At 62.4% G+C, this 56,629-nt stretch carries 52 protein-coding genes, 1 pseudogene and 2 riboswitches (2 of these 55 cut by a window edge); of the genes and pseudogenes, 21 read left to right on the plus strand and 32 right to left on the minus strand.

Annotation, left to right across the window (positions count from 1 at the left end):
* Positions 1-451: the end of an L-arabinose isomerase gene (gene araA / locus GGR30_RS04325; RefSeq protein ID WP_183482934.1), read on the plus strand. 1,058 nt of this gene lie to the left of the window's left edge; the window shows 451 of its 1,509 coding nt (coding positions 1,059-1,509); the start codon falls outside the window, past its left edge; its stop codon occupies positions 449-451.
* A 14-nt stretch (positions 452-465) separates the two neighbouring features.
* Positions 466-1,158, plus strand: coding sequence for an L-ribulose-5-phosphate 4-epimerase AraD (gene araD / locus GGR30_RS04330; RefSeq protein WP_183482936.1), 693 nt, complete (start codon positions 466-468; stop codon positions 1,156-1,158).
* 174 nt (positions 1,159-1,332) lie between these two features.
* Here araD and tsaE read toward each other — a convergent pair.
* From tsaE to GGR30_RS04385, 11 genes and pseudogenes are all read right to left on the minus strand, one after another.
* Positions 1,333-1,752, minus strand: a pseudogene (gene tsaE / locus GGR30_RS04335) (tRNA (adenosine(37)-N6)-threonylcarbamoyltransferase complex ATPase subunit type 1 TsaE); the annotation flags it as partial.
* On the minus strand, positions 1,749-4,277 hold the full coding sequence (locus tag GGR30_RS04340) for a PAS domain-containing sensor histidine kinase (protein WP_246413561.1): 2,529 nt from the start codon (positions 4,275-4,277) through the stop codon (positions 1,749-1,751). The gene GGR30_RS04340 and the pseudogene tsaE, both read right to left, overlap by 4 nt.
* Positions 4,278-4,508: 231 nt before the next feature.
* Complete coding sequence (locus tag GGR30_RS04345; protein WP_183482940.1) at positions 4,509-5,753, minus strand: MFS transporter; 1,245 nt, start codon at positions 5,751-5,753, stop codon at positions 4,509-4,511.
* Between the two features lie 111 nt (positions 5,754-5,864).
* Positions 5,865-6,902 (minus strand): NAD(P)-dependent alcohol dehydrogenase, encoded by a 1,038-nt coding sequence (locus tag GGR30_RS04350; RefSeq protein WP_183482942.1) that lies wholly within the window; start codon positions 6,900-6,902, stop codon positions 5,865-5,867.
* A complete protein-coding gene (locus tag GGR30_RS04355; RefSeq protein ID WP_246413563.1) occupies positions 6,899-7,990 on the minus strand; it encodes an alcohol dehydrogenase catalytic domain-containing protein in 1,092 nt (363 codons plus the stop codon). Before GGR30_RS04355 ends, GGR30_RS04350 begins: the two co-directional genes overlap by 4 nt.
* Positions 7,991-8,000: 10 nt before the next feature.
* Complete coding sequence (locus GGR30_RS04360) at positions 8,001-8,768, minus strand: SDR family NAD(P)-dependent oxidoreductase (RefSeq protein ID WP_246413565.1); 768 nt, start codon at positions 8,766-8,768, stop codon at positions 8,001-8,003.
* A complete protein-coding gene (locus GGR30_RS04365; protein ID WP_183482947.1) occupies positions 8,765-9,814 on the minus strand; it encodes an ABC transporter ATP-binding protein in 1,050 nt (349 codons plus the stop codon). Before GGR30_RS04365 ends, GGR30_RS04360 begins: the two co-directional genes overlap by 4 nt.
* A 3-nt stretch (positions 9,815-9,817) precedes the next feature.
* A complete protein-coding gene (locus GGR30_RS04370) occupies positions 9,818-10,003 on the minus strand; it encodes a DUF2160 family membrane protein (RefSeq protein ID WP_183482949.1) in 186 nt (61 codons plus the stop codon).
* 3 nt (positions 10,004-10,006) lie between these two features.
* Positions 10,007-10,858: a carbohydrate ABC transporter permease gene (locus GGR30_RS04375; protein ID WP_183482951.1), complete on the minus strand. Its 852-nt coding sequence runs from the start codon at positions 10,856-10,858 to the stop codon at positions 10,007-10,009.
* Positions 10,855-11,730, minus strand: a complete 876-nt coding sequence (locus GGR30_RS04380) for a carbohydrate ABC transporter permease (RefSeq protein ID WP_183482953.1) — start codon at positions 11,728-11,730, stop codon at positions 10,855-10,857. Before GGR30_RS04380 ends, GGR30_RS04375 begins: the two co-directional genes overlap by 4 nt.
* Before the next feature lie 68 nt (positions 11,731-11,798).
* On the minus strand, positions 11,799-13,208 hold the full coding sequence (locus tag GGR30_RS04385; protein WP_183482955.1) for an extracellular solute-binding protein: 1,410 nt from the start codon (positions 13,206-13,208) through the stop codon (positions 11,799-11,801).
* Positions 13,209-13,401: 193 nt separating this feature from the next.
* On the opposite strand from GGR30_RS04385, the gene GGR30_RS04390 reads away from it, so the two are divergent.
* From GGR30_RS04390 to GGR30_RS04440, 11 genes are all read left to right on the plus strand, one after another.
* Positions 13,402-14,364, plus strand: a complete 963-nt coding sequence (locus GGR30_RS04390) for a sugar-binding transcriptional regulator (protein WP_343066468.1) — start codon at positions 13,402-13,404, stop codon at positions 14,362-14,364.
* The gene (locus GGR30_RS04395; RefSeq protein ID WP_183482956.1) at positions 14,361-15,035 is read left to right on the plus strand and encodes an HAD family hydrolase; all 675 of its coding nucleotides are present in this window, start codon (positions 14,361-14,363) and stop codon (positions 15,033-15,035) included. The genes GGR30_RS04390 and GGR30_RS04395 overlap by 4 nt, the downstream gene beginning before the upstream one ends.
* Before the next feature lie 37 nt (positions 15,036-15,072).
* Positions 15,073-15,175: riboswitch (TPP riboswitch) on the plus strand.
* A gap of 104 nt (positions 15,176-15,279) precedes the next feature.
* Complete coding sequence (thiE, locus tag GGR30_RS04400; RefSeq protein ID WP_183482958.1) at positions 15,280-15,942, plus strand: thiamine phosphate synthase; 663 nt, start codon at positions 15,280-15,282, stop codon at positions 15,940-15,942.
* Positions 15,939-17,732: a TRAP transporter large permease subunit gene (locus GGR30_RS04405; RefSeq protein WP_183482960.1), complete on the plus strand. Its 1,794-nt coding sequence runs from the start codon at positions 15,939-15,941 to the stop codon at positions 17,730-17,732. The genes thiE and GGR30_RS04405 overlap by 4 nt, the downstream gene beginning before the upstream one ends.
* A gap of 11 nt (positions 17,733-17,743) precedes the next feature.
* Positions 17,744-18,733, plus strand: coding sequence for a TRAP transporter substrate-binding protein (locus GGR30_RS04410; RefSeq protein ID WP_183482962.1), 990 nt, complete (start codon positions 17,744-17,746; stop codon positions 18,731-18,733).
* Positions 18,734-18,840: 107 nt separating this feature from the next.
* Complete coding sequence (locus tag GGR30_RS04415) at positions 18,841-19,905, plus strand: LacI family DNA-binding transcriptional regulator (protein WP_183482964.1); 1,065 nt, start codon at positions 18,841-18,843, stop codon at positions 19,903-19,905.
* A 117-nt stretch (positions 19,906-20,022) separates the two neighbouring features.
* The gene (locus GGR30_RS04420; RefSeq protein WP_183482966.1) at positions 20,023-21,288 is read left to right on the plus strand and encodes an ABC transporter substrate-binding protein; all 1,266 of its coding nucleotides are present in this window, start codon (positions 20,023-20,025) and stop codon (positions 21,286-21,288) included.
* A 307-nt stretch (positions 21,289-21,595) separates the two neighbouring features.
* Positions 21,596-22,492, plus strand: a complete 897-nt coding sequence (locus tag GGR30_RS04425; protein ID WP_183482968.1) for a carbohydrate ABC transporter permease — start codon at positions 21,596-21,598, stop codon at positions 22,490-22,492.
* Positions 22,492-23,313, plus strand: coding sequence for a carbohydrate ABC transporter permease (locus GGR30_RS04430; RefSeq protein WP_210287947.1), 822 nt, complete (start codon positions 22,492-22,494; stop codon positions 23,311-23,313). The genes GGR30_RS04425 and GGR30_RS04430 overlap by 1 nt, the downstream gene beginning before the upstream one ends.
* Positions 23,314-23,322: 9 nt before the next feature.
* The gene (locus tag GGR30_RS04435; RefSeq protein ID WP_183483433.1) at positions 23,323-25,563 is read left to right on the plus strand and encodes a glycoside hydrolase family 2 protein; all 2,241 of its coding nucleotides are present in this window, start codon (positions 23,323-23,325) and stop codon (positions 25,561-25,563) included.
* 8 nt (positions 25,564-25,571) lie between these two features.
* Positions 25,572-26,657, plus strand: a complete 1,086-nt coding sequence (locus tag GGR30_RS04440; protein ID WP_183482972.1) for an ABC transporter ATP-binding protein — start codon at positions 25,572-25,574, stop codon at positions 26,655-26,657.
* 8 nt (positions 26,658-26,665) lie between these two features.
* On the opposite strand, the gene GGR30_RS04445 is transcribed toward GGR30_RS04440, so the two are convergent.
* Complete coding sequence (locus GGR30_RS04445; RefSeq protein WP_183482974.1) at positions 26,666-27,316, minus strand: pyridoxamine 5'-phosphate oxidase family protein; 651 nt, start codon at positions 27,314-27,316, stop codon at positions 26,666-26,668.
* Between the two features lie 176 nt (positions 27,317-27,492).
* On the opposite strand from GGR30_RS04445, the gene GGR30_RS04450 reads away from it, so the two are divergent.
* On the plus strand, positions 27,493-28,590 hold the full coding sequence (locus GGR30_RS04450) for a linear amide C-N hydrolase (protein WP_183482976.1): 1,098 nt from the start codon (positions 27,493-27,495) through the stop codon (positions 28,588-28,590).
* Positions 28,591-28,639: 49 nt separating this feature from the next.
* Here the strand turns inward: GGR30_RS04450 and GGR30_RS04455 are convergent, their stop codons facing one another.
* The gene (locus tag GGR30_RS04455; RefSeq protein WP_183482978.1) at positions 28,640-29,086 is read right to left on the minus strand and encodes a Crp/Fnr family transcriptional regulator; all 447 of its coding nucleotides are present in this window, start codon (positions 29,084-29,086) and stop codon (positions 28,640-28,642) included.
* Between the two features lie 50 nt (positions 29,087-29,136).
* Positions 29,137-29,820 (minus strand): response regulator transcription factor, encoded by a 684-nt coding sequence (locus GGR30_RS04460; protein ID WP_138747692.1) that lies wholly within the window; start codon positions 29,818-29,820, stop codon positions 29,137-29,139.
* Positions 29,821-29,956: 136 nt separating this feature from the next.
* Between GGR30_RS04460 and GGR30_RS04465 the strand changes: the two genes are divergently transcribed.
* Entirely contained in the window at positions 29,957-30,508 is a 552-nt protein-coding gene (locus tag GGR30_RS04465) for a L,D-transpeptidase family protein (protein ID WP_343066469.1), read from the plus strand.
* A gap of 3 nt (positions 30,509-30,511) precedes the next feature.
* Here the strand turns inward: GGR30_RS04465 and GGR30_RS04470 are convergent, their stop codons facing one another.
* The 5 genes from GGR30_RS04470 to GGR30_RS04490 all read right to left on the minus strand — a co-directional run bounded on the left by GGR30_RS04470 (position 30,512) and on the right by GGR30_RS04490 (position 35,500).
* Entirely contained in the window at positions 30,512-31,774 is a 1,263-nt protein-coding gene (locus tag GGR30_RS04470; protein ID WP_246413567.1) for an AI-2E family transporter, read from the minus strand.
* A gap of 58 nt (positions 31,775-31,832) precedes the next feature.
* Positions 31,833-32,393 carry a gamma-glutamylcyclotransferase family protein gene (locus GGR30_RS04475; protein WP_183482981.1) on the minus strand — a complete coding sequence of 187 codons (561 nt, stop codon included), beginning with the start codon at positions 32,391-32,393 and terminating at the stop codon, positions 31,833-31,835.
* Positions 32,393-34,219 (minus strand): ABC-F family ATP-binding cassette domain-containing protein, encoded by a 1,827-nt coding sequence (locus GGR30_RS04480; protein ID WP_183482983.1) that lies wholly within the window; start codon positions 34,217-34,219, stop codon positions 32,393-32,395. The genes GGR30_RS04475 and GGR30_RS04480 overlap by 1 nt, the downstream gene beginning before the upstream one ends.
* 3 nt (positions 34,220-34,222) lie before the next feature.
* Positions 34,223-34,885, minus strand: coding sequence for a thiamine diphosphokinase (locus tag GGR30_RS04485; protein ID WP_183482985.1), 663 nt, complete (start codon positions 34,883-34,885; stop codon positions 34,223-34,225).
* A gap of 63 nt (positions 34,886-34,948) precedes the next feature.
* The gene (locus GGR30_RS04490; protein ID WP_183482987.1) at positions 34,949-35,500 is read right to left on the minus strand and encodes a MarR family winged helix-turn-helix transcriptional regulator; all 552 of its coding nucleotides are present in this window, start codon (positions 35,498-35,500) and stop codon (positions 34,949-34,951) included.
* A gap of 95 nt (positions 35,501-35,595) precedes the next feature.
* Here GGR30_RS04490 and GGR30_RS04495 point away from each other — a divergent pair, with 95 nt between their 5' ends.
* Positions 35,596-37,134 (plus strand): MDR family MFS transporter, encoded by a 1,539-nt coding sequence (locus GGR30_RS04495; RefSeq protein ID WP_183482989.1) that lies wholly within the window; start codon positions 35,596-35,598, stop codon positions 37,132-37,134.
* 6 nt (positions 37,135-37,140) lie between these two features.
* Here the strand turns inward: GGR30_RS04495 and GGR30_RS04500 are convergent, their stop codons facing one another.
* The 5 genes from GGR30_RS04500 to GGR30_RS04520 all read right to left on the minus strand — a co-directional run bounded on the left by GGR30_RS04500 (position 37,141) and on the right by GGR30_RS04520 (position 42,865).
* Positions 37,141-38,322 (minus strand): OpgC domain-containing protein, encoded by a 1,182-nt coding sequence (locus GGR30_RS04500; protein WP_183482991.1) that lies wholly within the window; start codon positions 38,320-38,322, stop codon positions 37,141-37,143.
* A 32-nt stretch (positions 38,323-38,354) separates the two neighbouring features.
* Entirely contained in the window at positions 38,355-40,181 is a 1,827-nt protein-coding gene (mdoH, locus tag GGR30_RS04505) for a glucans biosynthesis glucosyltransferase MdoH (RefSeq protein ID WP_183482992.1), read from the minus strand.
* Positions 40,182-40,239: 58 nt separating this feature from the next.
* The gene (locus tag GGR30_RS04510; protein WP_183482994.1) at positions 40,240-40,419 is read right to left on the minus strand and encodes a hypothetical protein; all 180 of its coding nucleotides are present in this window, start codon (positions 40,417-40,419) and stop codon (positions 40,240-40,242) included.
* Positions 40,403-42,022 (minus strand): OpgD/OpgG family glucan biosynthesis protein, encoded by a 1,620-nt coding sequence (locus GGR30_RS04515; RefSeq protein ID WP_183482996.1) that lies wholly within the window; start codon positions 42,020-42,022, stop codon positions 40,403-40,405. The genes GGR30_RS04510 and GGR30_RS04515 overlap by 17 nt, the downstream gene beginning before the upstream one ends.
* Before the next feature lie 405 nt (positions 42,023-42,427).
* Positions 42,428-42,865 (minus strand): FKBP-type peptidyl-prolyl cis-trans isomerase, encoded by a 438-nt coding sequence (locus GGR30_RS04520; protein ID WP_183482998.1) that lies wholly within the window; start codon positions 42,863-42,865, stop codon positions 42,428-42,430.
* Between the two features lie 266 nt (positions 42,866-43,131).
* Positions 43,132-43,248: riboswitch (TPP riboswitch) on the plus strand.
* 47 nt (positions 43,249-43,295) lie between these two features.
* Between GGR30_RS04520 and thiB the strand changes: the two genes are divergently transcribed.
* The 4 genes from thiB to GGR30_RS04540 all read left to right on the plus strand — a co-directional run bounded on the left by thiB (position 43,296) and on the right by GGR30_RS04540 (position 48,211).
* Complete coding sequence (thiB, locus tag GGR30_RS04525; protein WP_183483000.1) at positions 43,296-44,309, plus strand: thiamine ABC transporter substrate binding subunit; 1,014 nt, start codon at positions 43,296-43,298, stop codon at positions 44,307-44,309.
* Positions 44,310-44,328: 19 nt separating this feature from the next.
* Entirely contained in the window at positions 44,329-45,951 is a 1,623-nt protein-coding gene (gene thiP / locus GGR30_RS04530) for a thiamine/thiamine pyrophosphate ABC transporter permease (protein WP_183483002.1), read from the plus strand.
* Positions 45,952-45,964: 13 nt separating this feature from the next.
* Positions 45,965-46,618 (plus strand): ATP-binding cassette domain-containing protein, encoded by a 654-nt coding sequence (locus GGR30_RS04535; RefSeq protein ID WP_183483005.1) that lies wholly within the window; start codon positions 45,965-45,967, stop codon positions 46,616-46,618.
* 99 nt (positions 46,619-46,717) lie between these two features.
* Positions 46,718-48,211, plus strand: a complete 1,494-nt coding sequence (locus GGR30_RS04540; RefSeq protein WP_246413569.1) for a M48 family metalloprotease — start codon at positions 46,718-46,720, stop codon at positions 48,209-48,211.
* A gap of 13 nt (positions 48,212-48,224) precedes the next feature.
* Here the strand turns inward: GGR30_RS04540 and GGR30_RS04545 are convergent, their stop codons facing one another.
* The 7 genes from GGR30_RS04545 to GGR30_RS04575 form a co-directional block, all read right to left on the minus strand.
* Complete coding sequence (locus GGR30_RS04545) at positions 48,225-49,088, minus strand: RNA polymerase factor sigma-32 (protein WP_183483007.1); 864 nt, start codon at positions 49,086-49,088, stop codon at positions 48,225-48,227.
* A gap of 244 nt (positions 49,089-49,332) precedes the next feature.
* Positions 49,333-49,905 (minus strand): CarD family transcriptional regulator, encoded by a 573-nt coding sequence (locus GGR30_RS04550; protein WP_183483009.1) that lies wholly within the window; start codon positions 49,903-49,905, stop codon positions 49,333-49,335.
* 418 nt (positions 49,906-50,323) lie between these two features.
* Positions 50,324-50,662 (minus strand): ferredoxin FdxA, encoded by a 339-nt coding sequence (fdxA, locus tag GGR30_RS04555; RefSeq protein WP_183483011.1) that lies wholly within the window; start codon positions 50,660-50,662, stop codon positions 50,324-50,326.
* 157 nt (positions 50,663-50,819) lie between these two features.
* Positions 50,820-51,212, minus strand: coding sequence for an RNA-binding S4 domain-containing protein (locus GGR30_RS04560; RefSeq protein WP_183483013.1), 393 nt, complete (start codon positions 51,210-51,212; stop codon positions 50,820-50,822).
* A gap of 3 nt (positions 51,213-51,215) precedes the next feature.
* Positions 51,216-54,260, minus strand: a complete 3,045-nt coding sequence (locus GGR30_RS04565; protein WP_183483439.1) for a helicase-related protein — start codon at positions 54,258-54,260, stop codon at positions 51,216-51,218.
* A 437-nt stretch (positions 54,261-54,697) separates the two neighbouring features.
* Entirely contained in the window at positions 54,698-55,123 is a 426-nt protein-coding gene (locus GGR30_RS04570) for an SRPBCC family protein (RefSeq protein WP_183483015.1), read from the minus strand.
* Positions 55,110-55,448, minus strand: a complete 339-nt coding sequence (locus GGR30_RS04575) for an ArsR/SmtB family transcription factor (RefSeq protein ID WP_183483017.1) — start codon at positions 55,446-55,448, stop codon at positions 55,110-55,112. The genes GGR30_RS04570 and GGR30_RS04575 overlap by 14 nt, the downstream gene beginning before the upstream one ends.
* A gap of 87 nt (positions 55,449-55,535) precedes the next feature.
* On the opposite strand from GGR30_RS04575, the gene GGR30_RS04580 reads away from it, so the two are divergent.
* The gene (locus GGR30_RS04580; RefSeq protein WP_210287939.1) at positions 55,536-55,919 is read left to right on the plus strand and encodes an SRPBCC domain-containing protein; all 384 of its coding nucleotides are present in this window, start codon (positions 55,536-55,538) and stop codon (positions 55,917-55,919) included.
* Positions 55,920-56,084: 165 nt separating this feature from the next.
* Here GGR30_RS04580 and GGR30_RS04585 read toward each other — a convergent pair whose 3' ends face one another.
* On the minus strand, positions 56,085-56,629 hold the 3' portion of the coding sequence (locus tag GGR30_RS04585) for a LytTR family DNA-binding domain-containing protein (protein WP_183483021.1). Its footprint extends 274 nt past the window's final position; 545 of the gene's 819 nt are visible here — the last part of the coding sequence; the start codon falls outside the window, past its right edge; it ends in the stop codon at positions 56,085-56,087.

Below are 56,629 nucleotides of genomic sequence, written 5' to 3' on the forward strand. Positions count from 1 at the left end.
AGTCTGCCCGTCTATTGCCGACGGCACGCCGAAGGTGGAGATCCATCCGCTCGGCATCGGCGGCAAGGCGGATCCGGTCCGCATGGTCTTCAACGCGAAGCTCGGCCCGGCGCTGAATGCCTCGCTGATGGACATGGGCAACCGCTTCCGTCTGCTGGTCAACGAGGTGACGTCGGTGCCGCATCCCGATCTGCCGAACTTGCCGGTTGCGCGCGCGGTCTGGGAATGCAAGCCTGACTTCAAGACCGCGCTCTCGGCGTGGATCCTTGCCGGCGGCGCACACCACACTGCCTACAGCAATGACGTGACGACGGAGATGCTGGACGATTTCGCCACCATGGCGGGGATCGAACTTGCGGTCATCGACGGCGAAACCAAGCTCGATCGCTTCAAGCAGGATCTCCGCAACAACGAGATCTACTGGCATCTCGGCCTTGGCATCAAGGCCTGAGAAGGGGGTACGCAATGTATACGGAAATCCGGCGCGAGGCTTACGAGGCCAACCTCGCGCTTCCACGCCACGGGCTGATCAACCTGACCTTCGGCAATGCAAGTGCGGCCGATCGCGACAAGGGCGTCTTCGCCATCAAGCCCTCCGGCGTCGATTATGACGATCTGTCGCCGGAGAACATGGTGATCGTCGATTTCGACGGAAAGATCGTGGAGGGCAATATGCGGCCCTCCTCTGATACGCCGACGCATCGCTGCCTGCTGCTCGCCTTCGAGGGCATCGGCGGCGTCGTCCACACCCATTCGACCAAGGCAACCGCCTTCGCCCAGGCCGGCAAGCCAATCCCGAATTTCGGCACCACCCATGCCGACTATTTCTACGGCGAAATCCCGGTGACGCGGAAGATGACGCCGGAGGAAATCGCGTCCGCTTACGAATGGGAGACCGGCAATGTCATCCTTGAACGGTTCAAGGGGCTGAACCCGCTCGATTTTCCGGGCGTTCTCGTCAACCGCCATGCGCCGTTCACCTGGGGCAAGTCGGTGGCGAAGGCCGTCGAGGTCGCCGTTGCGGTGGAATGCATCGCAGAGATGGCGCTGATGTCGATGCAACTCAATCCGGGCCTGCAGGCGATCGAACAGGAGCTGCTCGACAAGCATTTCCTGCGCAAGCACGGCGCTACGGCCTATTACGGGCAACCGGAATAGGGACGTCTGGCCCTGAACCGGGACGCGCCCTTGCGGGCCGTTCCGCGCTGAAGAGAGTGCGGGGATGGTGTTGCACGCACGTTTCCGTTCTTCTCGCCCTGCCGTCTACAGGCCGGCAAAATGAATCTTGCGGCAAAGCCATCAGCCGAACGCGCCAGCCAACTCCGCACACCGCGCATCCGGCCCGGAAAGCCGAACCCGGCGGCCATTGCCTTCCTCGTCAAACGAAAGCGTCAGCGTTTCTTCAGGCAGCATACCCTCCCCGCGCTCCGGCCATTCGATCAGGCTAATGCCTTCTTCAAGCGCTTCGTCGAAACCGAGCTCGATCAGCTCGTCGGGATCGGAAAGGCGATAAAGATCGAAGTGGTAGAGCGCCGGCGTACCGTCATAGAGCTGGAGGAGCGTGAATGTGGGGCTCGGCACGTCGAGCGCTGGTTCCCCGAGGCGAGCGCGGATCAGCGCGCGGGCGAAGGTGGACTTTCCCATGCCGAGATCGCCGGAGAGCGCCAGACAGTCGCCTGTCTTCAGAAGCGGCGCCAGTTCTTCCGCAAGCGCGATCGTCGCCGCCTCATCAGGGAGGAAGCGCTCCATCATTCCGCGGCGATGATTTCCGCCCCGCCCTTTTCGGCGGTGGCGTCGGGAATGCGGCAGGAAACGGTGGTGCCGGCGCCTGGCTCACTGTCGATGAAGACGCGGCCATTGTGCAGGCCGACAAAGCTTTCGACAATGGCGAGGCCAAGACCAGCGCCGGCATATTGCGCCTGGCGGCCGCCGGATTCAAAGCGGGTGAACACGCTTTCGAGCGCATCATCGGCAATGCCCGGCCCGTTATCGGTGACGGTGAAGACGAAATCTCCCTGTTCACGCCAGCAGGACAGCGCGATGATCGAGCCGCGCGGAGCGTATTTGACGGCATTGCCCAGGATTTTCAGAAGCACCTGTTTCAACCTCTGGAAATCGGCGGTGATGTCACCAAGCTTTGGCGGCGCGGTGATTTCCAGCGTCACGCCGCCTTCCTGCAACCGGCTCGAAATGTCGTCCGCAACGGAATCGATCAGATCGTCGAGCGACATCCGGTCCAGTTCCAGTTGAAGAATGCCGGCATCGGCCGATTTCAGATCAATCATGTCGTTGACGATGGTCATCAGCACTGAGGAGGAATTGGCGATGTGATCGACATAATTGCCCTGGCGCGGCGTCAGCGCGCCCGTCTCGGGCGCCTTCAAAAGCTCGGCAAAGCCCATGATCGATGTCAGCGGCGTGCGAAGCTCGTGGGAAACATGTTCGAGGAAGGCGTTCTTCAGTTCCTCCGCCTTGCGCAACGCATCGTTCTTTTCCGTCAGCGCCCGCTCCACCTTCACCGAATCCGTCTTGTTGACGAAGGTGAGCATGGTCTGGGCGTTCGGCAGCGGCGTCACGGCATAGTCAAGCACCAGGCCAGAGGCGAGATCGAGCCGGCCCTGCCGCGAAACGCGCTCGTCGTCAAAAGAGGTGATCATCCGCGCAAAGAGCTTCCAGCCGTCGCTGGCGCCGGGATCATCCTCGCAGGTCTCGATCAGCGCGCGGATATGGGTGCCGGGTGCCGCGTCCTTGTCGGCAATGCGCCAGAGCGCCAGGAAGGCGGGGTTGGAGAGCTTCAGCCGGCCATCCGGTCCGAACACGGCAACGCCTTCGGAGAGATGGTCAATGGTCTCGCCCTGGACCTTTACCAGCGTGTTGTAACGCGTCTTAAGAGCCACTTGCTCGGTATGGTTCTCGAACACCCAGGTGGTGCCGCCGCGCGGATGGGCGGAGGCAAACACGCTCAGCGTCTCGCCGCTCGGCAGGTACCAGAGATCGTTGTACGGTTCGACGGCGCGATAGACGGAGAGCGCCTTCTCCTTCCATTCGCGCCATTGGTGCGGTTCAGGCAGTTTGCCGTCGGCGCGCAGGCGCTCAAACAGTTCGCCATTGTCGGGATGGGATTCGAGAAAGCCCATATCGAGCTTCCAAAGCTTTTCGAAAGCCTGGTTGTAGAAGGTGAGCCGCCGTGAAGCGTCGAAGATCGCGACCGCCGTGTTTAGGTGATTGAGCGTGTCGGCATGACTTTCAAGCGTCTGTTCCAACGCGTTTTCAGCGCTCTGCAGCTCGGAAACGTCCCGCGCGATGCCGGCCGATCCGTCACCATTCGGCACCTCGCTCAGTTCATAGAAGGTGCGGCTGCCGCCGGTCACCACCGGTTGACGGCCATCGAAGCGCGTGCCCGCACGAACGGCTTCATCAAGCTTTTCCTGAACGGCGGCGCCAACCAGCATGCGATTTTCCGCGATCGCCTGTTCCGGCTCACCGCCCTCGACCGCTTCGACATAGGCGCGGTTCGCCCAGATGAGAGCGCCATCCGCATCGCGCTGCCAGCAGGGCATGTCGACGGCATCGAACAGGGTTTCGAACCGGGCGAGCACTGCCTTCTGGCGCTTGTGTTCGACCTTCAGTTCGGCAAGCTCGGCGCGAATGCTTTCCAGCGCGCCGAAACGCACATGAGCGCGCCCGCCCGTGGTGCCGCCGACGACTTCCAGCACATAGCCGTTTCTGGCCTCGGCCAGCATCTCAAAGGCCTTTGCTTTCTTGCGCAGCGCGGAAATGGCTGCCTCAAGCTGCTTCGAGCTTCCCGGCGAAAGCCAATCGGCAAAAGCGAGAAAGGCCGTCTCATCCTCGGGTGCGCCGGCTTCTGCCGGAAGGGCGCCCAGAAATTCCGGCTGTGCCTTCGGGCCTTCCCAGAAGACAATCCGGCGGTTGCGCTCGGCATTCAGCGCCTTCAGATTGGCTATCCGCTCGCGGTGATTTTCGAGTTCAAGGGCAAGACGCTGGTTTTCCGCCTCGGTGCGTCCGCGCAGGCGCATGAACCAGAGGGTCGAAAGCACGGTTGCCGCCAGAATGCCGCAAAAGGCCGAAAGCGCCATGACCTCGCGTGAGGAAAGCACAGGCGCTGTATCCGTAGCCTGGGCAAAGGCGTTCGCTGCGGAGAGGGAAAGCGCCGTGCCTGCGGCGAGCCACCGCGCCGTCGCGCGTTTTGCGCGCCTGTCGCGAATCTTCCGGCCCTCGTTGCTTTTGCCGCCCCGCTCCATTCGTCTCTTCCGCATCTGTCTTTCGGCGGGTCGCGCAGCCGCAAAGCGCCAAAGCCGCCTTCAAGAGGCCATTCACATCTCAAGAAGATCCGGAACGTCCGGATCGAATCGCCCTCGACAAAACATAGACGCTTGGCGAATCCGCGAAAAGAGTCCGACGGAAATATTCGCCCGGCGCCCGGCTTTCAGGGCGGGACGAGATTAATGCGATCATGCTTACGGAAGTGTTAAGGCCAGCCCTGCGGATCAGGCAGCGGCGGCCATGGGTGAGGCGGCGCGCTCGCGCACCGTCAGGTGGATCGCCGCCGAGAGAATGCCGAGCGCGATTGCCGCATACCAGATCACGTCGTAATTGCCGTAACGGTCGAACCAGGCACCGCCGAGCCAGACACCTGCAAAGCCGCCAAGCTGGTGGCTTAAGAACACGAAGCCGAACAGCGTGCCCATGGCGCGCGGGCCGAACATGACCACAATCAGCGCACTCGTCAGCGGCACGGTCGAAAGCCAGAGCACGCCCATGACAAGGCCGAAGATGAGCACCGAAACTGGTGTCAACGGCAGCCAGATGAACACCAGGATGACGAGCGCGCGCAGCGCATAAATGCAGGCCAGCACATGTGGCTTGGCGAAGAAATTGCCGAGCCGGGCGGCGATCAGCGTGCCGAAGATATTGGCAAAACCCGCAAGCGCCAGCGCTTTCAGGCCAAGCGCGCGCAGTTCCGGCGCGGAAAGCGCCGTGCCGGTGCAGAAATTCTGCACATAGTTCGGCAGATGGGCAGTGATGAAGGCGAGATGGAAACCGCAGACGAAAAAGCCCGCCGCCAGCATCACGAAGCTTCCATGGCCGAAGGCATGGCGGATGGTTTGCGGCAAGTCGATATCGTTCTCGGCGACGGAGCCCTTGTTCTTGACGTGCAGGAAGGGGATCGCAAGCGCCATCGGCGCCAAGAGCGCTGTGATGATCAGGAGCGTGGTCTGCCAGTCGAAACGGCTGATCAGGAACGCGGTCAGCAGCGGCAGCACCGCCTGACCGGCCGAGCCCATGGCCGAGGCAACGCCCAGATAGAAGCCGCGCTTTTCGGCAGGCGCGGCGCGTCCGACAACGGCCAGAACCGTTCCGAACGCCGTGCCCGAAACGCCCATGCCAACGAGAACGCCGGCGCCCATGTGCTGGGCGAAGGGCGAGACGCCGACGACGCAGATGAGCATGCCGAGGACATAACAGCCGAAACCGAGCCAAAGCGCGCGCCGGTCGCCGAACTTGTCGGCCAGCATGCCGAAAAACGGCTGCGCCAGCCCCCAGACGAGATTCTGGATGGCGATCGACAGCGAGAATATCTCGATCCGGCCGGCAAACAAATCATCCGACAAGGGCAGCACAACGCCGCCAAAGACCGATCGCACGCCGAAAGAAAGCGCCAGCACCAGCCCGCCGGCCAGCATGATGATCAGCATGTCGCGGTCGGATCCGCTGCGTTCGGCCTGTTTCATGAAAACCTGTCCCGGAAAATTGCCTCGGGCCAGAACTAGCAGGGATCAAGAGAGATGAATATCCAATATCGCTGATTTCAGACGTCAGCGTTTTTGATGAAGCGGCGGGCTTCAGCCCTCCAGCACGATCTGGACCTTCACGTCTTCCGGCCGCTGTTCGACGGCGCGGTCGAAGGCCTCGACAGACTTCTCGAACGGAACCGTGTCGGAAATGAGCGGTTTCAGATCGACCTTGCCACTGGCGATCAGCGCGATCGCCCGATCGTAGACATTGGCGTAACGGAAGACCGTCTCGATCCGCGCCTCGCGCGCCTGCAGGCCGACGATATCGACCGGAACCGGGTCGATCGGCATGCCGACGAAAACCACCGTGCCGCCTGGCGCAACGAGTTCGGACACCCCGAGGATCGCGGGCGGCGCGCCCGAACATTCGAACACGATATCCGCGCCCCAGCCGCCGGTCTTCTCTTGAACCGCTTCGGCCATCGACGTCTCGCCGAGGTTGACGGTTTCGATGCCATCATAACGCCCAATGATATCAAGCTTCGGCTGACTGAAATCGGAAACGATCACCCGCGAGCAGCCACCGGCATGGGCGGCAAGCGCCACCATCATCCCGATCGGACCGGCGCCGGCAACGGCGGCAACGTCGCCCGGCTTGATGCGCGCCCGCAGGGCCGCCTGCATGCCGATGGCAAACGGTTCGACCATAGCACCTTCGCCGAAGCTGACATGATCCGGCAGCTTGAATGTGTAGGCGGCCGGATGAATGACCTCGGGCACGAGGCAGCCATGGACCGGCGGCGTCGCCCAGAAGCGGACGGCCGGATCGACATTGTAGATGCCGAGCTTGGCCGCCTTCGAATTGGGATCGGGAATGCCGGGTTCCATGCACACCCGGTCGCCCACTTTCAGATCCCGCACATTGGCGCCGACTTCCGCCACCGTACCGGAGGCCTCATGGCCGAGCACCATCGGCTCGTTGACGACGAAGGGACCGATTTTGCCATAGGTGTAGTAGTGAACATCCGAGCCGCAGATGCCGACTGTGTGGATGCGGATGCGCACATCGTCGGGGCCGAGGATCTGACCGAGGTCGATCTCCCGCAGCGCCAGCCTTCCCTTCTCCTCAAGCACCAGCGCCTTCATGCCATCCTCCCCGGTTCCAGAACGACCTTCAGCGATTGCGAGCCGTCGGCGGCGATGTCGATGCCCTTGCGGAAATCCTCCAGCGGCAGGAAATGGGTGAGGATCTCGTCAATCGGCAGCAGCCCCTGTTCGAGCATGCGGATCGCGGTGGGATAGGTGCGCGGGCTCAGATGCGCGCCGTGAATGTCGAGCTCCTTGCTGTCGCCGATGATCGTCCAGTCGACGGTAACAAGGTCCCGGAACACGGAAAACTCCACGAAAGTGCCGAGCTTGCGAATGGCGAGCAGGCCCTGTTCGACCGATTTCCCCGCCCCCGTCGCCTCGATATAGACATCGCAGCCATAGCCTTCCGTCATGTCGCGGATCGCGCCGACCACATCGGTTTCCGCCGGGTTGAGCACGATGTCCGCACCGCACTTCTTCGCCAGTTCGAGGCGATGCGGGTTGAGATCGAGCGCGACGAGCTTCGCCGGGTTCTTCAGCCTGGCGGCGGCGACCATGCCAAGCCCAAGCGCGCCACAGCCGGAAATGACGACGACATCGTTGAGCCCGATATTGCCGCGATTGACCGCATGGATCGAGCAGGCCAGCGGCTCGACGAAGACGCCGTGGCGCGGCGACAGCGTTTCCGGCAGCTTGTAGTTCAGCGCCTTTGCCGGATAGACCATATATTCCGCCCAGGCGCCCTGGGTCTCGCGGTGAAAGCCGTAAATGTCGTGCGGCTGGCACATCCAGTAGTCGCCCGACTGGCAGAAGCGGCATTTGCCGCAGGGCACGATCTGCTCCGATACGGCATGATCGCCGACCGAAAGCTCGTATTTCTCGCCCGCCCCTTCGCCGAGTTCCACGACCTCGCCGACAAATTCATGGCCGGGAATGACGTCGCTCTCGCAATAGGCCGGACGGCTTTCATCGCCCCAGAACATCGGGGCTCCGGCAAAGCATTTCACATCTCCGGCGCACACGCCTGTCGCCAGAACCTTGACCAGCACCTCGCCGGGTTTCGGGCGCGGCACCGGCCGGGTTTCCATCCTGTAGTCGCCCGGCCCGTAGCAGATCACGGCGCGCATGGTTTCGGGGATCGTCATTGTCATTCTCCTACCAGCAAGTGTATCCGCCATCGGCGACGACGACGGATCCGGTCATGTAGCTTGCAGCCGGCGAGGCCAGAAACACGATGATGGACGCAATCTCGTCTGGCTGACCGACACGGCCCATCGGCGTGAGCTCGAGCCATTTTTCGGCGGTTTCGGGATCTTCCTCCATCCCGTATTTTGTCATCGGCGTTTCGATATAGCCGGGCGCCACGGCATTGATCCTGACACCGCGCGCCGCCCATTCGCCCGCCATGCTCTTGACCATCTGGTGCACGGCGGCCTTTGAAGCGTTGTAGTAGCTCTGCTTTTGCGGCCTGTTCGAGATCAGCGCCGAGATCGAACCGGTGACGACGATCGAGCCGCCGCCCGCCGCAAGCATTTTTCTTCCAAAGGCGCGGCAGCAATGTACCACGCCATTGAAATTGACGTTCATCACGTCGGCAATGACGTCATCGGCCATTTCCTCGGCCGCCTCGCCGGAGCGGGCAATCCCGGCATTGGCGAAGAGAATGTCGACGGCGCCCAGGTCTTCGGCGAGCGCCGTTACGGCGACGCTGTCGGTGACGTCGAGAAAACGGTGCTCGACCGAATAGCCTTCCGACGCCAGTTCGTCGGCCGCCTTTTCCAGCGCCTGCTCATCGCGCGAGGTGAGCAGCACATGGGCGCCGGCCTCGGCGAGAGCCCGGGCGGAGGCCAGCCCGATGCCTTGGGAAGCGCCGGTCACGACGGCGCGTTTGCCCTTCAGGTCAAATCGACTCATGATCGTCATGACGTGCGCACCCTCTTTCCCGTGTCCGTATCGAAGAACAGCATCTGTCCATCCGGCACCTCGAAGCGGAGCGTGGCCTCGATCTCCGGCCGGAACTTCTTGTCGCAGCGAATGATCACCTGACCGCCGGCAATATTGAGAACAACATAGGTCGCCTCGCCGGTCGGCTCGACCTCATAGACCGTGCCGGTGAACCGGCCGTTCTCGGCAAGCACCACGTCCTCGGCGCGAAAACCGAGGGTGAGCGCCTTGTGCGCCCCGGGCGCCGAGACATCAGAAACCCCGTCGGCGGAAAATGCGCCGCCCTTCGCGCGGCCTGCGATGAAGTTCATCGGCGGCGAGCCGATGAAGCCTGCAACGAACAGGTTTTCCGGATCGTCATAGATATCGTCGGGCGTGCCGACCTGCTGGATCTCGCCGCCCGACAAGAGCACGACCCGGTCGGCAAGCGTCATCGCCTCGATCTGGTCGTGGGTCACATAGATCATGGTGACGCCGAGCGTGCGGTGAAGGTGCTTGATCTCCGCGCGCATGGCAACGCGCAGCTTGGCGTCCAGATTGGACAGCGGCTCATCGAGCAGGAACACTTCCGGATCGCGCACCAGCGCGCGGGCCAGCGCCACACGCTGACGCTGGCCGCCGGAAAGATCGCGGGGATAGCGCTTCAGATAGGGCTCCAGATCAACGCGGGCGGCGGCCGCCTCCACCTGGCGGCGACGCTCGGCCTTCTCCACCTTGGCCACCCGCAAGGGATAGCCGATGTTGTCGGCAACCGTCATATGCGGATAAAGCGCGTAGTTCTGGAACACCATGGCGACATTGCGCTCGCGCGGATGGGTGTTGGTGACATCGCGCCCGCCCATCAGCATGGTCCCGCGCGAGATCGTCTCAAGCCCCGCGATCATGCGCATCGTGGTCGACTTGCCGCAGCCCGACGGGCCGAGCAGCACCAGGAATTCGCCGTCGGCGATCTCGAGATCGATCGCCTTCAAAACAGTCACGGCGCCGAAACTCTTCTCAACGCCCTCAAGGGTCACTGAACTCATGTCTTATCCTTTCCTGACGATCCACTGGCCGAGGATCACCGACAGAACGGTTGAGACCCAGAGCGGCAGGAGAGGTTCGAGGAACCGCATCCACAACAGCGAGATCGCGATGAACAGCACGACCGATATGAAGATGCGGTCGAAGAGATTGGTCCTGATCGGCAGAAAGCCATCCTTGTGCTTGGCCATGGTCTATCCTTTCACCGCGCCGAAGGTGAGGCCGGCGACGATGTGGCGCTGGGCAACGGCAAGCACGATGGCCGCCGGCAGGAGCGTCAGCATGGCAACGGCTGCAAGCTGGCCCCAGTTGGTGCCGGTCACGGTCACGAATTCGGCAAGCCCTGTGGTGATGGTTCGGGCGTCAACGGAGGTTAGCGTCGATGCGAACAGATATTCGTTCCAGGCAAACACCCAGGCGAGAATGCCTGTGACCGCGAGGCCTGGCCGCGACAGCGGAAAGATGATGGTGACGAGCACCGTGAAGGTGGAAGCGCCGTCGACATAGGCCGCCTCGTCAAGTTCTTTGGGGATGCCGTCGACCATGCCCTGCAACAGCCAGAAGGCAAAGGGCAGATTGAACACGCAATAGAGCAGGACAAGGCCGATGCGCGTGTCGAACAGCGTCCAGTCGCCGACACGGAACCAGGTCGTGTACATCAGGAACAAGGGCAGCAGGAACACGGCCGGCGGCGCCATGCGGTTGGTCAGCACCCAGAAGAAGATGTTCTCCTTGCCCGCCAGCCGAAATCGCGACATCGCATAGGCCGCGAGCAGACCGAGCACGGAAACGAGTACGGCGTTGCTGGTGGCGATGATCAGCGAATTGGTCATGTATTTCTGGAAGGTCGGGTTGGAGAGCACCGCCAGATAATTCCCCCAGGTCATGCGGGAGGTATCGAGCAGGAAGCTCGGCGCGCCGAAGAGATCGACGCGTCGGCGCACCGAAACGAGGAACATCCACCAGACCGGAAAGAGCGTCATCAGGGACAGCAATATCCACAAGAGTCCGAGCGTGATCGGGGATTTGAAGAAGCCGCGATTCATTCCCTGTTCTCCTTCATGCCGGTCATGGCGACATAGAGCAGCCAGCACATGACGATGGTGAGGTAGAGCGTGACCAGCGAGATTGCCGAGCCATAGCCGTAGTCGGTCTTCGGGAAGACCACGCGCCAGATGTAGAGCCCGACGAAACGGGTCTCCGCCCCCGGCCCGCCGCCCGTGAGCATCCACACCTCCTCGACGGTCCTCAACGCATCCATCAGACGGATGAAGATCGTCGTCAAAAGCACGGGTTTCAGGAATGGCAGGGTGATGTCCCAGAAGAGCCGCCATTCGCCTGCGCCGTCGATACGGGCCTGTTCCAGCGGCTCCTCCGGCAGGTTGGAAAGCCCGGCCAGAAGCGTGAGCGTGATTAGCGGCGTCCAGTGCCAGATATCCATGATGACGACCGTGGCGAAGGCCTGATCGGGAAAACGCGACAGCACATAGGACGTGTCGAACCATTTCTGCATGTAATAGGGGATCGGCCCGAGGCCCGGCACCGTCAGCAGGCGCCAGGTGGCGCCGACCGCAATCGGGGCGATCATCAGCGGCAGCGTGTGGATCGTGCGGAAGAGCCCTTTGAGCGGCACGTTGCGCATCAGGAGCTTCGCCAGCGCGAAGCCGATCAGAAGCTCGCTGACCAGCACGAAGAAGGTGAATTTCAGCGTCAGCCAGACCGACTTCAGATAGCCGGGGTCGAAGACCAGCCGGCGGAAATTCTCTACGCCCGCAAATTGCGGTTCCGGGTTCTGCGCAAAAGTGTTCCAGTCGAAGAAGGAAACGACCAGCACGTACAGAAACGGCAGCAGCCCGGTAATGAACAGGATAAACAGGGTCGGCGCGATCAGCAGCCAGCCCGTGGTAGAGTTTCGCATGCCCTTGATCTCCGGAAAGAAAGAGGACCGGCGACGCAGAATGCGCCGCCGGCGTCAGGCCCTGGGGATCAATTGGAGAGATAACCGAGACGTTCCAGTTCGGCATCGGTCGCCGCCGCTGCCTTGTCGAGCGCCTCTTCCGCCGTCAACTGGCCGATGATCGCCTCGTAGATGAACGGAGCGACCGTCTCGCGGATCTGGGCGTGGAACGGATATTCCGGCGCGCCCTTGAACAGATAGCCCTTGTCGCGCATCAGCGAGTAATAGCCGTCCGCCTTTTCGTCCTGCGCCTTGACCTTCGGATCGTCATAGGTCGCCGTTTGAACGACGCGCGAGCCGGCCACGGCCCAGTCGGCCTGAATCGACGGCTGGCCGATATATTCGAGCCAGAGCAGGGCGGCTTCCTTGTTCCTGGAGGAATGCGGAATGCCGAAGGCGCCGCCGTCATAATAGCCGATATAGCCCTCGCCGGCCTCGGCATCCTCCATCACGCCGTCTGCGACCGGCGGCAGGGTGACGCCGACCTTGCCGACCACATTCGACTTTTCCGGATCGGTCGCGATCCAGGCGGCGTTCTCGCCATAGACCCAGCCCTGAGCGGCACGGCCTGCGGCGAATGTCGAGGCAACTTCGTCCCAGGTGGAAGCCGTTGCTTCGGGCGGAGCGTCGTCCAGAAGGCCGATCCAGAAGGCGAGCGCCTCCTTGGCGGTATCGGAATTCATCGTGCCGCCGTTTGAAACGGATGCACCGCCGGCATCGAGATCGATACCCCAGTCATAGACGCCGAAGGTCGGCGCGATCGATTCGAAGAATTCGTAGAAGGAGGCGACATGGCCGGTCGAGGCCTGCACCGTGGTGCCCCAGAGCTGTTCGCCGGGACGGGTGAAGAAATCGGCAATGTCCTTCCACTGCTCGAACGTCGTCGCCGGCTGAAGTTCGTAGCCGTATTGCTCCTTGAACGCGGCCATTTCTTCCGGATCCTCGAACAGATCCTTGCGATAGAGATAGACCTTGATGAAGGCTTCCATCGGTATGCCGAAGACATCGCCGTTTTCGCCGCGGAAATTGTCGATGAAGGTGGTGAACGCGCCCATATCGAAATCGGGCGCATTCAGTTCCGGATGCTCTTTGAGCATGGCGGTGATGTCGACCAGGAAGTCGCGCGCCAGATAGGAATAGATAATATCCTGCTCGATATAGACGAAGTCATAGATGCCTGAACCGGCTTCCATGTCCTTGATCGCCTTGTCGAACATCTGGTCCCAGGACGTGGTCTCCAGTTCGACCTTGATGCCGGTGGCGTCCTCGAACTGGGGCGCCAGAACATCGCGGACATAATTGGACGGCGGCGTGCTCTCGGTGATGCCGCGGATCGTGGCGCCCTTCAGGTCGGCAGCCGCGTCAGACCAGTAATCGGCCAGTGCCGGCTGCGCAACGATGAGCGCCAGTGCGGAAGTCGTCAGTAAACGCTTGATCATATTCATCCTCCCATGAAGGCCGTGAACGGCCAAGATCAATCCGGGCCACTCCATCTCCTCGGCCCGGACATCCATATCGATACACATGTTTTAAAAAAAAGACAAGTGTAAAATTACAAATGTCAAATTTGCATTTCAGATGAAAAACGGTCATATGACGATCAGGATGGAACTGCGTGACGGGATGTGCCTGGTGGCAAGTGAAGTAAATGCGGAAACCGAGGCGTTTCTGGTTGAGGTCTGCTGGCATTATTTCATCAATGAGATGACCCAGTCCGAGGTCGCGGCGCTGATGGGCATCACCCGGCTGCGCGTGAACCAGGCGATCAAGACCGCACGCGCCGGCGGGCTCGTGCGCGTTGAAATTCAGTCCCCGCATGTCACCCGCTTCCGCCTCCAGGAGGAGCTGGGGCAGCGTTTCGGTCTGGAGGACGCGATCGTCGCGCCAGCCAACAGGGAGAATTACGACTTCCAGCTCCCTGCGGGCGCCGCGCTCGCCAACTACCTGGCAGCAGGATTACGCGAGGCGCGCTGGCGTCTGATCGGCGTTTCCTGGGGCATGACGCTGAAGAACGCGATGACCCACCTTCCGCGCATGCAGTTTCCGCACGTCGAGATCGTCTCGATGATTGGCGGCACCTCGCAGGGCGCCTCTTTCAATGCCTTCGGCGTCGCCTCGGGTTTTGCCGACAGGCTGGGGGCCAGCTATTCGCTCTTCGCCGCGCCGGTTTATCTCTCGCCGGGTACGGACAGGGAGGAGTTCCTCTCCGACGCGGTCTTCAGCGCGCATCTGCAGAAGCTCGAAAACCTCGACCTGGCGGTGCTGGTGGCGGGCGATCTTTCCGAGAAATCCGTTTTGATGACGACGGGCGTGCCGACGAATGTTTCGGCTGCGGAGCTGACCGCAAAAGGCGCCGTCGGCGATGTCGTCGGCCACTTCATCGACCGCGACGGCAGGGAAATCGACCACTTCATCAACGACTGTGCGGTCGGCATCAGGCTCGGCGCTCTGGAAAAGGTTCCCGAACGGGTCCTTGCCGCCGCCGGCGCCCACAAGGTCGATGTCATCATCGCCGCCATTCGCCGCGGGCTCGTCACCACGCTGATCACAGACGATGTGACCGCCGAACTCCTTCTCGCCAGGACCGCACCATGAACACTGTCATCTTCGATTTCGACGGCGTGCTCGCCGACAGCGAAATCATCGCGCTTTCCGAACTTCGGACCTCGCTTGAGGAATACGGAATCATCATGGACTGGGACGCGCTGGTCGAACAGTTCCTTGGCGCGTCGGTCCGACAAATCATCGCCTTTGTCGAACAAAGGGCAGGCCGTCCCGTCGACGCCGGTTTTCAGAAAGACTGGTACAAGCGGCTTTTCGCCAGCTACCGCGCCAGGCTGAAACCGATGCCGGGCGCTGCGGAAATGCTCGACCGGCTGGACGCGGCCGGCATCGACTATTGCATCGCTTCCGGCGGTTCCTACAAGCGGCTTGGGGTCGCGCTGGAATGCATCGGTTTTTCCGAGCGCTTCGCGGACCGCGCCTTCAGCGCCGATTCGGTCGAACACGGCAAGCCGGCTCCGGACGTCTTCCTCTATGCAGCCGAAAAGCGCGGCGCCTCCTTTGCCGACTGCGTGGTTCTGGAAGATTCCATTGCCGGCGTCACCGCTGCCGGACGCGCCGGAATGCGTGCCATCGGCTTCGTCGGCGGCGGTCATCTCGAAGGCATCAGGCCGCTTCATGCCGACAGGCTGCGGGCAGTCGGCGCAAAACCTGTGCTCACTGGTCTCCGCGACTTTGAGGAAGCCGCCTTCGGCGGCGCCTGAGCCGGTTGACACGGGGACCAAAGCCCGACAGAATCAAGATTATTCCGAGGGGAGCATCCTGCGATGCTGAGATGGCAATGAGCCGGACCCTTGAACCTGATCCGGGTCATACCGGCGTAGGAACGGAAAGACGGTCAATCCCCTTGTTTTCGCTTCCGCGCCGGTCTCCGCAATGCCATGGAGGTCGTCATATGTCGTTGGAATTTCGCCGAATTTGCCCTGTCTGGGCACCCGGGGTGCAGCCATGAGAACGGTCGATTACCGTCTGAATGCGCTGGTCGATGCCGGGCTGGTGGAGACCGCCCCGCTTGCCGAACTGGCGCGACACGCCGCCGAAAACGGCGCGACCCTGATCCAGTACCGGGACAAATACGCCAAGACGCGCCTGATGATCGAACGCGCCGTCGAGATCCGCAAGGCGCTGGAGCCGACCGGCGTTCCGCTGGTGATCAATGATCGGGTGGATGTGGCTCTTGCCGCCGAAGCCGCAGGCGTCCACCTCGGCGCCGACGACATGCCGTCCGAAACCGCGCGTCGCCTGCTCGGACCGGACGCCATCATCGGGCTGACCGTCAAGAGCGCGTCCGACGGCGCGAGGGCCTCGACGGCGCCGGTCAACTACGCCTGTATCGGCGGCGTCTTCCATACGCTTTCCAAGATCAGCTCCGACCCGCCCGTCGGCGTGGAGGGTTTTCGCGCGCTGCGTCGCGGCCTCAGAAGCGCCCGGCCCGACCTGCCGGTCGGCGCGATTGCCGGGATCAAGCTCGAAAACGTGCCCGAACTGATCGCGGAAGGAGCCGACGGTATCGCGGTGATCTCGGCGATCTTTCACGCGCCCGACGTCGCCGGCGCAACCCGCGACTTCCGCAGCGCCATCGATGCGGCGATCGCGAACCGGGCGCGATGACATCGACAGCGACCGAATACGGGGCCGCCCGGCTCGCCCGATGGCTGCGGACGGCGCTTTCGGCGACGGCCGCCGCCGTGCTGGCGGCGACGCTCGGGCTCGTTCTCCTCAGCGTCATCCTGCGCTACCTCTTTCAGAGCGGGCTGATCGGTACGGAAGAACTTGGCATGTGGCTGAATGTCGCGCTGATCGCTCTCGGCGCGCCGCTTGCCATGTCCGGCCCTCTTGCCATGCGGCTTGACCTGCCCCTCGGGCCAAAGGCCGAAGCCGCCGCAAGGGTGATTGCCGATGCCATAAGCCTGATCGCCGCCTTCGTTCTGGTCTTCGGCAGCGCCCGCGTCATCGCCCTGATCGGGGGCACATCGCCCACGCTCGGCCTGCCTGAATGGGTGCCCTTTGCCATGACCGCCACAGGCGGAGCGCTGATTGCCGCCATTCTGGCTCTCGGTCGGATCGGCGAGCGCCGCATCGCCTCGCTCGTGGCCTCCGCAATCCTTGCGGCCCTGGCCACCCTCGCCTGTCTTCGTATCACCTTCGAAACAACCCTGCCGCCGAGCGCGGTGATCGCGATTTGCGCGGGTATCGGCCTTCTTGCGGCCGCGCCGCTTGCCCACGCCTTTCTGGCAGCCGCCATGGCCGCCATGCCGTTCGGCGGCAATCTGGCGGCGGAAACGATGGTGACCACCGCCGTCTCCGGCATGTCGCGCTTCCTGCTGCTCGCCATCCCGTTCTTCCTGTTGACGGGGGCGGCGCTTTCGGCCTCGGGCGCAGCGAAACATCTCGTGACCTTCGCGGCCTCGCTCGTTGGCCACAGGCGCGGCGGACTGGCGCAAACGGTACTTGCCACCGGCACGCTGTTTTCCGGCGCTTCGGGTTCTTCGGTCGCCAATGCCGTCTTTTCCGCCACAACCTTCCACCCCGAACTGGTGCGCCATGGCTACCGGGAAGCCCGCGCCGGCGCGATCATCGCCGCCTCTTCGGTGCTCGACAATGTTATCCCGCCCTCGATCGCCTTCCTGATCCTGGCGACAGCGACCGATCTTTCGGTCGGCAAGTTGCTTGTCGGCGGGCTTCTTGCTGGCCTATTGATGGCTGCGAGCCTTGCCATAGCCATCCATATGACAAGCCGCGAGCAGGGCGGTGGCCCGCGGGCGACGGGCAGTCAGCGGCGAGGCGCCTTCCTTGCCGCCCTTCCGGCCTTCGGATTGGGCATTATCGTGGTGTTCGGCATCCGCATCGGCATCGTCACCACGACGGAGGCGGCCGCTCTCGCCGCCGCCTATACGCTGGCCCTTGCCGTCTTCGCAAGGAACCGCAACACCTCGCTTTTTTCCGTATTCCGGCAGACGGCGGCCGAAGCCGCCGCCATCGGCCTTCTCATCGGCTCGGCAGGTCCCTTTGCCTTCCAGCTTGCCGTCGACGGCGTTGCCGGCATGCTGACGGCAGCCGCCGGCGCTTTCGGCAGCTCTCCCGCCGCCATCCTTGCCTTCGCGGTCCTCGTCCTGCTGCTGGCGGGTCTGCTGCTCGATATCGGCGCCGCCATCCTGCTGTTCGGGCCGCTGTTGCTGCCGCTTGCCACCACGGCCGGGATCGACCCGATCGCCTTTGGCGTCATCATCGTCACCACGCTGATGATCGGCGGGCTGACGCCGCCGGTCGGCATGCTGGTCCTGGTGGTGGGCGGCGTCGCGGATATTCCGGCCGGCGCACTCTTTCGCGCCGTGCTGCCGTATCTTGCCGCGCTTCTTGCCGCCGTCGCCCTTATCTGCGCCTACACCCTGTTGATCTGAGAGGAGACCTCATGAAGACCCTCAATCGCCGTACGCTTCTGAAAGCCGGAACGCTCGCCGCGCTGGCGGCCCCCTATCTCGCCCACCCGGCCCATGCCCAGACCACCGTGACGGTCGCCTCGCTTCTGGGCGAGGACAAGCCTGAAACGAAAATCTGGCGCTTCTTCGCCGAAAGGGCCGAGGAGCGGATGCCCGGCCGTTTCCGCTTCAACATTGTCACCAATGGCGCGCTCGGGGGCGAAAAACAGGTGGCCGGCAGCGTTCGCCTCGGTTCGGTACAGGCGAGCCTTTCGACCGTCTCGGCACTCTCGTCCTGGGTGCCGCAATTGCAACTCCTCGATCTGCCCTTCCTGTTCCGCGGTCCGGAGCATCTGCGGCGCGTCGTCACCGGCCCTGTCGGTGACGGTCTCAGGGAGCAGCTTGCAAGCGAGCGCTTCATCGTCGGCGGCTTCATCGATTACGGCGCGCGCCACCTTCTGACGAAGACGCCGGTCACCCGACCGGAAGAACTCGAAGGCGTCACGCTCCGGGTCATCAACAGCCCGCTTCATACCGGGCTCTGGAGCGCGTTTGGAGCCGTTCCCGTCGGCATTCCGATTACCGAGACCTATAACGCGCTCTCAACCGGCGTCGCCGATGCCATGGACCTGACCAAATCCGCCTATGCCGGCTTCAAGCTCTATGAGGTCGTACCCTGCCTGACGGAGACCGGCCATATCCGCGCTTCGGGCGTGATTTACTTCTCACAAGGCTTCTGGAACGGTCTCGATGCCGAAACGCAAGGCCTGCTGATGGAAATCTCCGCGGAAGCGGCGCTCTATTTCAACGCGCTGATCGTGGAGGACGAAACGGCGGCAATGGAAACAGCGCGCGAAAACGGCGGCGAAGTGTTCCAGCCGGAAGACATGGACGCATGGCGGGCGGGCGCCAAAGGCGTGTGGACGGAGTTTGCCCCGGTCGTCGGCGGTATGGAGCGGATCGAAATGGTGGAAAACACCTGAGTTCGGGGATGCGTACCGAACAAGTGCTGAAATTCGCCACTTAAGGCTTGCGGGCGTTGCGGAATTGGTAAAAATTTACCCGACTCTCGATTGCAAGGCGTGAAGACATGGTGACATTGCGGGAAATTGCCAAGGCGGTCGGCGTTTCGGCCGGCACGGTTTCGCGCGTCCTGAACTATGACCCGACATTGTCCGTCTCCGAGGTCAAGCGCAAGGCGATCATCGAGACGGCCGAGGCGCTGAACTACGCCACGCCGCGCAACCGCCTGCGGGCGAAGAATGGCCCGCTGCGCGCGCCGCGACGCAAGCAGGCGCCGCCGCGCATCGCAACGGTTCATTTTCTCGAACGCGACGAGGAGCTGATCGATCCCTATTACATTGGCGTCCGGCTCGGCATCGAACGCCGCTGCCAGAACTATGGCACCGAGATCGTCAAGGTTTTCCACGGCGACCTTGAGGCCGAGGCGGCATTTTTGCACACCATGACCGGGGTGATCGCGATCGGCAAACACCGGCCGCATGAGATAGCCCTTCTCGAGGAGAGCAGCAGGCACCTCGTCTTTGCCGATTTCGTGCCGGAAGAAGAGCGCTTCGACTGTGCGTCGAGCGACCTCGCCCTCGCCACGCGCACCATACTTGACGGGCTCCACGCCGCCGGATACCGCCGGATTGCATTCATCGGCGCCGAAGACCGGATCAGTCGCAAAGGCAGCCCATACAGCGAGGCGCGCTGCAACGCCTATGTCGAATGGCAGAAGGAGCACGGCTGTTTCGATCCGGCGCTGATCGCGCTCAATGACGACTGCAACAACGGCCAGAACCTGCGCCTTGAGGTCGGCTATGAAAACGCCCGGGGCCTGCTTGAGCATGCGGACCGGCCGGATGTGATCCTGACCGCCAATGACAATATCGCCATCGGCACGTCCCGTGCGCTGCAGGAGGCGGGGCTTTCCGTGCCCGGCGACATCGCCATTGCTTCCTTCAACGACATCCCGGTCGCCCAGTTCCTGACGCCGCCGCTTTCGACCATGAAAATTCCCGGCGAGGCCATCGGCGAATGCGCCGTCGACCTGCTTGTCGAACGCATCAACGGGCGCGAATACACCAAACGGGTAACCATTCCGGCGGAGATGATCTGGCGCGAAAGCTGTCGCCAGCCGCCCGATGCGTAAAAATTTTACTTCTTATTTTACTAAATTTTTTATTGCGCAGTTTCCGTTTTTGACGTTAGCTTTTTGTCAGGCGGCAGGGAGAGTGCCGCCAGCGATCGTCCAAATGGGAGGAAACCAATGGATACCGTGCTGAAGCGGATTACGGGTGCGGCCGTCGCCGGCGCCTCGATCATGAGTGCGTCGGCCGCCTTTGCCGGCGAAATAACGATCTGGTGCTGGGACCCGAATTTCAACGTCGCCATCATGAAGGAAGCGGGTGAGATCTATTCGAAGACCCATCCCGACACGACCTTCAACGTCGTTGACTTCGCCAAGCTCGACGTCGAGCAGAAGCTGCAGACCGGGCTTGCCTCCGGCACCACCAACGCGCTGCCGGATATCGTGCTGATCGAGGATTACGGCGCGCAGAAATACCTCCAGTCCTTCCCCGGCTCCTTCGCGCCGATGGATGATGTCGTCGACTATTCCGGCTTTGCCCCCTACAAGGTCGAGCTGATGACGCTTGACGGCAAGGTCTATGGCATGCCGTTCGATTCAGGCGTCACCGGGCTTTACTACCGCAGCGACTATCTCGAGGAAGCGGGCTTTACCGCCGCCGACATGGAAGGCATCACCTGGGACCGTTTCATCGAGATCGGCAAGCAGGTGGAGGAAAAGACCGGTCACAAGATGACCTCGATCGACCTCAATGACGGCGGCATGACCCGCATCATGATGCAGTCGGCCGGCGAATGGTATTTCGATGAGAACGGCGACCTCGACGTCGTCGACAATCAGGCGCTGAAGGCCGCGCTCGAGACCCAGGCCAAGATGGCCAAGGCCGACATTCTCTACCCCGCGACCGGCTGGTCCAATTACGTCAACGCCTTTACCTCCGGCAACACCGCCTCGGTCATCACCGGCGTGTGGATTACCGGCACGATCAAGGCCCAGGAAGCGCAGTCCGGCAAATGGCGCGTGGCGCCGATCCCCTCGCTCGATGGTGTGGAAGGCGCTTCGCACGCCTCCAATCTCGGCGGATCGAGCTGGTATGTGCTCTCCTCCTCCGACGTGAAGGACGAGGCGATCGACTTCCTCAACGAGATCTATGCCAAGGATGTCGACTTCTACCAGAAGATCCTGACCGAACGCGGCGCCGTCGGTTCGCTTCTGGCCGCCCGCGAAGGCCCTGCCTATCAGGAAGCAGACCCGTTCTTCGGCGGCGAGGAAGTCTGGCAGAAGTTCTCCGACTGGCTGAACGAAATCCCGCCGGTCGACTACGGCATCTTCACCAACGAACTCGACACGGCGGTGACTGCGAACCTGCGTTCGCTCGTCGACGGCAAGCCGATCGACGAGGTGCTGAAGGCCATCGAACAGCAGGCGAAGTACCAGATCCAGTAAAAGGCTCAATGCCAGGGACGGACGATGTCTCGTCCGCCCCAGACTGTTCACGAGCCTGCTGACAAGCCTGTTGCAGACAAGCGCAACTCGCCAGCCATTCTCCGTCACCCCGGACCTGATCCGGGGTCCAGGGCTATAAATCGCCTTTTGCGCCAGGGTCATCAACCTGATGGTCCTCGGGTTTTGGCCCTGGATGCCGGCTCAAGGCCGGCATGACGGAAATGAGAGGTGAGGACCTTTGCCAACAGGCTGAGGCGGATGATTTGGCATTTCTCAAAAAAGGTCGCATGCGGCGCGAGGTCGAAAAATGGTGACTGCCAGACCCGGCAATCTGAGACGGTTTTATGATGTGAACGGCTGGGCCTTCGTCGTCCCGGCCCTTCTCCTGATCGGCACGTTCATGTTCTACCCGATCATCCGCTCGCTGGTGCTCTCGTTCTATTCCGGACGGGGCATGATGATGAAGTTCGTCGGCTTCGGGAACATCGAGCGGCTCTTCAATGATCCGGTCTTCCTGCAGGCGCTGACCAATACGCTGACCTTCCTCGTCATCCAGGTGCCGGTGATGATCATGCTGGCGCTGATCCTCGCCAGCGCGCTCAACAGCCCGAAACTGAAGTTCCGCGGGCTTTTCCGCACCGCGATCTTCCTGCCCTGCGTTTCCTCGCTTGTGGCCTATTCGATCCTGTTCAAGAGCATGTTTGCCACCGACGGGATCATCAATTCGACGCTACAGTCCCTCGGGCTGATCGACATTCCGATCCCGTGGTTCACCGATCCCTTCTGGGCCAAGCTGCTGATCATCCTTGCGATCACCTGGCGCTGGACCGGCTACAACATGATCTTCTACCTGGCCGCGCTGCAGAATATCGACAAGTCGATCTACGAGGCCGCCCGCGTCGACGGCGTGCCGAAATGGCGGCAGTTCCTGCACCTGACGATCCCGATGCTCAAGCCGGTGATCCTGTTTACCACCATCACCTCGACCATCGGCACGCTGCAGCTCTTCGACGAGGTATACAACCTGACCGAGGGCACCGGCGGGCCGGCCAATGCGACGCTGACGCTGTCGCTCTACATCTACAACCTGACCTTCCGCTTCACGCCCAATTTCGGCTATGCGGCAACGGTCTCCTACGTCATCGTCGTCATCGTCGCCATCCTGTCCTTCCTGCAATTCTACGCCGCAAGGGAGCGCAAATGATGCCGCGCTACACCACACGATACCTGTCTGCCGCCCTGCTCTACGGCGCGCTCGGCCTTGCGGCCTTCATCTCGGTCTTTCCCTTCATCTGGATGGTGATTTCCGCAACCAACACGACCGCCGACATCGTTACCGGCAAGGCCACCTTCGGCGCGGCGTTCCTCGCCAATCTGGGCACCTTCTTCACCCAGGTCGATGTGCCGCTGATCATGTGGAACTCGGTGAAGATCGCGGTCGCCGGCACGGTCCTGACGCTGCTGGTCTCGTCGCTCGCCGGCTACGGTTTCGAGATCTTCCGCTCGCGCTTTCGCGACCGGGTCTACACCCTCGTGCTCCTGACATTGATGGTCCCCTTTGCCGCGATCATGATCCCGCTGTTCATGCTGATGGCGAAAGCCGGGCTGATCGACACCCATATCGCCGTGATCCTGCCGACCATCGCATGGGCCTTCGTGATCTTCTATTTCCGGCAGGCCTCGAAGGCCTTCCCGTCGGAACTGCGCGATGCCGCCAAGGTCGACGGGCTGAAGGAGTGGCAGATCTTCTTCTACATCTATTTTCCGGTGATGCGTTCGACCTATGCGGCAGCCTTCGTCATCGTCTTCATGCTCAACTGGAACAATTATCTGTGGCCGCTGATCGTGCTGCAGTCGAACGAGACCAAGACGATCACGCTCGTCGTCTCGTCGCTGGCATCGGCCTATTATCCCGATTACGGCACGGTGATGATCGGCACGATCCTTGCCACGCTTCCCACCCTCTTCATCTTCTTCGCCATGCAGCGCCAGTTCGTCCAGGGCATGCTTGGCTCGGTCAAATAGGTCATGACGATGCGCACATTCGAGAAATTCAACACTGGCTGGGTCTTTGCCGAAGGCTTTGACGAAAGCTGGACCGGCGCCCTACAGGAGGGCGCGGCCGTCACGCTGCCGCACACCGCCGTGGAACTGCCGTTCAACTATTTCGACGAGAACAGCTACCAGAAACCGTTCACCTATCAGAAGATCATCGCCAATGACCCCGCCTTCGAGGGTAAGGCCGTCTCGCTCGTCTTCGATGCGGCAATGGCCGACAGCGTGGTCTTTCTGAACGGCGAGAAACTATGCGCGCATAGGGATGGCTACACGCCCTTTACGGTCGACCTCACCGGACGCCTGAAGGACGGCGACAACCTGCTGACGGTGAAGATTGATGGTTCGGAAAATCCGGAGATCCCGCCCTTCGGCTTCATGATCGACTACCTGACCTTTGCCGGCATCTACCGCGATGTCTGGCTGAAAGTGACGACGCCGACGGCGATCGGCAACGTCAAGGTCGAGACGCCCGATCCGCTCGCCCCGCAGAAATGCGTTCAGGCGGATGTCTTCCTGACCGGACCGGTTCCGGAAGCCGCGACGCTGAAGGCCACGCTCTATGACGCCGACGGCCACAGCCTCGCCACGACCGAAATCGCGGTCAGCGGCGACAAGGCCTCGTTCGAGATCGACGGGCTGGAAGATATCCGGCTTTGGGACATTCATGACCCGGCGCTCTACACGCTCTCCGTCACCCTTGAGACGAAAGCGGGCAGCGACACGGTTACCACCCGTTTCGGCTTCCGCACCGTCGCCTTCGCCACCGATGGCTTCCATCTCAACGGCCGGCCGCTGAAGCTCAGGGGCCTCAACCGCCACCAGAGTTACCCGCATCTCGGCTATGCCATGGGCAAACGCGGGCAGGAGAAAGACGCCGACATCCTGAAATACGAGCTTGCCTGCAATGTCGTGCGTACCTCGCATTATCCGCAGTCGAAATATTTCCTCGATCGCTGCGACGAGATCGGCCTCCTGGTGTTCGAGGAGATCCCCGGCTGGCAGCATATCGGCGGCGAGGGCTGGAAGCGGGAATCGATCGCCAATGTCGAGCGCATGATCCGGCGCGACTGGAACCATCCGTCGATCATCATCTGGGGCGTGCGCATCAACGAATCGGCCGACGACCACGATTTCTACGCCGAGACCAACCGTCTTGCGCATGAACTGGACAGCACGAGACCGACCGGCGGCGTGCGTTGCATCGAGGACAGCGAGATGCTGGAAGACGTCTACACGATGAACGACTTCGTTCTCGGCTCGGAGGAGATGCCGGGCAGCAACCATCTGCGCATGCACCGCCGCGAGCAGAAAAAGGTCACCGGTCTTTCCCGCGATGTGCCCTACATGATCACCGAATATTGCGGCCACATGTATCCGACCAAGCGCTTCGACCAGGAGCAGCGGCAAGCCGAACATGTGACCCGCCACTTGCAGATGCTGAACGCGATTGCCGGCGACCCGACAATTGCCGGCGGCACGGGATGGTGCATGTTCGACTACAACACCCATCAGGATTTCGGCTCGGGCGACCGGATCTGCTATCACGGCGTGCTCGACATGTATCGCGAGCCGAAATTCGCGGCCTATGCCTATGCATCGCAGGGCGAACCGCAAGACAATGTGGTGCTGCAGCCCGTCACCTTCTGGGCCCGCGGAGAGCGCAATATCGGCGGCGTTCTGCCGCTGATCATCCTGACGAACTGCGATTACGTCGAATTCAGTTTCGGCGACATGGAGCCGCGCCGGATCGACCCCGACCGCGCCACCTATCCGCATCTGCCCCATCCCCCCGTTGTCATCGATCTGCGCTCGGTCACGCCGGAGGAGTTCGGCGAGTGGGGCCGCGTCTGGAAGGACGGCAAGATCACCGGCTATGTCGACGGCAAGGCCGAGAAGACTATGAACCTCACCGCCGATCCGGTGCCAACGACGCTGGAGATCGCGCCGGACGACACGGCACTGAAGGCCGGAGAGAAGGACTGCGTGCGGGTGATCCTGCGCGCGCTCGACCAGACCGGCAATATCCTGCCCTTCTTCGATGACCCGGCTTCCCTGTCACTTGAAGGTCCGGGCCGGATCGTCGGGCCGGATCTCGTTAGTTTCAAGGGCGGCACTGCCGGACTCTATATCGAAGCCGGCGATCAACCCGGCACGCTGACGCTTGCCGTCCGCTGCCGGCCCTTTGCCAACCAGACCGCCACCTTCACGCTTTCCTGAGGTTTTCCATGGCTGACGTATCGCTGAATGCCATCCGCAAGTCGTTCGGATCGATCGAGGTGATCAAGGGCGTCGATCTCGACATCAAGTCCGGCGAGTTCGTCGTCTTCGTCGGCCCGTCCGGCTGCGGGAAATCGACGCTTCTGCGCATGATCGCCGGACTTGAGGACATCACCTCCGGCTCGCTTTCCATCGGCGGCAGGGACATGACCGACGAGGATCCGGCCAAGCGCGGGATTGCCATGGTGTTCCAGACCTATGCGCTCTACCCGCACATGACCGTACGGGAGAACATGGGCTTTGCCCTGCGTTTTGCCGGCATGGACAAAAAGGAGATCGAGGCCCGCGTCATGGATGCGGCGAAGATGCTGGAACTCGAGACCTATCTCGAGCGCAAACCGAAGGCGCTTTCCGGCGGCCAGCGCCAGCGCGTCGCCATCGGCCGCGCCATCGTCCGCCATCCGGATGTCTTCCTGTTCGACGAGCCGCTGTCGAACCTTGACGCGGAACTGCGCGTGCATATGCGCGGCGAGCTTTCCGCCCTGCATAACCGGCTGAAGACGACGATGATCTATGTGACCCACGACCAGGTGGAGGCGATGACGCTTGCCAACCGCATCGTGGTGCTGCGCCAGGGCATTGTCGAACAGATCGGCACGCCGCTGGAACTGTTCAACACGCCGGCAAACCTCTTCGTCGCGGGCTTCATCGGCTCTCCGGCGATGAACTTCCTGCCGGCGACCGTGGAGGAGGCCGAGGCCGGCGGCATCGCCCTCAACCTGCTGGGCGAGGAGACGATCGACGTGCCGCTTGCAGGAGACCTGCCGCAGGAAGGGTCGAAGGTGACGGTCGGCGTGCGCCCGCAGAATATCCGGCTTGCGGAGACCGGCGAGAAAAGCTTCGCCGTCGACATCACCCTTGTCGAGGCGCTCGGCACCGAGACCGTCGTCTATGCCACCGCGAAGAGCGGCGAGCGGGTGATGGCCGTGCTTTCCGGTCAGCATCTGCTGAAGACCGGAACCGCGATCGAGCTCGCCTTCGCTATCGACGATGTTCACCTCTTCGATGAAGCCGGGCAGCGCATGGCCTGCTGACGGCTTTCTCAGTAAAGTGAGGTCTTGTAGCGATCTTCGAGATCGGCATCGATCCGCTTCATCTCGTCCTCATCGTCCGGGGCGCCGGTTGTCTGGTCGAGGATGATCTTTGACAGAGACGGAAAGCCCGCACGGTCCTGGAAATGCGCCGGGTCCCATAGATGTGACCGCCGGAAGGCCTTGGCGCAATGCATGAACACCTCGTCAATGCTGACGACGATGGCAAGCTTCGGCGCGCGGCCTTTCACGCTCATGCTTTCCAGCAGTTCCGGATCACGCACGAGCTGTGCGGTGCCGTTGATACGCAACGTGTCGTCAAAGCCCGGAATGATGAACAGCAGGCCGACGCTCGGATTGGCGATGATGTTGGAGAGGCTGTCGAGACGATTATTGCCGGGTCGGTCGGGAATGGCGAGCGTGTTTGCATCGAGCACCTTGACGAAGCCCGCCGGATCGCCGCGCGGACTGACATCGGCGCGGCCATCGCTGCCCTGGGTTCCCAGGCAGAGAAAGGGTGCGCGTTCGATGAAGGCGGTCGCATGGTCATCAAGCGCGGAAAGGCATTTCTTCGCGGCCAAGCCTCCAACCGGCGCGTAAAGCGCCCTGAGCACTTCGTCGTCATCAATCAGGTATTTCGGGTCAATCTGATAGGTGGCCATTCTGATCTCCTCCCGATGGGCATGTGTGGTCTACGGCCAGCGCTGAAGGTCTGGACGGCAAAGGGCACGCCTGACCGGTATACAGGTTCGGCGGGATTTCGAAAGGGCGCGACCTTGCACATGTGTAAGCCCGGCAATACTCTGCCGCCAATCAAACATTTTCAGCGAGGTCAACCATGTGCACGTCTCTCCTCTACACCGACCTGTCCGGCTCCGTCTTTGCCGGCAGAACGCTGGAACTGCCGGTGGAGCTGCCTTATTTTGCAGCCTTCCTGCCCAAGGGCACACCGCTTGCTTCCAGGGCCGGAGAGCACGCACCGCTGACCTATGAGAGCCGCTACGACGTTTTCGGCATCGTCGTTCCGAACGGCAATGCGCAAGACCTCAAGGTCGTCGAGGGACTGAACGAGGCGGGGCTCAATTTCTCGCTGCTCGCCTTCGCCGATACGCACGGCCCGGACGATACGGAAGCAAAGGACACGCCGGTGCTGTCGGCGATCGATCTCGGCGCATGGATGCTGGCGCAGTTTTCGACCGTGGCGGAGGTGAAGGAGGCGCTGGAGAAACAGACCGTGCTTGTCGACCCGCTGGAGGCCCTCGGCGGCACCATTCCGCCCTTTCACTATACGGTCCATGACAAGAGCGGCGCATCGATCGTCATCGAGTTTTTCGACGGAAAACGCCACATCTTCGACAACCCGCTCGGCGTAATGACCAACAGCCCGCGCTTCGACTGGCACCTGACCAATCTCAACAACTACACCCATCTCAACAATGTCGACCAGTCCAGCGCGACATTCCTGGGCAAGGACTTCATCCAGCCCGATTCCGGCATCGCCACGGTGACGCTGCCCGGCTCCGACACCGCCGTCGACCGTTTCGTGCGCGCCGTCTACTACGCCCAGTTCTCCGAAAAGGTGGACGGTTCCGAGGCGGCGCTGCGCCAGCTTGGCCATGTGATGAACAAGTTCGACCGGCCGAAGGGCGCGTCCGTCTATTCCAGCGCCAAGGCGAGCGCGCTGACGGAATCGGCAACGAAACTGACCGGCGGCGCGGCGGCCGAGAAGCCGGACTTCATCACCGAATATACGTCATGGATCACGCTGATCGACCTTGCGGGCGGCAAGCTGATGCTGCGCACCTATGGAAGCCTCGGCTATGTTTCCTTCGATCTCGCCGCATTGAAGCAAGGCGCCAAGGGCCCGAAGCTCGTGCCGCTCGAGGCTTTCAACCAGGGCAGCGTCGATGCGGACACGGTGATGCTTTCACACTGAAGGCCGGTCGGCGTTCCGGGTTCGCGTCGAAGCGCGGGCCCGCCTCCGCTTAAAAATCCGAAAGCCGCGTCTTCACGGCGGAAAGCGCGCTGACCATTTCGGCGAAGTTGCGGCGGAGCCGACGGTCCATTTCGCTGGCAATATCCGGATATTCCTCGATCAGGCGCAGGAACTGGTCGCGACGGATGAGGAGGATGTCAGCGGGTTCGGCGGCAATGGCGCGGACGCGATGCGGCACCGGGCTGATCAGGGCGGCTTCCGCAAGCAGGCTGCCGGCGCCGGCAATGCCGGCCGAACGGCCGCCGGCCTCAAGCTGAAGCGTGCCGTCTGCGACGAGATAGGCGCCGAGGCTTTCGGCGTCTTCCTCGAAGAGCACCTGCCCCGTCTCGCGGGCAAATCGGGTGACGGTAAAGGCGATCAGCCGGAGCTGGTCGACGGAAAAACCCGAAAAAAGCTCGGTCCGGCGGATCGTCTCGATATCGCGCGACAGTGCCATAACTTGATCTCCCCGGGCCGCTCTCCCCTGCGGCCCACCCAATGCGCCGGTCAGGGCACCAGCTTGTAGCCGCCGTTTTCTGTCACGAGGATCCGCGCATTTGACGGGTCTTCCTCGATCTTCTGGCGCAGTCTGTAGACATGGGTTTCCAGCGTGTGGGTGGTGACGCCGGAATTGTAACCCCAGACCTCTTCCAGAAGCATGTCGCGGGTTACCACTTTCTGGCCGGCGCGGTAAAGATAGCGGATGATTGCCGCTTCCTTTTCCGTCAGCCTGATCTTCTTGTTGCCGGCCCCGGTGAAGAGCTTCTGTCCCGGCTTGAACACGTAGGGCCCGACATTGAAGGTCGCGTCCTCGCTCTGTTCGTGCTGGCGCAATTGCGCGCGGATGCGGGCAAGGAGCACGGCGAAGCGGAACGGCTTGGTGACGTAATCATTGGCGCCCGCCTCAAGCCCCAGGATGGTGTCGCTGTCGGTGTCGTGGCCGGTCAGCATGATGATCGGCGCCTTGAACCCGTTCTTGCGCGCCATTTTCACGGCTTCGCGCCCGTCCATGTCCGGAAGGCCGACATCCATGATCAGGAGGTCGACCTGTTCTTCCTTCAGCATCTTCAGCGAACGGGCGGCGCAATCGGCCGAAAGGATGGCGAATTCGTCGTAGAGCTCAAGCTGCTCGACCAGCGTTTCGCGCAAATCCTGGTCGTCATCGACCAGAAGGATCGTCCTCTCCGTCATGCACTCGGCCCTCTCGTGTCATTATGCGCCATTCGCTCTCCCGCATGGCGTGGTCCGTCAATATCGATATTGCGGCAGGCTATCGCCGGGCGTAGTCCTATGAAACTATATGATTTCACGTACAAAGCAAAAAAAAGTGAAGAAACCCATCAAAACGCGCCGCAGCAACAGGACCGTGATCGCCGTGCGCCCTGCGCCGGGCGGATCCCACCGCGCGATCCTCGCCTTCGGGCCGCTTCGCTTTCCCGCAGCCATCGGCCACGGCGGCATCTCGGCGCGCAAACGGGAGGGCGACGGCGCGACCCCGCTTGCCGTGATGACGCTTGCCGGCGGCCTTGTCCGCAACCGCCTGCCGATCCTGCCGCAAAGCCCGCTCGGCCTGCGCGGCATCCGCGCGGATGACGGCTGGTGCGACGCGCCTTGCGACCCGAACTACAACCGTCCCGTCCGCCTGCCCTTTTCCGCAAGCCATGAGCGGCTGAGGCGCGACGACGGGATCTACGATATCGTCATTATTCTCGACTGGAACATGAACCGCCGCGTCAAGGGGCGGGGTTCTGCCGTGTTCTTTCACCTTGCGCGGCCAGGCTTCCAGCCGACGGCCGGCTGCGTCGCGATCTCGGCTTCGGCGATGCGGGTGATGTTGCCGCACCTGAAACGCGGCACGCGGCTCGTCGTTCTTCGCTGAGGATCATCTGCCCGTGAGGTTTTCCGGCGGGACGTCCGCTTCCGCTGAACCGGCATAGGCACCGGGGGGCGGTACGTGCTCGGTTTCGCGCGCCGGCGGATCGCCGGCGGGCGGAGCGACCTCGGCATTGGGATTGGCGGCTTCCGGCGCCGTGCCGGAGGCTTCCAGCACCCATTCGCGCCAGATCGCCACGATCAGCGCCATCAGCACCGGACCGACGAACAGGCCGATCAGCCCCATCGTCTTCACCCCACCGACAAGGCCGAAGAAGGTCGGCAGGAAAGGCAGCTTGATCGGCCCGCCGACAAGGCGCGGGCGCAAGGTCTTGTCGACGATGAAGAGCTCGATCGTGCCCCAGGCCATCAGCGCGATGCCGTGCACCGGCGTGCCGCGTGCGATCAGATAGGCCGAGATCAGGGTGAAGGTCAGCGGCGCGCCGCCCGGGACCATGGCCATCACCGCCGTCAGCAGGCCAAAGGAGACGAAATTCGGCACGCCCGCGAAATAGTAGGCGGTTCCCAGCACGATACCCTCGCCCATGGCGATCAGCGTCATGCCGGTCACGGTCGACGAGATCGTCGCCGGCACGACGCGGGAGATGCGGTACCAGCGGTCGGGAAACAGCCGCTCGCCGATCATGTCGAGCTGCGCCGCGAACTTGTCGCCATCCTTGTAGAGGAAGAACAGCGCGATCAGCATGAACAGGGCGGCCAGCAGCAGGCCGAACACGCGGCCGCCGACAAACAGTGCCGTGCGGTAGATGCTGCCGATGTTCTCGCCGCTGACGGCCTGGATCAGCTGACCGATATCGCCGGGCTGACCGAGATATTCGCGCCATTTGTCCGCAATCCAAGCGCCAATCACCGGCAGGTTGAAGATCCAGTCCGGCACCGGCGCGCCGACCCGGTTCGCCTCTGCAGCCCAGGCGATCCAGGCTTCAAGCTCGCGCGACATGTAGATCACCGCGAAGATGATCGGCAGGATCAGGAACAGGAGAATGAGGCAGATGGCGATGGCGGCAGAAAGCGCGCGCCGATTGCCGACCCGTCGGTTCAGTTTCTGGTACACCGGCTGCGAGGCAAAGGCGATGATGAGAGCCGCCAGAACGGGCACGAGAAAGCCGTGGAAGAAATAGACGGCGGCGATCGCCACGCCCAGAAGCAGCCAGCGGGCGGCGGTGACCGACGGGATCAGCGGCGCGCGGCCAACGGAGGCCTGGCCGATCCAGCGTTGCATTCTATGGTCCTTATGCGGTGCTTCCGGCATTCTTGCTTTCGCTTTCACACTGGGCGGCAGCCGTCTGTCAGACGGCGCGGCGTCCTATTTACGGGGTTCGCGGCCTTGCTTGCAAGCACGCTTCGGTTGCCAGGGATGAGAGGATGTCGAGGGCCTCGCGACGCGTGGCGCGGCCTCTCTGCGGGTCCGTGATGGCGGCAATCCCCTCAAGCCAGGCGATATGATCCTCCGGCAGGCCATGCTGACGGGCGCCGGCGATGATGAGATCATGATACCAGTCGAAGGGCGAAAGCCCGGAAACGCGGAAGGCAGGCGGCGCCATGTAGGTGAAGGCCGAAACAGGCTTCCTTTCGGAAAGCATGCGGACCGCGCAACCCTCGATCCGGTCATACCCCTTGCCGCGCCCTTCAAAGCCGTCGAGCAGGTCGCAATCGCCGGGTTCGAGCGAAAACAGCACGCCAAAAACGCGCGCGCCGGGCGTCGCCCGGATCGTTGCCTTGCCGGAACCGTCGCGCCCCGGCTTGGCGAAGTCGAGCGCATGATCTTCAAGAACGGCCGGTCCAAGGGCGCGCGCTGAAGGACAGCGGCGCAAAAGCCGTTCGCTGAGCATGTTGGAGCCATAGGCGAAATAGATGCGCCCGTCCGGCATCAGCCCTCCAGCTCCTCCCTGAGCACTTCCAGTTCCAGCCATTCCTCTTCCTTGGCGGCAAGGTCTGCCCTCAGGCCTTCAAGCTTGCCTGCCGCCTTGTTGAAGCCTTCGGGATCGCGCTGGAAGAAGGCGGGATCGGCCATCTTCTCCTCCAGCGTCGCGATCTGGGCCTCGAGCTTCTCCATCTCCTTCGGCAGGTTTTCGAGCGCGAATTTCTGCTTGAAGGAAAGTTTTCCCTTGTTCTTCGCCGGCCGATCGGCCGATCCCTTCTCATCCTGCGCGGCCTGCTTCTCCCGCTTTTCCTGGGCCTTCGCCTCCGCCGCCGCGCCTTTCCGCTGGGCCAGCATGTCGGAATAGCCGCCGGCATATTCGAGCCAGGCGCCGTCGGGCGCGAGCGGATTGGCCGGCGCGATGGTCGAGGTCACGGTTCGGTCGAGAAAATCACGGTCATGCGAAACCAGAATGACACTGCCCTTGAAGCCGGCGACGATCTCCTGCAACAGGTCGAGCGTCTCGATATCGAGATCATTGGTCGGTTCGTCGAGGATCAGGAGGTTCGACGGTTTGGCCAGAATCCGCGCCAGCATCAGCCGGGCGCGCTCGCCGCCGGAAAGATTGCGGATCGGAGTGCGTGCCTGTTCGGGCTGGAACAGGAAATCCTTCATGTAGCCGGTCACATGACGCTGTTCACCGTTGACCAGCAGCGTGTCGCCGCGTCCGTCGGTCAGGTAGTGGGAAAGCGTATCGTCGGGATCGAGGTCCTCGCGCTTCTGGTCGATGACGGCGATCTCGAGATTGACGCCGAGGCGGACAAAGCCGCTGTCGGGCGCCAGTTGGCCGGTCAAAAGCTTCAGCAGCGTCGTCTTGCCCGCCCCGTTCGGGCCGACAAGACCGATCCGGTCTCCGCGCGCGACCCTCAGTGAAAACGGCTTGACGATCTGGCGATCGCCGAAGGATTTGGTGATGTCCTCGGCCTCGATCACCAGCTTGCCGCTGTCCCTGGCCTCCGTAACCGTGGCATTCACCGTGCCCTGCGGGCCGCGATGGCCGCGATGGCGGGCGCGCATGTCGTGAAGCTCGCCGAGCCGGCGCATATTGCGCTTGCGCCTGGCGGTGACGCCGTAGCGCAGCCAGTGCTCCTCGCGCACGATGGCGCGGGCAAGCTTGTGCTGCTCGGCTTCCTCTTCCTCCAGCACCTTGTCGCGCCACTCCTCGAAGGCGGCAAAGCCCTGGTCCATGCGTCGCGCCGTGCCGCGGTCAAGCCAGACGGTGGCCGTCGAGATGTTTTCCAGAAACCGCCGGTCATGCGAGATCAGCACCAACGCCGAACGGGAGGCGGCAAGCTCACCTTCCAGCCATTCGATGGTGTTGAGGTCGAGGTGGTTGGTCGGCTCGTCGAGAAGCAGGATATCGGGCTCTGGAGCGAGAACGCGCGCGAGCGCGGCGCGGCGCGCCTCCCCGCCCGACAGCGTTTTCGGATCGACCTTCGGATCGACGCCCAGATGCTCCATCATGTAGTCGGCGCGGTAATGCGCGTCTCCGGGCGCAAGCCCCTCGGCCACATAGTCTTCCACCGTGGCATAGCCGGCGAAATCCGGCGCCTGTTCGAGATAACGGATGGTCACGGACGGATGACGGAAGATTTCGCCCGATTGCGGCTCGACCATGCCGGCGGCGATCTTCAGCATTGTCGACTTGCCCGATCCGTTGCGCCCAACAAGGCAGATGCGGTCTGCGGGCTCGACCTGCAGGCCGGCGCCCGACAGAAGCGGCGTGCCGCCGAAGCTCAGGTGAATGTCGTCCAGTTTCAATATCGGAGGCGCCATGCCTCAAACTCCCGAAAAATCATGAGGACGGAAGATGACGATGCCGCGGCCGCTTTTCAACCCGAAGCGGACGGGACCGTCGCCATCGCCCGCCTTGTTGGACACCGTGCGCGGCAGTCCGAAGGGGGCCTCGAATTCATCCAGCGGATAGACCGCGTTTTCAATCGAAAGCCCGAAGAGGTCGGAAAAGCCGAGCACGGAAAACAGCGCCCCGGCAGGCATGTCGATTTCGCTTGCGCCCGGAAGGAGCGGCCGCGCCTCTTCCTCGCCCGAGGTCAGCACCATGTCGTAGCCGGCTTCGGCCAGGCGAACGGCGAGCAGCATGTTCATCATGCCGTGGTCGGTGCGCTCCCCCTGCAGCGCGCCGGCCATGATGATCCGTGTCGCGCCGCGGGCAATCGCCTCTTCGGTCGCGATCGCCCCGTCCGTCGCGTTCTTTGCCGGCGGGAAGCTTTTGCGCTCGATATCCGGAAACCGTTCGATGAGCGCCGCATCGGTGGAATCGAAGTCGCCAACCCAGACTTCCGGGCTAATGCCGAGCGCTTCGGCATGCACCATGCCGCCATCGGCTGCGATGACGCGACTGCCGTCGACGAGGCGCCTGACGCGATCGTCCACGGCGAGCGCGCCGCCCAGGAGAAGGGTGAAGGTTTCTGCTGCTTTCATGGGCTAAGGCCATATCGAATGTCACGGCCAAACAAAAGCGGATTCAGGCTAAGGCCGCCGGTTTCAGCCGGTCGAACGGACCCTCGGCGCGTCAACGGCATGACGCTCATCCTCGCCGGCATGTTCGCTGATGAAGTCTTCGATGCCGCAGACAAAGCGTTCGTACAGCCGGGAGAAGGCATCGAGATCCTCCGCCGACCAGCTTTCCGTGACGCTTTCGATGAGGCCGCGCTTGACCGCATGGATCTCGTCCAGCAGCTTGCGTCCCTTGGCGGTGATGACGAGGATCGAGCGGCGGGCGTCGCTCTGGCAGACCCGCCGTTCCAGCACGTTCTGGGCGACGAGTTCGGCGACGATGCGGCTTGCGCGCGAGGGATCGATGCGCATGCCCTCGGCAACCGCGCCGATTGTGGCCTTGGCCGGCGGCTCGACGCGGGAGACGACATCGAGCACGTCGAGATGGGTGATCTCCAGCGCCGGAGCGACCCTGGCGATGGCGAGCCGGCCGAGAATGCGCCGCCGCGTCATCAGCCGGTTGCGCGTCATCGCGCCCGAAATGCGGTCCATGGCACCATTTTCGGCATCGTCACGTTCTTGGGTGCTGCTGTTCATCATGTCTTTTTCTATACCCGATTTCCTGCCAACCTGAAACATGCCAAAGGCAATTTCGTGTCATTGACATATATTTGCTTTTATCACATATTTGCGCAATGACAAACAATTCATCCCACGCCCATCAGCCATTCATTTCGCTGGTCGAGCATCCCCGGCTGCGCATCGTCGCCTTTCTGTTCCTTCTGATGGCGATGTTCCTGGCAACGCTCGACAACCAGATCGTCTCCACCGCCCTGCCGACGATCGTCGGCGAATTCGGCGCAGTCGAGCGCTTCGGCTGGGTGGCCTCGGCCTATCTGCTCGCCTCATGCGCCGTGATGCCGCTTTATGGCAAGCTTGGCGACCTTATCGGGCGAAAATATGTGCTGATGGCCGCGATCGTGATCTTTCTCATCGGCTCGCTGACCTGCGGACTGGCCGTTTCGATGAACACGCTGATTGCCGCGCGCGCCCTGCAGGGCCTTGGCGGCGGGGGACTGATGGTCTCGATCTTCGCGCTCAACGCCGACCTCTTCTCTCCGCGCGAACGGCCGAAATACCAGAGCTATGCAAGCCTGGTGATCATGACGTCCGGGGCGCTGGGGCCGCTTCTCGGCGGCACGATGACGGCGGCCTTTGGCTGGCGTTCGATCTTCCTCATCAACCTGCCGCTTGCCCTCATCGTCCTTTGCGGCCTTTTCTTCCTGCTCCCCAACCGCAAGCCGGATCGTCAGCCGAAGATCGACTTTGCCGGAGCGTTCCTTCTGGCCATCACGGTCACGGCCATCGTGCTGTGGAGCGATTCGAGCGAGATCTTCGGTTCGCTCGTCGCTCCCGCAAGCCTCGGCGTTGTCGCGGTCGCACTTGTCTGCGGCTTTGCCTTCGTGCTGGCGGAACGCCGCGCCCCGGAGCCGATCATTCCGCTGTCGCTGCTTGCCAACCCCACCGTTGCCCTGCTCATCGTGGTGTCGATTACCAGCGGCGCGGTTGCCATCGGCATGGTCAACTATCTCGCGCTTTTCCTGCAGACGGTCTATGGCCTTTCTCCGACCGCAGCCGGCCTGTTCTTCATCCCGATCACCTCGGGCATCGTCATCGGCTCGATCAGCAGCGGCCGCCTGATGTCCATGAGCGGGCGCTACAAGCCCTATGCGATCATGGGCCTTGCGCTCTCGACCCTTTGCTTCACCCTGCTTGCGCTCTTCAGCGGGGATGCGCCGCTTATCGCCATCGCCGTGATCATGGGTCTTCAGGGCATCGGCGTCGGCCTTGGCCAGCAGGTGCCGGTGCTCGGCGTACAGAACGCGGCGCGCGGCGGCGATGTCGGCGCGGCGACCGGTACGGTCACGCTGTCGCGCATGATCGGCGCCGCGACCGCGATTTCGATCTATGGCGCGCTGCTCGCGCGCGGCCTCAACCAGTCATCGCCGATACCCGGCGCGGGGCCGCTGGCGGACCTTACGCCGGTGGCGATCTCCGACCTTGCGGGAGCGGCCCACCAGGCTGCGATTGCCGGCTATGCAGACACGTTCACGATAATCTTCGCCTTCGCCGCCTGCCTCGCCTTTACCGGTCTTCTTGCTGCGGTGAGCTTGAAGCCGATCGCGCTCGGCGCGCATCACCATGGGCCAGGCGCGGTCAAATCGCCAGCCTGAGAGACCTTATCGATCGGCCTTCGGTGGCGGCGCGATGACGAAATCTTTCGGTTGGCGCGCAGGCTTCGGCCCAGGCCGAGTAACGGGCGCGGCAAGCCTGCCGGCCCGCTGCAGGGCATAGCGGGCGGCGCAGTACTGCGTTACAAGGCCGGCGGCCAGCAGCAGCGTATCGGCAAGAAGCCCGGTCGGGTGGACCGTCCGGAAGATCTGCAGGGCGAAAGCGATCAGGGATCCCGTGACGAAGGTGACGAGGCTTGCCCGTCCCATGATGTTGAGCGGATGAAACACGGGCGTTTCCAGGAAACGGCGGAAGCCGGGCAGGTAGATGATGATATAGGCCAGCGCCAGAATATGGGCGATGCGCGGCAGTCCGAGCGTTTCCTTGCTGGTATCGGCAATAACGGACGGCGTCAGGCCTTCAGGCCAGGGGAATTCGTAATGGCCGGTCAGCCGCCACCAGGCGGAATAGATGACGAAGGCGACGGCAGCGGCGTAAAGAACGGGCGAAAACGGCACCAGCGCCCTGCCCCGGCGCGCCGTCATCCCCACCGCGAGACCGATCGCGAACAGGAAAAGCCAGCAGAAGGGATTGAAATACCACGCCCAGTCGCCCGGATGGGCCGGCATCTTGATTTCGCTCCAGCGCCCGGCAAGCCAGATGGCGGCCGCAACGAACAGCATCGGCACAACGCTCCTTCGGCCTAGCCACAGCAATCCGGGCACGGCGGCAAACAGCACCACGTAAAGCGGCAGGATGTTGAAATAGCTGACCTGATAGGTCAGCGTGAAAACGCCGAGCGCGGTTGCGAGGGGTTGACGCCAGGCCCAGTCAACGCCGTTGACCGCGCCGAACTCGAAGAGGGAAAAGGCAAAGACGGCCGGGACCGTCATGGCGAGGGCCAGCAGCGTAGAGAGCACATGCGCGCCATAGATCGTCAGCGCCCGCTTCCAGATGACCCGGGCCGTGTTCATCATCGCGCCCGCAAAACGGTGGCTGTAGGCAAGCCCGGCGGAAATACCGGAAATCAGCACGAAGGCTTCGGCCGCATCGGAAAAGCCAATCATCCGGATCGTATAGAACGAATAGAGATTGTCCGGAACATGATCGATGAAGATCATGATCAGGGCCAGGCCTCTCAGGACGTCGAGGCGCGGATCGCGACGGCTCCTCTCCGGCGGTATCCGCACAAAGGCGTGCGCTCCTCCCTCTTTCAAATCCGTTATCCCTGAGCAGCCGAAAAGGCGGGTTCGGCCTTGCCCGTCTGCGGATCCTCCGCGAAATCCTCGCTCGACGCCTCTTCCTCGGCTTGCGCCAGGCGCCAGCGCGCCAGCACCGCGTCGCGTGTGCGCATGATTGCCGGGCGCGAAAGCTCTTCAGGCGTCAGGAGCAGGCCGCAGCGCGCGGCGATGCGCCCGCTCCAAGCCGTCGAGCTTGCCGATATCAACAGCGGCGACAGCATCTGCGGCACGGCGATCGGCGTCAGCCACCAGAACAGCGCCGGAGCGAGCACGAAGGCGCCCGTCAGCATCACGATCCCGGTCAGCACGATCCACCAGCTCGCCTTGAAGGCCTCGGGAAGGCTGATCGTGTGCCCCTCCCGGTCGGAGGACGGCCAGCCGCCATCCATACCGAACAGGATCTGCATGACCGAACGCGACTGGTACATCAGCGTGATCGGCGCCAGAATCGACGACCAGATGATTTCCGAAAGCGTCGAGGCGAAGACGGCGATGAAGCCGCCAAAACGACGCGCCTCGCCGGCAAGACCCGAGCGCAACGCGATCAGGAGTTTTGGCCCGATCAGAAGACCACCGACGCCAACGAGCAACGTGACGGCGAGCGCGGTTTCGGCGCGCGGGAAGATCGCCGGCAGATAGGGACTCGGGAAATATTCAGGTGGCGGAGCAAAAAGCGGCGCGACGATCGAGGCTGCGATGAAGGCCATCCAGAGGGGCGAACTGACATAGGCCATCACGCCCTGAAGAAAGGTGAAGCGGTTCCAGCCCTTCAGCCCGGGCGCGTGGACGAGCCTGATATGCTGGAGATTGCCCTGGCACCAGCGGCGGTCGCGCTTGGCATAGTCTATGACGTTTTGCGGCCCCTCTTCGAAGGAACCATCGAGATCGGCATCAACGCGGACGATCCAGCCCTTGCGCGACAGAAGCGCCGCCTCGACATAATCATGGCTGAGGATATGGCCGCCGAAGGGTGGCGTTCCGGTGAGCGCAGGCAGCCCGCAACTTTCGGCAAAGGCGTTCGTGCGCACCATCGCGTTATGGCCCCAGAACGGGCCCTCCTGGCCCTGCATGCGCGCCAGACCGCGTGTGAAGATCGGCGAGAACAGGCTGGCCGAAAACTGCAGCGCGCGGGCAAACCACGAGCGGGCGGCGACGATCTTCGGCAGCGTCTGCAACAGGCCGAGTTTCGGCTCCGCCTCCATGCGGCGCAACATTTCCACGATCGTCTCGCCTTCCATCAGGCTATCGGCGTCGAGGATCAACATGTAGGTATAGCGGGCGCCGTGACGGCGAACGAAATCGCCGATATTGCCGGCCTTCTTGCCGGAATTATCAGTGCGGCGGCGGTAGAAGACCTTGACCGGCGGCGCGACCTCGGCATGCAGCCTGCGAAACCATTCCTCCTCTTCCGCCGCAATCTCCGGATCGCGGGTATCCGACAGGATGGCGATGTCGAAGAGATCGGCATGGCCGGTGGCCTGCAGGCTTTCGGCCATTGCCGCGGCGGATGAGAAGGTTGCGCGCGGATCCTCGTTGTAGACCGGAATCAGGATCGCGGTGCGGGCCGACTGGCCGCTCTGAGACAATGAAGCGCGCGGCGGGGTCCTGTCCCGCGCGCCGAACAGGCCGCCAAGAGCAAGCGACGCGCCCCAGGCAATCCAGGCGGCGGTCGCCGCACACAAGGCGATCCGGACGAAATCGACCCAGTCGGTGCCGTCCGCGAAAAACACGTCCATCGCCAGCCGCGAGGCGACCGCCGCCACGAAAGCCGCAAATAGAATGGAAATGGTTCGCCTCAGAGCCAGCATCGCTCGTCCTCACTTGGCGCCGGCGCCGGAAACCGGTGCTGGCTTTTCGGTTTGGTTCTCAGCCCTTGGAAAGCGATCTTGTCGAGCGCGGACGCTGCGAGCCGAAGACCGGCGAAAGCAGGGCCGCGAACAGGCTCTGCCGCGCGGACCGCTCGATCATCTGTTCGGGCATCGGCAGGGGCGCCGTTTCCGGGAGAAACCGGGTGATTTCCTCATTTCCATCAGTTTGGTTGGTCATCGCCTTTTCTCCATTGATAAAGCCATACTTCACTCAGGTCGCGATTGCCGTCGGTCAGCGCGCCGACCAGTTCGACCGGCGCGTCGCCGGCCGGGCGGACATCGACGGCGAGACGCCAGACGCCCTCGCCCCTGATCGCAGAGACCGTTGAATGAACGATCTCCCCATTTGTAATGTGCAACCGTTCCTGAAGTTCCGAACCGCTGCCAAGATCATCAAGCGCGCCGCCGGCGAAATCGACGACGAGCTTGCGGATATCCTCGTCACTCTCCGTTCCTGATACGCCGCCTTCGCCGCTTCGGATGTCGACCACGCGCGCCAGACGCGCCTGATCCTCCTCGATGGCGCCCCATGTCAGCCGATAGGAATATTCCGCCGAACCACCGGCCCTGGCGGGCGCCTCCGGCTGCCAGAAACACACGATATTGTCGTTGACCTCCTTGTCGGTCGGGATTTCGACAAGCGATATGGAACCCTTGCCCCAATTGCCGAGCGGCTCGACCAGCAACGATGGCCGGCGTTCGTAGTGAGCCTCGGCATCCTGGTAGTCCTCGAAATCGCGATGGCGCTGATAAAGCCCGAAGGCGCGCGGATCGGTCTCGGTGAAGAAGGAGTTCGCCAGCTTCTTCGCGTTTTGCAGGTTGCGCCACAATTCGGTTCCGTCCGCACGCACGATCTTCAGGCCTTCGCTGTCGTGAACCCGTTCGCGATAATCATCGAAGGCATGGTGGTTGGCCGGCCCGAACAGGAACATGGAAGTCATAGGGGCAACGCCGAGACGGTCGATATCGTTCCTGAAAAACAGCCGCGCCGTCACATCCATGCGCGTATTCTTGCCGGGCGTGATCACGAAACGATAGGCGCCGGTCACGCTCGGGCCGTCAAGCTCGGCAAAAACGGTGATCTTCTCGCTCTCGGTGGCGGGACGGACGATGTAGAAGGCGGAGAAGCGTGGAAACTCCTCGCCCCCGCTCGTGGCCGTGTTCACAGCAAGCCCCCGCGCCGAAAGCCCGTAGAGATTGCCTTGTCCAAGCGCGCGGAAATAGGACGAGCCGAGAAACGAGATAAGCTCGTCGGAAATATCAGACCGGTTCAGCGGAAAATTGATGCGGAAGCCGGCAACGCCGGGCAGTTCGATATCCTTGAACTTCTCGACATCCAGCGGCGCGCGGTAGATGAAATCATTGGCGGAGAAAACAAGTTCCTCGGCCTTGCCATTGGCCACCTCATAGATTTCGACCGGCATCTTGAACAGCCACCCGAGCGGAAAGGCCTGGAGCTGGAAGTCCGACTGGTCGCGCCAGATCGCCTTGTTGGGATCGTAGCGAACCGCGCGATAGTCATCATAATGAAGCGCGTCGAACGGCTCAGGAACATTCTGGGCCGGCTCCTGATAGGCCTTGGCGGCCTTCTCCTTCATGCGGGCCGTCAGCGTATCGAAGGTGAAGGCGTCGGCGGGCGGGTTTTCCGCTCTGACGCCTTCGTTCTGATCCGGCACCTTGGCGGGCTCAACTGCCGCGTCCTGCCCGAACGCCCTGCTCGCAAACCCGGAAAAAGCCAGCGCGCCAACCGCCGTGTGCGCCAGAAAACGTCGTCTCTTCATTCAAATTCCCGTCGGTTGAAAAAGGAGTTCCCGGAATATTGCACGGCAGCAGAACCTGCTCCGAGCCGTCCTCATTGAAAATTCATGCCCTTGATCTGATATCGCGCGGAAGTTGCCTTTCTGGAAGGCGCGGACGTTACCGTAACGGTGCAACTCCGCTTCGGTTCCACGTCCAGGCAAAAAACAAATCCGAGCTTCCATGCGATAACAGACAGGACCTATACTCTTTTGCGGGCATCAAAAAGGGGCTGGAATGCCGCGTTGCATTCCAGCCCCATTTTTAAGGCAGCCATTCAACCAAAGAATGGCAAGATCATGGCAATTCGCCTTCTTCGCGCCGCAATATTTTCGAACTTCGCGGGGAAGCCGTCAAGATGGCGGCGCTGGTGAAAAACGCCTTTTTTATCAGGCGGCTTTCACGATTTCGACGAGCTCGATCGCGAAATTCAAATCCTGTCCGGCAAGCGGGTGATTGGCGTCGACGGTGACCTGTTCTTCCTCGACCTTGGTAACGATCAGCGGCACGGTCTGGCCATCGGGCGTGCGCGCCTGAAGCTGCATGCCGGGCGCCACATCGACCTCAGCCGGCATGGCCGAACGCGGAACGACCTGAACCTTCTGCGGATCATGGGGCCCATAGGCCTCGTCGGAGGGAACCTGAACCTGACGGCTGTCGCCGACATTCATGCCTGCGATCTCGCGGTCGAGGCCGGGAATGATCTGACCGGCACCGACGGTGAATTCCAGCGGATCACGTCCGTCAGAGGAATCGAAGGTCGAACCGTCGTTGAGCGTTCCGGTATAGTGAATACGAACGGTGTCCCCGCTCTTTGCTTCTGCCATTTCGTGTGCTCCTTCCTTGAACACCGAGCACAACAGCGCAGCACCGGTCAAAGCCCGGCCCGCGCCGAAGCGCCGTTTCTCTTTCCTGCAGCGCGGGCGAGGCCTTCGCTTTCGCGCTTGCAGAGGATTGAGCCGACACACTTTCCTGCATGACGACTGGCGGGCACATCCGGAAAATCCGAATGTGCCACATACCTAGTCACTTTTGCCTGTCTTTTCAAATGCGCGAGCTCTTGAAATCAGGGCAGGCCCGCGATAGGTGTCAAGAAGCTCTAACGGGGTGCGGAACGCGAGATCCTTGCGTCAACCGCTGAGAGGTCAATCACCAACCCGAGGAACCTGATCCGGCTAACACCGGCGGAGGGATTAGACGCGTGAAACAGAAGACGCCCTTTTCCCTTTTTGATTGCGACAGCACGAAGGAGGCGTCATGTCAGCTCACCATCTGAAAATAGCGGTTGCGTCACTGGCAATCGGATTGGCCGGCAGCGCCCACGCCCAGGATGGCAAGGTACTGACCGTCTACACCTATGAAAGCTTCAACACCGAATGGGGACCGGGACCGCTGGTGAAAAAGGCCTTTGAGGCCGAATGCGGCTGCACGCTCAAATTCGTCGGCGCGGAAGATGGCGTCGCGCTCTTGAACCGGCTGAAGCTCGAAGGGCGCTCCAGCCCTGCCGATATCGTGCTCGGGCTGGACAACAACCTGATCCACGAGGCGAAGGAGACGGGACTTTTTGCCGCATCCGGCGTCACCACGGAGAACCTCGACATTCCCGGCGGCTTCAACGACGACATCTTCGTGCCCTTCGACTACGGCTATTTCGACATCGTCTACGACAGCGAGAGCATCGATACGCCGCCGACCACTCTCGATGAACTCGTCAACGGACCGGAAGACGAAAAGATCGTGATCGAGGATCCGCGCACATCGACGCCGGGCCTTGGCATGCTGTTGTGGATGAAGGCGGTCTATGGCGATGCGGCGGCGGAGAAATGGGAGACGCTTTCCGGCCGCATCCTGACGGTCGCGCCCGGCTGGTCGGAGGCCTACGGGCTTTTCACCAGCGGCGAGGCGCCGATGGTGCTGTCCTACACGACCTCGCCGGCCTATCACCAGATCGCCGAGGAAACCGACCGCTACAAGGCGGCCGACTTTAAGGACGGTCTCTATATCCAGATCGAGGTCGCCGGCATGACGGCAATGGCGGATGATCCGGAGCTTGCTCGTTCCTTCCTGGAATTCATGCTCACGCCCGGCTTTCAGGACGCGATCCCGACCCATAACTGGATGATGCCTGTCGCGCCGACGTCAGAGCCGCTGCCGGAAGCATTCCAAACAGCCGTGACCCCGGAAAAGACCCTGCAGTTCGCACCCGATGTGGTGGCTGAAAACCGGCAGGCCTGGATCGACGAATGGCTGAACGCCATGAGCGCGCGGTGATGGCGCCGGAACAACGCCCGTGTATCTGACGACGGCAGAATTCCGCCGCAACCTTTTCGCCGGGCTCATTTCGCTCACCGGCGTCGCCTGCTTCATCGCAGCGGCGGTGGCGGCCCTGACCGGCTTCGGGCGGCTTGCCGATGCCGTCGCGGTCCTCGATGAGCCCTATGTCTGGCGCATTCTCCGGTTCACGCTCTACCAGGCATTTCTGTCGACGCTGATCTCTGTCGCGCTTGCCATCCCCGTCGCCCGCGCCATGGCCCGCCGGCCGCATTTTCCCGGCCGCATCTGGATTGTCCGGCTGATGGCCGTCCCGCTCGGACTTCCAGTTCTGATCGGCGCGCTCGGCATCATCGGCATATGGGGACGCCAGGGCCTCTTTAACGATGCGCTTGACCTGGCGGCGCTCGGCCGCCCGCTGCAGATCTACGGCCTTCAGGGCATTCTCATCGCCCATGTCTATTTCAATCTCCCCCTTGCCGCACGTCTGCTGCTGGCAGGTCTCGAACGCGTGCCTCAGGAATATTTCAAGACAGCGGCGATGCTGTCGATGCCGCAGCGCACCGTGTTCCGCTTCGTCGAATGGCCGGTGATCGCACCGCTCATTCCGGGCGTGGCCGGCCTCATCTTCATGCTGTGTGCCACATCCTTCACGCTGGTGCTGATCCTCGGCGGCGGACCGGCGGCGACCACGATCGAAGTCGCGATCTACCAGGCGCTGCGGTTTGATTTCAATCCCGCCCGCGCGGTCGCCCTTTCCGGGCTGCAGATCGCGGTGACGGCACTGGTGCTGGCGGCACTTGCCTTTCTGCCGCGCGCCGGCGATCCCGGTACAAGCGCCAGCAGCGAGCCAGGCCGGCGGCCGGACGCCGACCATCGCGCATCACGCGGTATGGATTTTGCGCTGATCGCGCTGTTCACGCTCTGGCTGCTCCTGCCGCTTGCCGTCATCGTGGTGAAGGGCGCGGGCGCGGACCTTCTCGGGCTTCTCGTCGAACCGGTCTTCCTCAGAGCGACCGGAACGAGCCTTGTCATCGCCCTGTCGGCGGCATTGGCCTCGCTTGCCGTGGCGCTTTCCTTCATCACAGCCATCGGGGCAATCCGGGCGGTGAGGGAGCCCGGTCCCTTCTATCGCGGCAGCGCCGGCGCCATGTCGGCCATGGGGTCGCTGGTCTTGCTGGTGCCGCCCATCGTGCTCGGCACCGGCTGGTTTCTGCTTCTGCGCCCCTTCGGGCTGACAGATGCCGCAGCGCCTGCCATCGTCGCCGCGATCAATGCGCTGATGGCGCTGCCCTTCGTGTTGCGCGTGCTGCAGCCGGCCTTTGCCGTCCATCGGTCCCGCACGGCCCGTCTGGCCGCAAGCCTCGGGCTTTCCGGCTTTGCCCGCCTGAAGATCGTCGACTGGCCGGGCCTCAAGAGGCCGGTCCTGACGGCGCTCGCCTTTGCCATGGCGCTGTCGCTCGGCGATCTCGGCGCGGTCGCCCTTTTCGGCGGCGACCAGCTCACCACCCTGCCCTGGCTGCTATACAGCCGGCTCGGCAGCTACCGGACGGAAGACGCCAACGGGCTGGCGCTGATCCTAGGCGCCCTCTGCCTTGTCCTGATGATCGCCGGCACCCGCGCTCCGGCAGCAAAGACCTGAGAAAGGACGAACCGTGACGCAATCTCCTTCGATCGTTCTGGACGCGGCCGCTCTCGCCCTCGGCGACAAGAACTTCGTCTTCGGCGGCGAAATCGCCGGCGGCAGCGTGACCGCGGTGACCGGACGTTCCGGGTCCGGCAAGACCACCCTCTTGAACCTGATCGCCGGCTTCGAAAAACCCGATAGCGGCCAGGTGCTGATCGGCGGAGCGGTGATGAACGATCTTCATGTAGCGCAGCGCCCGGTCACCGTCGTGTTTCAGGAAAACAATCTCTTCGCTCATCTCGACATCTTCACCAATACCGGCCTCGGCGTGGATGCGAGCCTCAGGCTGGACCGGGACGGCAGGCGGCGCATCGGCGAAGCGCTCACCCGCGTTGGCCTCAAGGGCTTTGAAAACCGCATGCCTGCCTCGCTTTCCGGCGGAGAGCGCCAGCGCGCCGCCTTTGCCCGGGCTCTGGTGCGCAACCGTCCTGTTCTGCTGCTTGATGAACCCTTTGCCGCACTCGACCCTGAGATGCGCGGGGAAATGGGCACACTCCTGCTTGAACTCCACGCGGAAACCGGCAATACCGTGATGATCGTTTCGCACGAGCCCGATGAAGTCGCGCAGATCGCCGATCATCGCCTTGTCATCGAAAACCAGGCGATTTCGGCACGCTATTGACCCTTGCGGCCGCGAACGCCAAATATGACTGAAGAAAACGGCTTGACGGCCGTCATGAATCTACCGGACAAGGGTCGCGTTTTGACAGGCGCAACAAGCATGAACAATAGTCCTGGCCGCCTGAAGACGGGCCAACGCCGGATGGGCGGGCGCCGCGCGGCACTTGCCCTTGCCGCCATGCTTGCGCTTTCGGCCTGCACGACAACCGACACCTACTTCATCGTGCCGGATGCGGGCGGCAGCGAGCAGACCGTCGAGGCGCTCACGCGTAACGACCCCAATGCCGCCATGGGCGCGCGCGAACATCCACGCATCCTTGAGACCTATGGCGGGCAGTATCGCGACCCGCAGGTGGAAAGGCTCGTTGCCCGCATCGCAGGCGCGCTGACGGCGGTGTCGGAAAACCCGCAGCAGACCTACCGCATCACCATCCTGAATTCGCCGAGCATCAACGCGTTTGCACTCCCCGGCGGCTATCTCTACGTCACCCGCGGCCTGCTGGCGCTTGCCAATGACGCCTCGGAAATCGCCGCCGTGCTCTCGCACGAAATGGCGCATGTCACCGCCAATCACGGCATCGAGCGCCAACGCCGCGAAGAAGCCGAGGCCATTTCCAACGAGGTAATCGCCGAGGTTCTGCCCGACACGCCCGAGGTCGAGCAGATTGCCGCGCGCGGCAAGATGCGGCTTGCCGCTTTCTCGCGCCAGCAGGAGCTTGAGGCCGACGCAATTGGCATCCGCATGCTCGCCGAAGCCGGCTACGACCCGACGGCGGCGGCGCGGTTCCTGCGCTCCATGGCCGCCTTTGCCCAGTATGAGTCTGCCGGATCGGAAGATGCGAGCCTCGATTTCCTGTCGAGCCATCCGAACACGCCGCGTCGCGTCCAGCTCGCAGACGAGCAGGCGTCCCTTTACGCCAATGTCGGCGCGAAAGAGGTTGGCCGCGATTATTTCGTAAACGGGATCAACGGCCTGCTCTACGGCAGTAATGCCGACGAGGGCTATATCCGCGACCGCAATTTCTATCACCCGAAGCTCGAGATCGCCTTCACCGTACCACCCGGCTTTTCCATGACGGACAAGGCCAACGCGGTGGTCGCGACCGGTCCCAATGATGTCGCGATCCGTTTCGACGGCGTGAAGGCGAAGGGACGGCGCGACCTGGAAAACTATATCCAGAGCGGATGGGTGACCGGCCTTGTCCCCGGCTCGGTCGAGACCACGAGCGTCAACGGCATGCCGGCGGCAACGGCGCGTGCGGTTGCGGGTGACTGGTCTTTCGACGTGACGGTAATCCGCGATGGCAACGAGATCTACAGGCTGCTGACGGCCGCGCCGCGCGGCAGCGGCTACCTGGAGGACATGGCAAGTTCGGTCCGCTCCTCCTTCCACAAGATGTCTGCGCAGGAGCTTGCAGGCCTCAAACCGCTCAGGGTCAGGATCGTCAAGGTCCAGCCCGGCGATACGATGGCGAGCCTTTCAGCAAAGATGATGGGAACGAGCCGCAAGCTTTCGCTGTTTCGGGTGCTTAACGCGCTTGGACCCGGCGCGACGCTTTCGGCCGGCCAGGACGTCAAGATCGTTTCACAATAGGCGAAGAAGAGGCTCAGGCCGGAACGGCGATCATGCCGGCATCGGTCGTCATCGCCGATTTCAGCTTCTCGAGCGCGCGGGTCTCGATCTGGCGCACCCGTTCTTTTGAAATGCCGAGCTCCGCGCCAAGTTCGGCAAGCGTCGCGCCGTCTTCGGCAAGCTTGCGGGCGCGGATCACGCGGTTTTCGCGGGGAGAGAGTTTCGAAAGGGCGCGCTTCAGCCTGGCGCTCAAACGTTCGCCGTCGATCATTCCGGAGACCTGCTCCTCCGGCAGAGGCTGGTCGCAGACCAGAAGGTCAATCCTCTCAGTGCCTTCCTCGCCCTCGCCGCCGACCGGTGCCTGCAGCGAGGTATCGTTGCCCGACAGCCGGGCATCCATGACCTGAACATCGGAAACGGGCACGCCAAGGCTCTTGGCGATCTCCTCATAGATCGACTGGGAAGTCATTTCGCGATCGCGCGCGGCTATCTTGGCGCGAAGGCGGCGGAGCTTGAAGAACAGCGCCTTCTGGCTGGAGCTGGTGCCGCCACGCACGATCGACCAGTTGCGCAGCACATAGTCCTGCATCGAGGCCCGCACCCACCAGCTGGCATAGGTCGAGAAGCGGACGCCGCGCTCGTGGTCGAAACGGGCTGCCGCTTCCAGAAGGCCGACATAGCCCTCCTGGACGAGATCGGATTTGGGAAGGCCGAAGCCGCGGAACTTGCCGGCCATTGCGACCACCAGTCTCAAATGGGCCATGGCGATATCATTGCGGGCGTCACTGTCGTCGCTGCCGCGCCATCGGGCCGCCAGTTCGATTTCCTGTTCCCGCGTCAGGTAGGGCGCGGCCATGGCTGCGCTGGCTATGCGGTGATCCTGTGCGTCGACATTCATGGCATCACTCCCGGAAAGGCAAGACGATCAAGGCCATCGAGCGCCGGGAGGGTCCGCTCAAACCGCGACCGCCCCAGCACTCCTCAACCTTTCAAACGCACCGGGTGGCGATTTGGTTCAATGTCGACGCAGGCATTTCGAGCACAAAAACGTGAACTGCTGACAAAACGCAGAAAATCCGGCCGTAAGGGCCGGATTTTCCGTGTTCGATCTTCGGCCACGCAAGGCAGCCGTGGAACAGGCCTCAGGCGGCCTCTTCGCGGGTGTCGTCCTCTTCGTCCGCACCCTTGCCGCGCTTGGGACCCTTGGCGAGGTGGGTTTCGATAAGACGGACGGCCTCGGTTTCCGACATCTTGTTAACGGCGGCGATCTCGCGCGCCATGCGGTCAAGCGCTGCTTCGTAAAGCTGGCGTTCGGAATAGGACTGCTCGGGCTGGGTGTCGGCGCGGAAAAGATCGCGTACGACCTCGGCGATCGAGATCAGATCGCCGGAATTGATCTTGGCATCATATTCCTGGGCGCGGCGCGACCACATGGTGCGCTTCACGCGGGCCTTGCCCTGCACAACTTTCAAAGCGCGCTCGACGAAATCGGTTTCCGACAGCTTGCGCATGCCGATGCTCATGGCTTTGGCAACCGGCACCTTCAGGCGCATCTTGTCCTTGTCGAAATCGATGACAAAAAGCTCGAGCTTCATGCCGGCCACTTCCTGCTCCTCGATCGCGTTGATCGTGCCAACGCCGTGAGCGGGGTAGACGATGGACTCACCGGTCTTGAAACCATGGCGGCCGGCAGACTTTTTCTGTTGTACTGTCATAGGCTTTTAAAAACTCCCTGTTACGCATCCGGCGGGCGCCGGTCCCGGACATGCATGATCCGGCGGGTGGGACGGATTGGAGGGTCGCACCCACTGTAACCATCAAACGGACAACGAAAAGCGCGACGAATTCCTTGTTCCGAAAGGCATCCGCACTTCGAATGATTTTGTCGACGCTAGGGTTGATTGCTTTCTTGGGCTATAAGGCAATAATGCCGTTTTCTGGGTCAGTGCCCAGTATATAGCACGTTAAGCAGTAGAAATCAATGAGCCATGCACCCGCGACAAGACGTCGCCGGCGAGCGGGGAGATTGGCCGAGACCTAACCGAATTGTGCGGCTTCGCCAAGCCCCAAATTGCGAGAGCGCCGAAAAATATTGGCAGGTCGTGACAGAAACACATGAAGAGCGCGGCGCGCTCAGTCGCCGGTGCCCGGCTTGTCGGAGAAGAACTGCTCGAACTTGTTTTCGACGCCATCCATGGCATCGGCGTCGGGCAGCGGGTCCTTCTTGATTGTGATGTTCGGCCAGGTTTCGGCATATTCCGCATTGATCTTCAGCCAGTTGTCGAGACCCGGCTCTGTATCGGGCTTGATCGCCTCGGCCGGGCATTCCGGCTCGCAGACACCGCAGTCGATGCATTCATCGGGATGAATGACCAGAAAATTCTCGCCCTCATAAAAACAGTCCACCGGACAGACTTCAACGCAGTCGGTATATTTGCACTTGATGCAGTTGTCGGTCACGACATAGGTCATGAAAGGCTCCAGAGATCAGTTTCAGGCCGGTGGGCCACCGGCAGCGCCGGTCAGCAATCGAACCGTGAGGTAACGGCTTTCCGCGCCTGCCGCAAGATGATTTCATTCCAGAAACCGGACGGCTTCGAGTAGAAGTTTCCAAAGCGCGCAGGAATTCCTATTCCTCGCCGCGCATGCGCATCAGCGAGCGGCGCTCCTTCTTGGTCGGACGCCCTGCGCCCGGTACGCGCTGCGCCTGCTCGAACGCCGTGAGCTTCTCGCGCGCCTCCGGCGGCGGGCTCACATCCTCGTAAAGCTCCTGCGCTTCCGAATAAGGCCCGCGGCGATGACCGGGAGCGCGCACGACAAGGTGCACGTCGCGGCGCTCAAGGGCCACGACCAGCCTGTCGCCGGGCGACACATCGACGCTCGGGCGGACGATGCGTGCGCCGTTGAGCTTCACCTGGCCGTCGCGCACCAACTTCTGCGCCAGTGAACGCGACTTGACGATGCGCGCGAAGAACAGCCATTTGTCGACGCGCTGGCGCTCTGCTGCCTCGCCCTCAGCCATGGACTAGCGCTTCATCTGCGCCTTCAGCGCGGCGAGCTTGGCGAAGGGCGAATCCGGATCGATCGGCTTGTCGCGCTCGCGGCGCTGCTCGCGCTGCTTGTTGTCGCCATCATTGCGCTCGCGACGCGGACCCTTGCCGCCGCCCTTGCCACCTTTGCCGCCGGGCTTGCCGGAACGTTCATGGTGCTCGCCGTCGCCGCCCTTGCGATTCTGCTGGCCGCGGCCACGGCCTTCATTGCGCTGGCCGCGCCCATGATGTTGCTGACGGTTGCGGTCATTGTGACCGCGGCCACCTGGACGCCACAGAAGAACCGGCTTGGGCTCTTCTTCTTCCTTCTCTTCCCTCGGCGCTGCCGCCTCGCCCTCGGGCAAGGAAGCTTCAGCCGGCGCGGCCGGCTGGGCCGCTGCCTCCTCGGCCGCAGCCTCCTCCGCCTTCTCGACTGCAACATCTTCTTCGGCGGAGGGCTTTTCGGAAGTCTCCGCCTCGGGCGGTGAGGCAACGGGCGGTTTTTCCGCGCGCTTCGCCACGGTTTCGACGGCTATCCCGGCATGCTGCCTGGAAGCCTTTTCGGCGTCGCGCTCGATCTGGGCGGCCTCGATTTTTGCGACCTCTTCCGGCGTTGCGACATCGGCGCGATAGCCGAGCCCCTTCAGGATTTCTTCCATGTCATCCGGCGTCGCGCCAAGGATCGACATCATCGCCGGTGTCGTCACGAAACGCTGGCCGTCAAATGCGCCTTCCGGCTGCGCGCCGCCCGCTTCCGGCTTCCACTGCGTGAGCGGACGGATGATGTCGGCGAGGCGTTCGAGAATGTCGATGCGCACGGCGCGCTTTCCGAGATAACGGAAGCCGGCGAGCTTGTAGAAGGCCCGTTCATAGCTCGGATCGGTGACGACCGACGTCCGGCCGGCGGCGAGCACCGGAATGAGCTCACCATAGCCAGGCTTGTCGAGGCCGTCATTGGCAAGGCCCCACAAAAGGGTGATCATCTCGGCCGGCGCCGGCTTCAACAGCGCGGGCATGAAGACGTGATAGGCGCCGAAGCGCACGCCGTAGCGGCGAAGCGAGGCGCGTGCGTCCTGATCGAGGGCCTTGACCTCGGCAGAAACGTCGCGCCGGAACAACACGCCGTAATTCTCGACGATCTGGAAGGCGAGGCCGCGCGCCAGCCCTTCAATGTCATCGGCATTGGCAAGATCATCGAGCGGTTTCAGCACCGTCTGGATCTGGTGGGCCACATAACGCTCGATGCGGGCCGCGACATGGTCGCGGGCCGCTCCGGTCAGTTGTTCGTCGGCCAGCAGGACGATACGCGGCCTCAGGATATTGTCGGAGGCGACGAGCCGGGCCACCGGATCGCCAAGCCACCGCACCGTGCCGGAGGAATCCAGCACCAGGTCGGAATTGCCGGAGGCGTGCAGGCGCGCGGCGCGCGCCTCGAATTCGAGTGCCAGCGCCTTCAGCGCGGCCGCCTCGATCGCCTTGGCATCCGGCCCCTCGGCACCGGTCACGGCTTTGAAACGAAAGCCCGCCAGTTCCCCCACATGATGTCCTTCCACAAAGACATCCCCGTTCACGCTCACTTCAGCTTCAAGCATCGCATTCTCTCTCAGGCGCTTCATCAGCACGGAAGTCCTGCGGTCAACGAAGCGTTTCGTCAACCTCTCATGCAGGGCATCCGACAACCGATCCTCTATTTTCCGTGTCTTTTCCTGCCAGTGTGTCGGATCGGCAAGCCATCCGGGCCGGTTCGACACATAGGTCCATGTTCTGATCTGGGCGATACGCGCGGATAGCGTATCGATTTCACCATCGGTCCGGTCGGCATGGCGGACCTGTTTGGCGAGGAAATCCTCGTCCACCGTGCCATGCTCGACAAGATCGAGATAAAGCGAGGCGATCAGGTCGGCGTGCTGCGCCGACGTGATCCGCCGATAATCCGGAAGCGCGCAGGCGTCCCACAAGGTCTCGATCCGGTCACGCCGGTCCGCCTTGCCGGCCACCGCCGGGTTGCGGGCAAGAAACTCCAGCGCGCGTTGGTCGACGGCCGGCAGCGCCCGCGTCAGCCCCTGCACGCGCGGCACTTCGTCAAGGCTCGCCTTCAGCGCATGGAGCGAGGAGAAGTCGAGCGCCTTGGAGCGCCACTGCAGCACCTTGACCGGATCGAACTGGTGGGTCTCCAGACGCTCGACCAGTTCCTCGTCAAAGGGCGGGACGCGGCTCGTCACGCCGAACGTGCCGTCGCGCATATGCCGGCCTGCGCGGCCGGCGATCTGGCCGAGCTCGCCAGCATTGAGATTACGGTATTGATGACCGTCGAACTTGCGGTCCTGGGCAAAGGCGACATGGTCGACATCGAGATTGAGCCCCATGCCGATGGCGTCGGTCGCCACCAGATATTCGACATCGCCGTTCTGGTAGAGCTCGACCTGGGCGTTGCGGGTGCGCGGGCTGAGCGCCCCAAGCACGACGGCAGCCCCGCCCCGCTGGCGGCGGATCAGCTCGGCGATCGCATAGACCTCGTCGGAGGAGAAGGCGACAATGGCCGAGCGGCGCGGCAGGCGCGTGATCTTCTTCTGGCCGCCGTAGAACAGACTTGAGAGGCGCGGCCGCTCGACGATCGAAACGCCGGGCAGCAATTGCCGGAGGATCGGTTTCATCGTCGCCGAGCCGAGAAGAAGGGTTTCTTCCCGCCCGCGCAAATGCAGGATCCGGTCGGTGAAGATGTGGCCGCGCTCAAGATCGCCGGCAAGCTGGACCTCGTCGATCGCCACAAAGGCGACATCGGTCTCGCGCGGCATCGCTTCGACGGTGCAGACGCTGTAGCGGGCGGTTTTCGGCGCGATCTTTTCCTCGCCGGTGATCAGCGCCACGCGATTGACGCCGACGCGCTCGACAAGGCGGGTATAGACTTCGCGGGCAAGAAGGCGCAGCGGCAGCCCGATGATGCCCGAGGAATGGGCCACCATGCGCTCGATCGCAAAATGGGTCTTGCCGGTATTGGTCGGACCGAGCATGGCGGTAACACCGCGTCCGCTCAAGATCATTGCTTCAGAATTCAATGTCCCGGTCCCGATTCCCTGGCCGGGGCCAAAATCTCCGCCCCCGTCCACTGCAAAAATCGCCGGCTCGTCAAAACCACCGGCGTGTGCCTTTCTCTATAGATGGAACGCCGCTCCCCCGCAAGCAAGAGCACACGGCTTTTTGCCCTGAAACATGGCCTTTTCTTAAGATTTGGAACAGATGCGAACGAATCACAGACGAATCGCTGACTCTGCCGTTTTCCCGGTTTGTTCACGGCTAGATATTGGGATTTTACAGCATAAACACCCTAGATGTGGAAGCGCGATGTTCTTCTTCCTGGCGCACGGGAGAGACGCGTTAACCTTCGTAAACAAAAGATGAACGCCGACAGTCAGCCTGGGACAAGGCCGGCGGCCCTGAGCGTTGAACCTGGGGAAAGGCGCTGAAAGTGGGATCGTGTTCAGGCCAGGATCGCGGCTAGTGTTGAGAGGCTGTCGGTCCATCCCGTTTGATGTCCGGCATAAATATCGGCGCTGGTGATGCCTTCATGGTGGATCGTGAGACAGGTGCCGCCGGCATTGGGTTCAAAGGAAATGGCGACTGTTTCTTCCGGACCTTCATCGACAGACCAACTGTAGGTGAGGCGGGATGGGCGGGAGATCTCCTTGTAATACCCGGTGATCCAGATGATACGGCCGCCTGGAAGCTCATTGGCTATGCGGTAGGCCCCACCGATGCGAAGATCGATTTCCACGGTTGGGCACTTTGCGTCTTTCAGACCCCACCAGGCCCGCATCTTATTGGGATCCGTCCACGCATCAAAAACGGTTTCCGGCGAAGCCGAGAATTGTCTTGTGATCACAAGTGTCTGGTCACTTTGAGGCATCCTTGTCCTCCGCACCAGCAGAGCCAAGGAAGGCTTCCAGATTGTCCAGCTTTGCCTCCCAGAAAGGGCGGTAGAAGCTAAGCCATTCGTCGACGAGGCTGAGCGTCTGCGGGTTAAGCTTGCAGATGTGCGCGCGCCCGACTTTTTCGCAGGTCACGATCTTGGCGCGCTCAAGGATTTTCAGGTGTTTGGATGCGGCCGGGAGTGTCATGTCAAAAGGGGCGGCGAGATCGCTGATCGTGGCCGGGCCCCTGGTTAGGTGCTTCACCTGCTGGCGCCGGGTCGGGTCGGAGAGCGCCTTGAATATCTGATCGAGTTGTTCCATGGCTTTTTCTAAAACTAAACCTAACGGTTTACTAATGGGCTGGACTGTGCGAAGATATACCATATGGTTTAGTTTAGGGGAATGGACATGATCCAACAGGTTTTGAAATTTGATGCCAGAGCCAGAGAGCTGTTTTCAATCTTTACGGATAGTGAGCGGTTTGCGGCGATGACGGGCATGCCTGCGGCGTTGAGTTCGGAGCCCGGGGCAGCCAGCTCCATGTTTGGCGGCATGATTGCTGCGCGGATGATCGAGGTTGTTGATGGCCAGCGGATTGTGCAGGCATGGCGGCCCGGAAACTGGGAGGAAGGCGTCTACTCGATTGTGCGATTTGACTTTGCCGATGATGGCGAAGGCGCCACGATATCGCTGGATCATCGCGGATATCCAGAAGGCACCGGTGAACATTTGGACGCGGGCTGGCATCAGCGTTATTGGGAGCCATTGAAGGCTTACTTGGCCTCACACTAGCCTGAGGCTGAAGCCTTGAGATGCAGCAGCGATATGGCCGAAGCGGCGGCGGATCGTTTTGTGGGTGATGGCATGAACACCCCAGATGTGGAAGCGCGATGCTCGCCTTCCCGGCGAACGGGAGAGACGTGTTGACCTTCGCAAACAAAGGATGAACGCCGGCGATCAGCCCGGGAGGAGGCCGGCGGCCCTGACATCGGCCAGATAGCTGCGGCTGACCGGCAGCGCCTCGCCGGCACTGGTGATGATTGAAAGCCGTCCGTCGGCCCGCTCCACCTTCTCGACGCCCGCAAGCGCCACCCAGTGCGAGCGGTGGATCTGGATTCCCGGCTCCGGATCGGCCTCCCCGATCGCGTCCTTCAGCCGGATCAGCAGCATGGCCCGTCCGCGCGTCGTCACCACGTCGACATAGTGATCGCTGACCGAAAGCGAGACCAGCCTGCCGCGTTTTTCGAGCGGCAGACGCGCAAGCAGGCGGGGCGCCGCCGCGACCGGCACGGCGGTTGAGCCGTGACGGCGAATGGAGCGTCCAAGCCCCATGATTTCGGCGGCGGCGACGACGGCTGCGGCTATCAAGATGCCGTGCCACGCCGCAAACCAGAGGGAATCCGCTGTCAGCGCCTCGCGCCCCTCCACCACGAGCGCCACCGGCACCACCGCGATCGTCGCTGATGATCCGGCGACAAGGACAATAGCCGCCAGCGCCGGCA

This window comes from Martelella radicis, from assembly GCF_014196625.1.
In the GTDB taxonomy this organism is placed as follows: Bacteria; Pseudomonadota; Alphaproteobacteria; order Rhizobiales; family Rhizobiaceae; genus Martelella; species Martelella radicis.

What these genes read in the sequence shown, in the direction of transcription:
- mdoH (WP_183482992.1), bottom strand. Translation starts at nt 40,181, where the DNA reads ATGCTGGCTCTGAGGCGAACCATTTCCATTCTATTTGCGGCTTTCGTG.
- GGR30_RS04540 (WP_246413569.1), top strand. Translation starts at nt 46,718, where the DNA reads ATGAACAATAGTCCTGGCCGCCTGAAGACGGGCCAACGCCGGATGGGC.
- GGR30_RS04405 (WP_183482960.1), top strand. Translation starts at nt 15,939, where the DNA reads ATGACATCGACAGCGACCGAATACGGGGCCGCCCGGCTCGCCCGATGG.
- GGR30_RS04355 (WP_246413563.1), bottom strand. Translation starts at nt 7,990, where the DNA reads ATGACGATCCCCGAAACCATGCGCGCCGTGATCTGCTACGGGCCGGGC.
- GGR30_RS04455 (WP_183482978.1), bottom strand. Translation starts at nt 29,086, where the DNA reads ATGGCACTGTCGCGCGATATCGAGACGATCCGCCGGACCGAGCTTTTT.
- fdxA (WP_183483011.1), bottom strand. Translation starts at nt 50,662, where the DNA reads ATGACCTATGTCGTGACCGACAACTGCATCAAGTGCAAATATACCGAC.
- araD (WP_183482936.1), top strand. Translation starts at nt 466, where the DNA reads ATGTATACGGAAATCCGGCGCGAGGCTTACGAGGCCAACCTCGCGCTT.
- GGR30_RS04425 (WP_183482968.1), top strand. Translation starts at nt 21,596, where the DNA reads ATGGTGACTGCCAGACCCGGCAATCTGAGACGGTTTTATGATGTGAAC.
- GGR30_RS04410 (WP_183482962.1), top strand. Translation starts at nt 17,744, where the DNA reads ATGAAGACCCTCAATCGCCGTACGCTTCTGAAAGCCGGAACGCTCGCC.
- GGR30_RS04495 (WP_183482989.1), top strand. Translation starts at nt 35,596, where the DNA reads ATGACAAACAATTCATCCCACGCCCATCAGCCATTCATTTCGCTGGTC.
- thiE (WP_183482958.1), top strand. Translation starts at nt 15,280, where the DNA reads ATGAGAACGGTCGATTACCGTCTGAATGCGCTGGTCGATGCCGGGCTG.
- GGR30_RS04520 (WP_183482998.1), bottom strand. Translation starts at nt 42,865, where the DNA reads ATGGCAGAAGCAAAGAGCGGGGACACCGTTCGTATTCACTATACCGGA.
- GGR30_RS04360 (WP_246413565.1), bottom strand. Translation starts at nt 8,768, where the DNA reads ATGACGATCATGAGTCGATTTGACCTGAAGGGCAAACGCGCCGTCGTG.
- GGR30_RS04380 (WP_183482953.1), bottom strand. Translation starts at nt 11,730, where the DNA reads ATGCGAAACTCTACCACGGGCTGGCTGCTGATCGCGCCGACCCTGTTT.
- GGR30_RS04365 (WP_183482947.1), bottom strand. Translation starts at nt 9,814, where the DNA reads ATGAGTTCAGTGACCCTTGAGGGCGTTGAGAAGAGTTTCGGCGCCGTG.
- GGR30_RS04550 (WP_183483009.1), bottom strand. Translation starts at nt 49,905, where the DNA reads ATGACAGTACAACAGAAAAAGTCTGCCGGCCGCCATGGTTTCAAGACC.
- GGR30_RS04580 (WP_210287939.1), top strand. Translation starts at nt 55,536, where the DNA reads ATGATCCAACAGGTTTTGAAATTTGATGCCAGAGCCAGAGAGCTGTTT.
- GGR30_RS04375 (WP_183482951.1), bottom strand. Translation starts at nt 10,858, where the DNA reads ATGAATCGCGGCTTCTTCAAATCCCCGATCACGCTCGGACTCTTGTGG.
- GGR30_RS04510 (WP_183482994.1), bottom strand. Translation starts at nt 40,419, where the DNA reads ATGACCAACCAAACTGATGGAAATGAGGAAATCACCCGGTTTCTCCCG.
- GGR30_RS04395 (WP_183482956.1), top strand. Translation starts at nt 14,361, where the DNA reads ATGAACACTGTCATCTTCGATTTCGACGGCGTGCTCGCCGACAGCGAA.
- GGR30_RS04570 (WP_183483015.1), bottom strand. Translation starts at nt 55,123, where the DNA reads ATGCCTCAAAGTGACCAGACACTTGTGATCACAAGACAATTCTCGGCT.
- GGR30_RS04420 (WP_183482966.1), top strand. Translation starts at nt 20,023, where the DNA reads ATGGATACCGTGCTGAAGCGGATTACGGGTGCGGCCGTCGCCGGCGCC.
- GGR30_RS04450 (WP_183482976.1), top strand. Translation starts at nt 27,493, where the DNA reads ATGTGCACGTCTCTCCTCTACACCGACCTGTCCGGCTCCGTCTTTGCC.
- GGR30_RS04440 (WP_183482972.1), top strand. Translation starts at nt 25,572, where the DNA reads ATGGCTGACGTATCGCTGAATGCCATCCGCAAGTCGTTCGGATCGATC.
- GGR30_RS04430 (WP_210287947.1), top strand. Translation starts at nt 22,492, where the DNA reads ATGCCGCGCTACACCACACGATACCTGTCTGCCGCCCTGCTCTACGGC.
- GGR30_RS04480 (WP_183482983.1), bottom strand. Translation starts at nt 34,219, where the DNA reads ATGGCGCCTCCGATATTGAAACTGGACGACATTCACCTGAGCTTCGGC.
- GGR30_RS04575 (WP_183483017.1), bottom strand. Translation starts at nt 55,448, where the DNA reads ATGGAACAACTCGATCAGATATTCAAGGCGCTCTCCGACCCGACCCGG.
- GGR30_RS04435 (WP_183483433.1), top strand. Translation starts at nt 23,323, where the DNA reads ATGCGCACATTCGAGAAATTCAACACTGGCTGGGTCTTTGCCGAAGGC.
- GGR30_RS04470 (WP_246413567.1), bottom strand. Translation starts at nt 31,774, where the DNA reads ATGCCGGAAGCACCGCATAAGGACCATAGAATGCAACGCTGGATCGGC.
- GGR30_RS04475 (WP_183482981.1), bottom strand. Translation starts at nt 32,393, where the DNA reads ATGCCGGACGGGCGCATCTATTTCGCCTATGGCTCCAACATGCTCAGC.
- GGR30_RS04415 (WP_183482964.1), top strand. Translation starts at nt 18,841, where the DNA reads ATGGTGACATTGCGGGAAATTGCCAAGGCGGTCGGCGTTTCGGCCGGC.
- GGR30_RS04545 (WP_183483007.1), bottom strand. Translation starts at nt 49,088, where the DNA reads ATGAATGTCGACGCACAGGATCACCGCATAGCCAGCGCAGCCATGGCC.
- GGR30_RS04345 (WP_183482940.1), bottom strand. Translation starts at nt 5,753, where the DNA reads ATGAAACAGGCCGAACGCAGCGGATCCGACCGCGACATGCTGATCATC.
- GGR30_RS04350 (WP_183482942.1), bottom strand. Translation starts at nt 6,902, where the DNA reads ATGAAGGCGCTGGTGCTTGAGGAGAAGGGAAGGCTGGCGCTGCGGGAG.
- GGR30_RS04445 (WP_183482974.1), bottom strand. Translation starts at nt 27,316, where the DNA reads ATGGCCACCTATCAGATTGACCCGAAATACCTGATTGATGACGACGAA.
- GGR30_RS04370 (WP_183482949.1), bottom strand. Translation starts at nt 10,003, where the DNA reads ATGGCCAAGCACAAGGATGGCTTTCTGCCGATCAGGACCAATCTCTTC.
- GGR30_RS04490 (WP_183482987.1), bottom strand. Translation starts at nt 35,500, where the DNA reads ATGATGAACAGCAGCACCCAAGAACGTGACGATGCCGAAAATGGTGCC.
- GGR30_RS04560 (WP_183483013.1), bottom strand. Translation starts at nt 51,212, where the DNA reads ATGGCTGAGGGCGAGGCAGCAGAGCGCCAGCGCGTCGACAAATGGCTG.
- thiB (WP_183483000.1), top strand. Translation starts at nt 43,296, where the DNA reads ATGTCAGCTCACCATCTGAAAATAGCGGTTGCGTCACTGGCAATCGGA.
- GGR30_RS04340 (WP_246413561.1), bottom strand. Translation starts at nt 4,277, where the DNA reads ATGCGGAAGAGACGAATGGAGCGGGGCGGCAAAAGCAACGAGGGCCGG.
- GGR30_RS04460 (WP_138747692.1), bottom strand. Translation starts at nt 29,820, where the DNA reads ATGACGGAGAGGACGATCCTTCTGGTCGATGACGACCAGGATTTGCGC.
- GGR30_RS04515 (WP_183482996.1), bottom strand. Translation starts at nt 42,022, where the DNA reads ATGAAGAGACGACGTTTTCTGGCGCACACGGCGGTTGGCGCGCTGGCT.
- GGR30_RS04385 (WP_183482955.1), bottom strand. Translation starts at nt 13,208, where the DNA reads ATGATCAAGCGTTTACTGACGACTTCCGCACTGGCGCTCATCGTTGCG.
- GGR30_RS04565 (WP_183483439.1), bottom strand. Translation starts at nt 54,260, where the DNA reads ATGATCTTGAGCGGACGCGGTGTTACCGCCATGCTCGGTCCGACCAAT.
- GGR30_RS04485 (WP_183482985.1), bottom strand. Translation starts at nt 34,885, where the DNA reads ATGAAAGCAGCAGAAACCTTCACCCTTCTCCTGGGCGGCGCGCTCGCC.